Below are 53050 nucleotides of genomic sequence, written 5' to 3'. Positions count from 1 at the left end.
GCTCCAGCCGCGAGGTCAGCGGGGCGAGGCCGCGGTCCTCGACGGTGCCGTTGAGGTCGCCGAGCAGGATCACCGGCCCCACCTCCTCGGCGGCGAGGGCGGCCCCGAGCCGCCCGGCGCTCTCGTCGCGCCGCGCGGACGCCAGACCGCTCGCCCCGATCCGTACCGAGGGCAGGTGCGCGACGTACACCGCGACGTCGCCGCCCGGCGTCCGGGCCACGGCCCGCAGCCCCCGGTCCCACGGCCCGGTGATCCCCCCGGGCCTGATGTCCACCGGGCGCACCCCCGTGAGCGGATGCTTCGACCAGAGCCCGACCGTCCCCCGGACCGCGCGGTACGGATACGCGGACGCCAGGGCCCTCTCGTAGCCGGCCAGCGCCGGGGGCACCAGCTCCTCCAGGGCGACGAGATCGGGCCCGGCGGCGGCCAGCGCGCGGGCGGTGCCCTCCGGGTCTGGGTTCTCGTCGCTCACGTTGTGCTGGACGACGACCACCCCGTACGCCCCGGCCTCCGGCTCCTTCTCGGGCAGCAGCAGCCCCCCGAACGCGTACGCCCAGGCCCCCGCCGGCAGCACGAGCGCCACCAGCGCGGCCCGGGACCGCCGCAGCAGCGCGACCCCGAGCAGCACCACGACCACGAGCCCGCTCCAGACCAGGAACGACTCCAGCAGGCTCCCCGCGGAACCGGGCACGGCCCGGTGGAACAGCAGCACCCCGGCGGTCACCACGGCGAGCGCGACGACCACCCGCCCGCGCCCCGGCCCCGCCCACCGCCGCGTCCCCATCCCCGCACCCTCCGTCCGACCGCCCGACCGCCCGACCGCCCGGTCTCCCAGGAGCCAGGACGAGCCACCGCCCGGATCGGTTTCCGGGCCCTCCGTACGACGAGGGGCGACTTTTGCAAGCAGTCGCTTGCAATAGTTAGCACGGGCTGGCATGGTCGGAGCATGGCATCGCTCAACGTCGGCAATCTCGGTGACTACCTCCGCGAGCAGCGGAGGAGCGCGCAGCTGTCGCTGCGGCAGCTCGCCGAGGCCGCCGGGGTGTCGAATCCGTACCTGAGCCAGATCGAGCGGGGGCTGCGGAAGCCCAGCGCCGAGGTGCTGCAGCAGGTCGCGAAGGCGCTGCGGATCTCCGCCGAGACGCTCTACGTGCGGGCCGGGATCCTCGACGAGAAGGAGCGGGAGGAGCTGGAGACGCGGGCCGTCATCCTGGCCGATCCCTCGATCAACGAGCGGCAGAAGCAGGTGCTGCTCCAGATCTACGACTCCTTCCGCAAGGAGAACGCCGCCGAGGCCGAGGCCGCGGCCGCCTCCGGGCCCGCGCCCGTGCCCGATGCCGACGAACCGCCTTCGAGCTAGTACGTACGCCACATCCGGGAGGACCACCAGCATGGCCATCATCGACGAACTGCGTACCCCCCTCTACTTCGCCGCCGGCACCGCCGACCTCGCCGTGCGGCAGGCCCGGAAGGTGCCCGGCCTGATCGAGCAGATCGCCGCCGAGGCGCCCGCGCGCATCGAGGCCGTCCGGAAGACCGACCCGAAGGTCGTGCAGGAGAAGGTGACGACCCAGGCCAAGGAAGCCCAGGCCACCGTCCAGACGAAGTTCGCCGAGGTCGTCGGCGGCCTCGACACCGACCTCAAGAAGCTCGGCGAGACCGCCCAGGACCTCGCCCTGCGCGGGGTCGGCGTCGCCGCCGAGTACGCGGTCAAGGCGCGGGAGAAGTACGAGGAGGTCGCCGCCCACGGCGAGGAGACCGTCCGCGCCTGGCGCGGCGAGGCCGCCGAGGAGATCACCGAGATCGCCATCGCCGTCGAGCCCGACCCGGAGCCCAAGGCCGCCGAGGCGCCCGAGACCGTCGGAACGGTCGAGGTCGCCGACGCCCCCGCCGGGAAGCCGTCCGCCAAGAAGACCGCCACCCGCAAGGCGCCCGCCAAGAAGGCCCCGGTCGCCGCCGAGAAGGAGTAGGGGCGGACCCCGTACGGGTACACGGAGCGCCGTACCGGGTACCTTGACCGTTGAGGCGCTCTCCCCCTCCCTCTTAGGCGGTGCTCAGCATGTTGCGCGCGGGATTCGATTCCCTCCTTAACCTGGTGATGTTCCTGGTCTTCACCGGCTTCGCGGTCGCCGCGCTCGTCTTCGCCGCCATGGCGCGCGAGGACGCCTATCGTGCCGCGGACAAGCAGACGAAGAAGTTCTGGCTGATCATCCTGGGCATCAACCTCGTCCTGAACCTGCTCCTGCCGATGCTGTTCCTGCAGATCGCCGGAGTGATCGCCGCCATCGTCTTCATGGTGGACGTGCGTCCCGCGCTCGCGCGGGTCTCAGGCGGCGGCCCCCGGGGCGGCGGTTCCAGCAGCGACGGACCGTACGGCCCCTACAACGGCGGCCGGTAGCGGTACGGGCGCCGCTTGACGGAGCGGGACCGGAAACGAGCGGGCGGCAGGGCCCGGGGTTCATCCCCGGGCCCTGTCCCTGTTCCCGTCCCCGCTCCCGCCCTTGTCCCCGCCCTTGTCCCGCTCCAGGGCCAGGACGGCCACGTCGTCCGTCAGCTCGCCGCCGTTCAGGGACCGGACCTCCGTCACGGCCGCCTCCAGGAGCTCCTCGCCCCGCAGGCCCCCGGCCAGCTGCCGGTTCATCATCGCGACCATCCCCTCCTGGCCGAGGCGCGGCGAACCGGGCCCGGCCGAGCGGCCCTCGATCAGCCCGTCCGTGTACATGAGCAGGCTCCACGACCCGCCCAGCTCCACCTGGCGGCGCGGCCAGCGGGCGCGCGGCAGCAGGCCGAGGGCCGGGCCGCCGTCCTCGTACGGGAGGAGCCGCGCGGCCCGTCCCTGCCGGGCGATCAGGGGCGACGGGTGTCCGGCCAGGCAGAGGCCCGCCCGGCGTCCGTCGGGCGCGATGTCGACCGTGCAGAGGGTCGCGAAGATCTCCTCGCTCTCCCGCTCGTGCTCCAGGACCTGCTGCATCGTCGAGAGCAGCTCGTCCCCGCACAGGCCCGCGAAGGTCAGGGCCCGCCAGGCGATCCGCAGCTCGACCCCGAGCGCCGCCTCGTCCGGGCCGTGCCCGCAGACGTCGCCGATCATGGCGTGGACGGTGCCGTCCGGGGTGCGGACCACATCGTAGAAGTCGCCGCCGAGCAGCGCGCGCGACCGGCCGGGCCGGTAGTGGGCCGCGAACCGCAGGTCGGAGCCCTCCAGGAGCGGCGTCGGGAGGAGGCCGCGCTCCAGGCGGGCGTTCTCCTGGGCCCGCAGCCGGGACTCGGCCAGTTTCACCTGCACGGCGTCGGCCCGCTTGCGCTCCACCGCGTACCGGATGGCCCGGCTGAGCAGCCGCCCGTCGAGCTCCTCGCGGAAGAGGTGGTCCTGGGCCCCGACCCGTACCGCCTCGGCGGCCAGCTCCGCGTCGGCGGAGGCGGCGAGCGCGAGGACGGCGTGGCGCGGGGCGAGGCGCAGGATGTGCCGGAGCGGGGCGAGCGGGTCGTCGCCGGCGGCGGCGCGGGGGCCGGGCAGCGAGAGGTCGACGAGGACGCAGTGGACGTCGTCCGTGAGCAGCCGCTCGGCCTCGGTGAGGTTGCGGGCGGTACGGATGCGGACCCGGGTGCCGGCGGCGTCCGCCGCGTCGAGGAGTTCGGGTACGGCGAGGGCACCCGCCGGGTCGTCCTCGACGACCAGGAGGGTGAGATCGGTGCGGTCGGTGCCTGTGACTGTGCCTGTCATAGCGGTGGCGTCCATGGCGGTGGCGTCCGTATCGGTGGCGTCCGTATCGGTCTCGTCGCCGGGGCCCGCGGCGGCAGAGACGTTTCTCTGACGCGGTACGGATACGGGCATCGGTCGGGCTGTCCTTCCCTCCCCCGAGGGCGCGCGGGACGCCGGGTGGCACCCCGCCCGTCCCGGACCATAGCGGTACGGCGGTCCGCAGCGGAATGGTGATCAGCTGTGAGTGCGCGCGTCGCGGTTGGCATATGCCGCGGAAGGGGAGGTACTTGCCGCCCCACGGCTGGTGGGAGGCCCCCGAGAGCAATGAGAAAGGTCACGCGACGGGTCCCTGGGGGCGGGGGCCGGGGGGTTTCTCCGTCACGTCGGAGGGACGGGTGCCTTCGGGGCTATGAGGGGGCGGTCATGTGGGCCGGGCCCGTCGAGGGCTTGCCGGTCGGGCCGACAGCTTGGACCACCTGGGCCGGACCGGTCGCCTGGGTCGCCTGGTCCGGGTCCGCCGTCTGGACCGCCTGGGTCGGTGGTCGGTCCGGTCACCTGGGCCACTTCGGTCGGGCCGGTCGCCGGGACCGCCTGGGCCGGGCCGACCGCGGGGACTGCTCGCGCTCACCGACGGCCTTGGTCGCCCGGACCGTCCGGTCTCACCGACGACCTCCCGGGTCGCCCGGACTGCCCCGGTCTCACCGGCCGCCCGGCACCCCGGGCCACCCGGGCCGTACCGGTCTCGTCGACCATCCGGCGACCCGGATCGTCCCGGTTTCGCCGGCCGCTCGGGCCGTACGGGCTTTCCGGGTCCCGCCGGTCACCCGGCGACCCCGGCCGTACCCGGCTCAGCGGCCCGCAGGGCTCACCGCTCCGGCCGGGCGGACGACGCCCAGGATTTCCATCGAGCCCGCGCCCGCGAGGGTGATGTTCCGGCCGGGGCGGGGGGCGTGGACCATCATCCCGTTGCCGACGTACATCCCGATGTGGCTCGCGTCCTTGAAGTAGACGATCAGGTCGCCCGGCCGCATGTCCTGGACGTCCACGCGCGGCAGCAGCCGCCACTGCTCCTGCGAGGTGCGCGGGATGCCGAGGCCCGCCGCGCCCCAGGCGCTCTGGGTCAGGCCCGAGCAGTCGAACGAGTCGGGGCCCTCGTCGCCCCAGCCGTACGGCTTGCCGATCTGGGCCGTCGCGAACTCGACCGCCTTCCGGCCCTCCGCGGTCGCCTCCGCCTTCAGGCCCTTGAGCGCACCGGCCCGGAGCCAGGTCTTCTGGGCCTCCTTCTGCGCCAACTCCTCCAGGCGGCGCAGCCGCTCCCGCTCCTCGGCGGCGAGCTCGGACTCCAGCTTCTTGGCCGCGTCGATCTTCTCGTTGATCTCCTTCTTCGCCTTCGCCTGGCGGACGCGATTCGCCTCCAGCTTGGTCCAGTGGTCGCTCGCCTCCTTGGCGTAGACGTCCAGCGAGGCCTGGGTGCGGGTCATCTCGGCGAGCAGGTCCTTGGTGGCCTTCGCGCCGTCCTTGATGCGCCCCGCCGCGTCGAGGAAGAGCTGCGGATCGTTCGTGAGGATGAGCTGCGCGCCTTCCGGAAGCCCGCCGTTGCGGTACTGGGAGCGCGCGGCGACACCGGCCTTGAGCTTGAGGTCCTCGATCTTCTCGCGCCCCTCCGTGAGCATCCGGTTCACCCGGACGATCTCGGCGGACTGCTCCTCGGCCTTCTCCTCGGCCAGGTTGTACGCGTCGGTGGCGACGGCGGCCTGCCGGTACAGACCGTCCATCTCCTTGCGCACCTCCTCCAGGCTCTTCTTCGGCGGCGGAGGCGGCAGCGGCGCGGCGGAGGCCTGGAGGGTCAGCGCGGGGGAGGCCAGCACGGCCAAGGCGCAGATCACGGTGAGCGCGGCGGCACGGCGGCGTCGGTTCACAAGCTCCCCCTACTGGTGACCCACAACTGATTTACCGTCAGTAACCCGGCGTTGACCTTGGCGATAGTGCCACGCGAAACCGGAAAGTAACAAGGGAAAGCGAGGCCTGTCGGACGGGTTCCCCCCATAGGTGACGTGTGGGGCGGGAGAGGCGTTCCCGGGGAGGGGGGAATTCACCGGGAGTTGGGAGAAACGGGGAGGAGAGGGGATCGGCCGCTCGGCCGAGGGGCAGTTATTCGTTCGGCCGTCCGGTCGAGGAGCCGATCGCGTCGACCGCTCCATCCACCCCTCACCCCCGCGGCGCCAACGCCCCCCACCGCACCGTCACTTCCCCCTGCCGCCACCGCCGCGGGCCGTCCGTCAGCGGCCAGTCCGCCGCCAGGTCGCGCACGGAGCGGATCCAGCGCTGGCGCGCGCCGAGCGAGGCGTACGGGGCGGCCGCGGCCCACGCCCGGTCGAAGTCCCGCAGGAAGGCGTGCACCGGCTCGCCCGGCACGTTCCGGTGGATCAGCGCCTTCGGCAGCCGTTCCGCCAGGTCCGACGGCCGGTCGAGCGAGCCCAGCCGGGTGGCGAAGGTCACCGTGCGCGGCCCCTCCGGACCGAGCGCCACCCACACGTGCCGGCGCCCGATCTCGTCGCAGGTGCCCTCCACCAGCAGCCCGTCCGGGGCGAGCCGCCCGCACAGCCGCTTCCAGACGGCCGCGACCTGCTCCTCGTCGTACTGGCGCAGCACGTTCGCCGCCCGGACCAGGGCGACCCGGCCGGGGACCGGCACCTCGAAGCCGCCGTGCAGGAAGGAGAGCCCCTCGTGCTCGTACGGCCGGGCGGCCTCGACCCGGGCGGGCTCGATCTCGACGCCGTACAGCCGGGTGCGGGGGTCGGCGGTGCGCAGCCGGGCGAGCAGCTCGACGGCGGTCCAGGGGGCGGCCCCGTACCCGAGGTCGACGGCGAGAGGCGGTGCGGGCGAGCGGCGCAGGGCGGGCCCGTGGACGGCGGCGATCCAGCGGTCCATGCGGCGCAGCCGGTTGGGGTTGGTGGTCCCGCGGGTCGGGGTGCCGACGGGGCGGGTGGTGCGCGGGGCCATGCCAAGAGCGTAAGGGGTACGGGGGAAGGTCCCGGGGCGGCCCGGACGACCCGGACGGCACGGGCGCGCGGGGAGCACGGACCCCTCCGGCAAGGAGCCGCCGGACCTCTTCCGGTAAGGAGCCGGACCCCTTCCGGTAAGGAGCCGGCCGCCCTCCGGCAATGAATTGGCAAAGCGGCCCCGCCACCGGAAATGAAAGGGCTCATTCCGGTGTTGTCGCCGCTGGAGGCCGTACCGCGCCCTCCAGACCGTCATGCCCGACCCGGCTCGGCCCCGAACCGAAGCCCCACCCAGAGCCTGAACCGAAAGCCGAAGCCACGGACTGCGGTCACGGCCCCGGCCCGAAGGCCCCGAGCGGAAGGACCGCCGACGTGAGCCAGTACGTGTCCCGGTTCGCCGGTACCCGGCACCGGCACCCGGCGCCGGCCCGGCTCCGGCTTCCCGGCCGCCCCCGCACCCCCCGGCGCGTGGCCATGCTCAGCGTCCACACCTCGCCGCTGCACCAGCCGGGCACCGGCGACGCGGGCGGCATGAACGTCTACATCGTCGAGCTGGCCAAGCGGCTCGCCGCCATCGACATCGAGGTGGAGATCTTCACCCGGGCCACCACCGGCGGCCTGCCCCCGGTGGTCGAGCTGACCCCGGGCGTGCTCGTACGGCACGTGGACGCCGGCCCGTACGAGGGTCTGGCCAAGGAGGACCTGCCGGCCCAGCTCTGCGCCTTCACGCACGGCGTGATGCAGGCGTGGGCGGGCCACCGCCCCGGCCACTACGACCTCGTGCACTCCCACTACTGGCTCTCCGGGCACGTCGGCTGGCTCGCCGCCGAACGCTGGGGCGTCCCGCTCGTCCACGCCATGCACACCATGGCGAAGGTCAAGAACGCCTCACTCGCCGAGGGCGACACCCCCGAGCCCGCCGCCCGCGTGATCGGCGAGACCCAGATCGTCTCCGCCGCCGACCGGCTGATCGCCAACACGGCCGAGGAGGCCGACGAGCTCGCCCGCTTCTACGACGCGGACCCCGGCAAGATCGCGGTCGTCCACCCGGGCGTCAACCTCGACCGCTTCCGCCCCGCCGACGGCCGCGCCGCCGCCCGCGCCCGGCTCGGCCTGCCCCAGGACGCCTTCGTCCCGGTCTTCGCCGGCCGGATACAGCCCCTGAAGGCCCCGGACATCCTGCTCCGGGCGGCCGCCCGGCTCCTGGACCGGGACCCGTCCCTGCGCTCCCGCATGATCGTCCCGGTGGTCGGCGGCCCGAGCGGCAGCGGCCTGGCCAAGCCGGAGGGGCTCCAGAAGCTCGCCGCCCGGCTGGGCATCGCGGACCTCGTGCGCTTCCACCCGCCGGTGGGGCAGGACCGGCTCGCGGACTGGTTCCGCGCGGCCAGCGTCCTCGTCATGCCCTCGTACAGCGAGTCCTTCGGCCTGGTCGCCATAGAGGCGCAGGCGGCCGGAACCCCGGTCGTCGCGGCGGCGGTGGGCGGCCTGCCCGTGGCCGTACGGGACGACGTGACCGGCTTCCTCGTGCAGGGCCACGACCCGGCGGACTACGCGCGGGCGCTCGGCCGCTTCGTCGCCGACCCGTCCCTGTCGGCCCGGATGGGCGAGGCGGCGGCGGCCCACGCGAGCTCCTTCGGCTGGGACACGGCGGCCTCGGCCACGGCGGACGTCTACACGGCCGCCGTGCACGACCACCGGCTGCGGGAGAACCGGCGTCGCGTACGCTCCCACCATGGCTGAGGACAGGACCGCCGAGGGCGTCCGGCAGATCATCGAGTCCACCTTCGACGAGGCGGAACTGGAGTGGGAGTCCCCCGAGCCGGGCTCCTACGTCGTCAAGCTCCCGGGCACGCGCAAGCTCTTCACGACCCTCTCCCTCCGCGCGGGCCGCCACTCCCTCTCCCTCAACGCCTTCGTCGTCCGCCACCCGGACGAGAACGAGGCGGGCGTCCACCGCTGGCTCCTCGAACGCAACCTGAAGCTGTACGGGGTGGGGTACGCGGTCGACGGCCTCGGCGACGTCTACCTCACCGGCAAGCTCCCGCTCGCCGCCGTCACGCCCGAGGAACTGGACCGGCTGCTCGGCTCGGTCCTGGAGGCGGCGGACGGCGACTTCAACACGCTCCTGGAGCTGGGCTTCGCGACATCGATCCGGCGCGAGTACGAGTGGCGGGTCTCGCGGGGCGAGTCGACCCGGAACCTGGACGCGTTCAAGAACCTGCTGGGGAAGACGCCCGAGAAGACGCCCGAGAAGGCGCCCGAGAAGACCTCCGAGCAGGAGTCCGGAAAGCCGACGGACTGAGCGCGGGCTCCCGGCCCTCCCGGTACCGCCCCGGCGTGACCCCGAACTCCCGCCGGAACGCGTGCGAGAGCGCGTACGGCGTGCCGTAGCCGACGCGGCGGGCGACGGCGGCCAGCGGATCCGTACCGTTCCGGAGCAGGGCGGCGGCGCGGGTCAGCCGCCACCAGGTGAGGTACGTCATCGGGGCCCGGCCGACGCGGGCGGTGAAGCGGCGGACCAGGGTGGCGCGGGAGACGCCCGCCTCGGCCGCGAGCCGGTCGACGGTCCAGGGCGCGGCCGGGTCGGCGTGCAGGGCGCGCAGCGCGGCGGCGGTCACCGGGTCGCCGAGGGCCGCCGGCCAGACGCTGTCCGTACTCCCGTCCGCACCCCCGTCCGCGCTCCCGTTCGCACTCCCTTCGAGCCAGGACCGGACCATGTAGACGAGCAGCAGGTCGAGCAGGCCGGGCAGCGCTATGCCGGACCCGGGCCGCCCCTCCTCCGGCCCGCCCAGCTCGCCGGCCAGCAGGCCGATGGCGGCGCGGAGTTCGGGGTGGGCGCCGTCGCGGGCCGGCAGGTGGACGAGGGAGGGGAGCTCGGCCAGGAGCGGGTGCGCGTGGCTGCGGTCGAGCCGGTACTTGCCGCAGAGCATCACCACCCCGGGCTCGCCCGGCCGGGGCGCGGGCACGGTCCCGCTCGCCGGTCCCTCGCCGCCCCAGCGGACGAAGGGCTCGGCGCGCGCGACGGTCTCCGCGTCGGCGGGCGCGTCCGCGATCACGTGGCCGGTGCCGTGCGGGAGCAGCACCGCGTCCCCCGGCCCGAGCGCGACCGGGGCGCCGCCGTCGGGCAGCAGCCAGCAGGTGCCTTCGAGGAGGACGTGGAAGCCGGCGCCGTCGTACGGCGCGAGCCGTGCGCACCAGCGCCCGCTCGTCCGCAGCCGGTGGGAGAAGGGCCGCCCGACGCGCACGGCCGAGATCGCGTCGCTCACCACGTCCATGGCGGCACCGTACCGCCGCCGGAGGGTGAGCCGTACGCGTATCGGCGGGAGTCGCGGGAGCATTGAGCGGCTCACCGGCGGCTCCCTAGGGTCGGTGGCATGAGCGATGAGAGCGTGCGGAGCATGGTCCTGGGGGACGTCGAGGTCATCCGGGTCGTGGAGTGGCGGGGCCCGTTCGGGCCCGCCCGCGACCTCGTGCCGGGGGCCGGGGCCGGACTGTGGGAGGACAACCGGGAGTGGCTGGTCCCGGACCACTGGGACCCGGACGACGGCAGCGCGCTGATGGCGCTGCAGAGCTGGGTGCTGCGCAGCGGGGGCCTGACCGTGCTGGTCGACACGGGGGTGGGCGACGGGCGCGAGCGGCCGGACGCGCCGCTCTTCCACCGGCGGCGGGACGACTTCCTCGGCAGCCTGGCGCGGGCGGGCGTACGGCCCGAGGACGTGGACGTCGTCGTGAACACCCATCTGCACGCGGACCACGTCGGCTGGAACACCCGGCCCGGCGACGCGCCCGGCACGTGGGCGCCGGCGTTCCCGAACGCCCGCTACCTCCTCCCGGCCGCCGACGACGCCCACTTCGGCCCGGACAACGCGTACGGCGGCGGGCGGCGGACGCAGGACCGGCTGGTCTACGAGGACAGCGTCGCGCCCGTGCGCCGCGAGGGCCTGGCGGTGCTGTGGGACGGGGAGCACCGCATCGACGGGAACCTGACGCTGGAGTCGGCGCCCGGCCACACCCCCGGTTCGTCGGTGCTGCGCCTGGAGTCCGGGGGAGACCGGGCGGTCTTCGTCGGGGACCTCGTCCACAGCCCCGTACAGCTCCTGGACCCCTCGCACGGCAGCTGCTTCTGCGTGGACCCGGCGGGGGCGGAGGCGAGCCGCCGCCGGATCCTCGGACGGGCGGCGGACCGGCGGGAGCTGGTCGTGCCCGCGCACTTCGGCGGGGCGGGCGCGGCCGAAGTGCGCGAGGAGGGCGGGGGCTTCGCCCTGAAGGGCTGGGCGGAGTGGAGGGCCCGGTGAGACCCGGACGCCGACGGGCCGGGCGTCGACGGACCGGGCGCTGACGGGCCGGGTGCTGACGGTTCGGGCGCCGACGGGTCAGGCGCCGACGGGGGAGCCCTCGGCGTCCTCGGCGTCCTCGGTGTCCCCGCCCTTCACGACGACGGGCGCGGGCGCGGGAGACGGCACGGGGCCGGGCACGGGCACGGGCGCGGCCACGACGTCCTCGTCCTCGGCCAGGGCCTTCCGCAGCCGGGTGGCGTACCCGGCGGCGGCGAGGACGCCGATCGCGGCCGTGGCCGCCCAGAGGACGTCGGGTCCGGGCCCGTCGACGATCGCGCCGGCGAGGATCGGGGCGACGAAACCGGCGACGGCCCAGGACATGCCCATCACGCCCTGGTAGCGGCCGCGGGCGTGCTCGGGTGCGAGGCGGGCGGTGGCGGCGGCGTTCGTCGGGACGTGGATCATCTCGCCGACGGTCCAGACGACCACGGTCGCGGCGAAGGCGACGGAGGACCCGGCGAGGGCGGTGGCGCCGGTGCCGAGGGCGAAGAGGAGGGAGGAGAGGGCGAGGAGGAGGACGGGGGAGCGCTTGTCGGTGAGCTTGTTGACGAGGAGCTGGAAGCCGACGATGACGATCCCGTTGACGGCGATGACGACGCCGTACGAGGAGGCGGGGAGCCCCTGGTCGGCCATGGTGAGCGGGAGCCCGATCCAGGGCGCGGTGAAGACGAGGCAGACGAGCAGGTTGAGCAGGACGAGCGTCCGGAAGGGCGCGTCGCGCAGCACGGTGAGGGTGCTGACCTTCTCCTCGGCGGCGGACTTCTCCCCGGCGGCGGACTTCTCCCCGGCGGTGGACCTCTCCTCCGTCCGGGCCGGCCGCTCGGGCCGGGTCTCGGGGAGCCGGAGGAAGACGATGACGGCGCACAGGACGGTGGCGACGGCGTCGACGACGAAGAGGGTGCGGTAGCCGAGGAAGGCCGCGGCGCCGCCGCCGATGGAGGCGATGGCGAAGCCGAGGTTGAGGGCCCAGTAGTTGAGGGCGTAGGCCCGGCGCACGTCGTGGGCGGGGACCATGTCGGCGATGGTGGCGTTGATGGGGGGCCGGACGGCCTGCATGGCGACGCCCATCAGCAGGACGACGGCGGCGATGCCCCAGGCGCTGGTGACGAGGGCGAGGGCGGCGGCGCAGGCGGCGCCCGCGAGGTGCATGGTGACCATGGTGGGGCGGCGGCCCCAGCGGTCGGTGAGCACGCCGCCGAGCGGGGACCCGGCGACGCCGCCGAGACCGTGGAGGGCGACGACGAGTCCGGCGAACCAGGCGGAGTGCCCGAGTTCCAGGGTCAGGTAGAGGGACAGGAAGGTGAGGACGAAGGCGCCGGTCCGGTTGACGAGGGTGGAGAGCCAGAGCCACCAGAAGCCGGGCGGAAGACCGGAGACCGTCTCGCGGGCCGATCGTCTGAGCGTACTGATGGACATGTGTGGCGCCCCCTGGCGTGCGTAAGCCCCTATGCGGCCGTTCGTAACTTACGCATCTCTCATGCCGGACACCACTCAATTGACGACGCGCGTCAATCGTCCGGGGTCGATTAGGCTCGTACGCATGGCCGACGCACCGTACAAGCTGATCCTCCTCCGTCACGGCGAGAGCGAGTGGAACGAGAAGAATCTGTTCACCGGATGGGTGGACGTGAACCTCACCGCGAAGGGCGAGAAGGAGGCGACGCGCGGCGGCGAGCTGCTCAAGGACGCCGGCCTGCTGCCCGACGTGCTGCACACCTCCCTCCAGAAGCGCGCCATCCGCACGGCGCAGCTCGCGCTCGAGTCGGCGGACCGCCACTGGATCCCGGTGAACCGCTCCTGGCGCCTGAACGAGCGTCACTACGGCGCCCTCCAGGGCAAGGACAAGGCGCAGACGCTCGCCGAGTTCGGCGAGGAGCAGTTCATGCTGTGGCGCCGCTCGTACGACACCCCGCCGCCGCCGCTCTCCGACGACAGCGAGTACTCGCAGGCCCACGACGCCCGCTACCAGACGATCCCGCCGGAGCTGCGCCCCCGCACGGAGTGCCTCAAGGACGTCGTCGAGCGGATGCTCCCGTACTGGTACGACGCCATCGTCCCGGACCTCCTCGCCGGCCGCACGGTCCTGGTCGCCGCCCACGGCAACAGCCTCCGCGCCCTGGTCAAGCACCTGGACGGCATCTCGGACGCCGACATCGCGGGCCTCAACATCCCGACCGGCATCCCCCTCGCCTACGAACTCGACGAGAACTTCAAGCCCCTCAACCCGGGCGGCACCTACCTCGACCCGGAGGCGGCGGCCGCGGCGATCGAGGCCGTGAAGAACCAGGGCAAGAAGAAGTAGCCCTGAAGCACGAAGGGCCCCCTCCCCGCGGTTTCTCCGCCGGGGTAGGGGGCTTCTCCGTGCCTGGGGCCGTCGGGGGGCCGTCTGCGGACCGTCAGGGGGACAGGGCCGTGTGCTCCCCGGCCTCCGGCTCCGGTCGCCGCTCCGCTTCGGCGCCGGCGCTCCGGAGCACCGTGACGGCGAACCGGGCTTCGTAGTGGCCCAGCCCTTCGAGGACGGTGACGGGGGCTTGCCGGGCCAGGTCCCGGCTGTGCCACAAACTCAGTCCGGTCAGCTTGCGCAGCGCCAGGATCACGTCCTTCTCACGCGGCCCGCAGGCGACGAGCACCACTTCGTTGGGCGGGTCGTCGCAGAGCAGCGTGCAGTACTCGGCGGACTCGTCGTCGGTCATCCGGGTCTCCCCTCCTCGGCGACCAGGAGCGTAGGCGCCTTCGAAGACGGCAGCCACGACTTTTCGCGCGCTCCCGGACGCTCGGCACGAGGCGGCCGTAGCCCCCGGAACCGCCCGCCGCGCCCCCGCGTCCGTCCACACGTCGACACGATCATGAAACCCGACGGAGGACGCGCCCATGACGGCGACAGCCGCCCGCTACCTGTACCTCGCGCGGCACGGTGAGGCGCTGCCGGACGAGAGCGCGCTGTCGGAGGGCGGGCGTCGGCAGGCCGTTCTGCTCGGGGAGCGGCTGCGGGGGGCGCCGCTCTCGGCCATCCATCACGGGCCGCTCGCGCGGGCGGAGGAGACGGCGCGGCTGGTGCGGGAGCGGCTCGGCGGCGTTCCCCTGCGGCCTTCCGCGCCGGCCGGGGACTACCTTCCCTATCTGCCGCACCGCGAGGAGCTGCCGCCGGAGTCGGCCGACGCCCTGCTCGACCACCTGGCCCGGTTCCCGGCCGAGGAGCGCGAGCAGGGGCCCGGTCTGGCCCGGGAGGCCCTCGCGCTGTTCACGGGACCCGTCGCCGGGAACGAGCCGCGCCACGAGCTCGTCGTCACCCACAACTTCCTCATCGCCTGGCTCGTCCGCGCCGCCCTCGACGCCCCGGAGTGGCGCTGGATGGGCATCAACCAGGCCAACGCCGCGCTCACCGTCATCCGCTACGCGCCCGGCCGGGCCCCGGCCGTCCTCCTCTTCAACGACACCGGCCACCTCCCCGCCGACCTCCGGTGGACCGGCTTCCCGCCCGAGCTCCACATCTGAGGGCGGTCCGGGAGCGGCGGAGGCGGCGTACGCGCGGATACGTAAGCGGATACGTAAATCGCACGACGGATCCGTACGCCCCCGCTAACGTCCGGATCATGAGCACCGGCACGTCCAGGCCTGCCCTCCGCCTGGAGAAGGTCACCCCCGCCAACGTCGACGCCGCCCTCGGCCTGCGCGTCCGCCCCCACCAGGAGCGGAACGTCGCGCCCGTCGCGCACTCCCTCGCCGAGGCCTACGCCTTCGGGGAGGCCGCCTGGCCCCGGCTGATCCTCGACGAGGACCGGCTCGTCGGCTTCCTCATGGCCTTCATCGACCTCCAGTGGAGCGAGGAGGACCCCGGCGACCGGCGCAGCGGCCTCTGGCGGCTCAACATCTCCGCCGACGCGCAGGGCGAGGGGTACGGGCGCTTCGCCGTCCTCTCCGTCGCCGACGAGCTGCGCCGGCGCGGTGCGCGGCAGCTGTACGCGACCTGGGCGCCCGGCGACGAAGGCCCCGGCGCCTTCTACCGCCGGCTCGGCTTCCGCACCACCGGGGAGACGAGCGGACAGCAGGTCGTCGGCGTGCTCGACCTCCAGTGACCCGGTAGAGGTAAAGGGGGGAGGGGCGCGACGAGCCGCACCCCTCCCCCCGTACGCGTCAGCCCGAGCAGCCCCCGCACTGGCACGGCGCCCCCGACTGGCAGCCGCAGCCGCAGCCCGAGCCGCAGCCGCAGGCGCCGAGGACGGGCAACAGGACCGCCTCGCGCGGCGGCTCCGGCCCGGAGTCGGTCGTCATCGGGGAATCGGCCATGGGGTCCCTCCCTTTCGAGGCGCGGATCGCCTCCCCCCATTCCATGCCCACCCGGACCGGCGCATCAACGGCGCACCGGAGCCCGCACACCCGTGCGCCCCCCGGAGCCGCCCCGGCGAGGGCTACGCCCCCTCGACCGGCGCGTCCGCCGCCTGGAGCTCGTCCGCGTGCTCGCCCGTCACCAGGTACACCACCCGCTTCGCCACCGACACCGCGTGGTCCGCGAACCGCTCGTAGTACCGGCCGAGCAGCGTCACGTCCACCGCCGTCTCTATGCCGTGCTTCCACCGGTCGTCCATCAGGTGCCGGAACAGCGTCCGGTGCAGCAGGTCCATCTCGTCGTCGTCCTGCTCCAGCTGGAGCGCCAGGTCGACGTCCTTCGTGATGATGACCTCCGCCGCCTTCGCCATCAGGCGCTGCGCCAGCTGCCCCATCTCCAGGATGGTCGCGTGCAGGTCCCTCGGCACCGCCGACTCCGGGAACCGCAACCGCGCCAGCTTCGCCACGTGCTGCGCCAGGTCGCCCGAGCGCTCCAGGTCGGCGCTCATCCGCAGCGAGGTCACCACGATCCGCAGGTCCGTCGCCACCGGCTGCTGGCGGGCGAGCAGGGCTATCGCCCGCGCCTCCAGGTCGTGCTGGAGGTCGTCGACCTTCTGGTCCGCCGCGATCACGCTCTCCGCGAGCTTCAGGTCCGCGTCGAGCATCGCCGTCGTGGCGCGCCCGATCGCCGACCCGACGAGCCGGGCCATCTCGACCAGGCTCTCTCCGATCGAGTCCAGTTCCTCGTGGTACGCGTCCCGCATGGATGTCCCTCTCTACGCAAAGCTGCGAAGCTCCGGAGACCCCGGGGGCTCCGGAGGCTCCGGGGTACGGGTGGGGTCCGAACCCCACGTTCCCACGTTCGGCCCCGTACGCGTCCGGTTCCACCCCCTCGTGTGAACCGCCCCCGTCCCCCAGGTGAACTCTGGGCGACGCACGCCACCGCGCCCGCCGGGGCAAGTGAACCGGCCGCATCTCCACGGTGAACTCTGGGCGACGAGTGTTCGAGCAGCCACCCGGACGGCTGGGAGAGGGCCCGCGACCCCGCATAACCTTGAGGCATGGACGTGAACGCGGCGGTCGCCGCATTGGCAGCGATCGCCGGCGTGTGCACCGGCGTGATCGCCATGCTGGCGTTCCGCTGGAGCGAACGCGACCAGACGCGACCCACCCGTACCTCGCTGCACACCGACGCCGTGCTCCCGCCCGGCGTCGACACCGTGCTGTCCGTACTGCGCTCCTCCGCGGTCGTCCTCGACGAGAGCGACTCCGTGGTGAAGGCCAGCTCGGCGGCGTACGCGCTCGGTCTGGTCCGGGGCGGCAAACTGGCCGTCGAGCCCATGCTCAACATGGCCCGCGACACCCGCCGCGACGGGGAGATACGACAGGTCGAACTGGACCTGCCCCGGCGCGGCACCGGACGCGGCGAGGCCCTCGCCGTCTCCGCCCGCGTCGCCCCCCTCGGCTCCCGGCTCGTCCTGCTCCTGGTCGAGGACCTCACCGAGGCCCGGCGCATCGAGGCGGTCCGGCGGGACTTCGTCGCCAACGTCAGCCACGAGCTGAAGACCCCCACGGGCGCGCTCTCCCTGCTCTCCGAGGCGGTCATGGACGCCTCGGACGACCCCGAGGCGGTCACCCGCTTCGCCGGCCGGATGCAGATCGAGGCGACCCGCCTCACCAACCTCGTACAGGAGCTGATCGACCTCTCCCGCGTGCAGAACGACGACCCGCTGGAGGACTCCGAGCCGGTGTCCGTGGACGAGCTGGTCGCCGAGGCGATCGACCGCTCCCGGCACACCGCCACCACCAAGCAGATCACCATGGTCTCCGGCGGCGCGGCCGACCTGAAGGTCTGGGGGAGCCGCGGCCAGCTCGCCGCCGCCCTCGGCAACCTCGTCGAGAACGCCGTCAACTACTCACCGGCCCACACCCGCGTCGGCATCGCGGCCCGCAAGATCGCCGCGCCCGGCGGCGACCTCATCGAGATAGCCGTCACCGACCAGGGCATCGGCATCCCCGACAAGGACAAGGAGCGCGTCTTCGAGCGCTTCTACCGCGTCGACCCCGCCCGCTCCCGTGCCACCGGCGGCACGGGCCTGGGCCTCGCCATCGTGAAGCACGTGGCCGCCTCGCACGGCGGGGAGGTCACCGTCTGGAGCACCGAGGGTCAGGGCTCCACCTTCACCCTGCGGCTGCCCGAGGCGGGCTCCGCACGGGACCGCCGGCCCGCCTCCCCCACCCCCGATCTCATGACCGAACCGCTTCCCGCCCCGGAGGTCCTTCCGTGACCCGAGTGCTCGTCGTCGAGGATGAGGAATCCTTCAGCGACGCCCTGTCGTACATGCTCCGCAAGGAGGGCTTCGAGGTCGCCGTCGCGGCGACCGGGCCCGACGGCCTCGACGAGTTCGAGCGCAACGGAGCCGACCTCGTCCTCCTCGACCTGATGCTTCCGGGCCTTCCCGGTACCGAGGTGTGCCGCCAGCTGCGCGGCCGCTCGAACGTCCCGGTGATCATGGTGACCGCCAAGGACAGCGAGATCGACAAGGTCGTCGGCCTGGAGATAGGGGCCGACGACTACGTGACCAAGCCCTTCTCCTCGCGGGAGCTGGTCGCCCGCATCCGCGCGGTGCTCCGCCGCCGCGGCGAGCCGGAGGAGGTCACCCCGGCGGCCCTGGAGGCCGGCCCGGTCCGCATGGACGTCGACCGGCACGTGGTCACGGTCTCCGGCGGCAAGGTCGACCTCCCCCTCAAGGAGTTCGACCTCCTGGAGATGCTGCTGCGCAACGCGGGCCGCGTCCTGACCCGTATGCAGCTCATCGACCGCGTCTGGGGCGCGGACTACGTCGGCGACACCAAGACCCTCGACGTCCACGTCAAGCGCCTCCGCGCCAAGATCGAACCGGACCCGGGCGCGCCGCGCTACCTGGTGACGGTGCGGGGCCTGGGCTACAAGTTCGAGCCGTAGGACGAGCGGCTCGGCCCGACGGGCCGGACGGAGTCCGGCGCAGCGTCCCGAAGCCTGTGAGGCCCCCCGGGGCCGAGCGGTGCGAGGGGCGCACGCGGGAAGGTGCTCGAACCGGACCCGGGCGCGCCGCGCTACCTGGTGACGGTGCGGGGCCTGGGCTACAAGTTCGAGCCGTAGGAACCACCGCCGTGCGGACACGTGAAAGGGGCGCCCCCATCAGGGGGCGCCCCTTTCACGTGCGTACGTACGACGGTCAGTGACCGGCCTCGGCGTCCTCGCCGTGCTCCGAGCCGTGCTCGCCCTCGCCCGACGGGGTCGCGGAGGCGGTCGGCGTGGCGCCCGGGGGAGCGGGGACGACCTCCGGGCCGAACTCCTCGAAGTAGCTCTTCGCGGGGACGACGAACGCCTCCAGGCCGACCTCGCCGGTCTTGCTCAGCTTGAAGACGAGCTCCTGCGCGTCGCCGAGGCGGGCGGACTCGGTGCCGTTCTCGATCACGGCGGTGGCGTTGCCCGCGCCGCCGATGACGACGGAGCCGCCGGCCGGGACGGTGACCGCGCCGGTGCCGCCGGCCGGCGTCAGCTTCACGGTGGCGCTCGTACCCGGCAGGGTGATCGCGTCGAGGGTCTGCGGCTGGGAGCCGTTGTTGAAGACCGTGGCCGAGACGGCGGCCGGGCCCTTGACGCCGATCTCGGGCTGCGTGATGAGCAGAGCGTTCTGGATCTTGACGTCGTCCACCGTGACGGCGGCGTTGTCGGGCCGGACGCCGAGCGTCTGCGCGTCGTTGCCCGCGCCACAGGCGGACAGCGCGGCGATGGAGAACACGATGGCGGTAGCGGCGAGGGCGCCGCGTCGAAGGCTGCGGCTCACGGCGGCGGCATCTCCTAGGACGTACGGACGGACGTGGATGTCAAAGGCCAACCAAAGGCGTGTCAGCGCGCTTAGGTTACCGAGCCGCACTCTCCGTCCCGCACCCGACCCGCCCCTAACCGCCCGCGCCCGTCCCCGGCCTTCCCGGGACGCGCCCGGGGGTGCGTCCCGGGGCGTGTCCGGGCGCGCACCCGGGGCGGTCCCCGGAGGCCACCCCGTACCGCCGCCCCCGGGAGACCGGCCGTGGTCGCTCCGCGTGGCCGGATCGCGACCCATTGACCTGTTGTTCACATAACCGCCTTGATCAATTCGGGGGTCGCCGCGCATTCCCCGGAGCCGCCCCTCCGGAAAATCCCCGACCGATGTCGGCCGATCTCGGCTGATCAATTTCGGGAATCATCCCGTGATGCATCCGTACGGGTGACCGATCCTCGAACGGAGCACGTGAAGAAGGCCACTCCGAACCAGACAAACCGGTACATCACTCCCTCTCCGCAGAGCCCCGAGTAGGTGTAACGTGCGCGTTTCTCTCCGTCCGCACAGCCGCTCCGACCTGCGAATACCCCCTTCCGGAACCTCTCCGCAGCACGTCCGCGTCGCTGTTGTCAAGCCCCGAGATATGCCCTGACCTGCGAAAACGCCATTCAGAAGAAGCCGTATCCGTGTTACTCTGGATAGCCACGGAAGGGGTACCTGTCACATGACGTTCAAGGTTGGCGACACCGTGGTCTATCCCCATCACGGGGCCGCGCTGATCGAGGCCATCGAAACTCGCCAGATCAAAGGCGTGGACAAGACCTACTTGGTGCTCAAGGTCGCGCAGGGTGACCTGACGGTCCGCGTACCTGCGGACAACGCGGAGTTCGTCGGGGTCCGCGACGTGGTCGGGCAGGACGGGCTGGACCGGGTCTTCGAGGTGCTGCGCGCGCCGTACGCCGAAGAGCCGACGAACTGGTCCCGTCGCTACAAGGCGAACCTGGAGAAGCTCGCCTCCGGCGATGTCATCAAGGTCGCCGAAGTGGTGCGCGACCTGTGGCGACGCGAGCGCGAGCGCGGTCTCTCCGCAGGTGAGAAGCGCATGCTCGCCAAGGCCCGGCAGATCCTGGTCAGCGAGCTGGCCCTCGCGGAGAACACGAACGAGGACAAGGCCGAGGCTCTCCTCGACGAGGTCCTCGCGTCCTGAGCGTGTTCCGGCCACACCGGAGCGCGTTTCTCAAGTGAAGCGATGCCGCGGTGCCCGCTGGCGTGCTGTGATCCACACAGTGCTGTCGCCGGGCGCTGCGGCATGTCCGCGTACGGTGCGCGTGCGCGGGCATCCGCGCACGGAACACCCGATACCCCGAACCCCGATACACAAGACCCCTCGTGCCGGGCGGCAACGCCCCGACCGTCGTCACGGAAAGGGCCCGGTCAAGGCGGTGCGTCCGGCACGGTGAGTGCCATACCCATGTCGGCCGCGGAAACAAACCTGCCGGAGTGCAACCGATGTCAGACGAAGCGCGTCCCCGTCGTACCGCCGTCGTGATCCCGGCGGCCGGACGGGGCGTACGCCTCGGCCCGGGCGCCCCCAAGGCGCTGCGCGCGCTGAACGGCACCCCCATCCTCATCCACGCCGTCCGCGCGATGGCCGCCTCCCGCGCGGTCTCGCTCGTCGTCGTGGTCGCGCCCCCCGAAGGCGCCGCCGAGGTCAAGAACCTCCTCGACGCCCACGCCCTCCCCGAGCGCACCGACTACCTGGTCGTGCCCGGCGGCGACACCCGCCAGGAGTCCGTGCGCCTCGGCCTCGACGCGCTCCCCGAGGGCGTCACCACCGTCCTCGTCCACGACGCGGCCCGCCCGCTCGTCCCCGTCGACACCGTGGACGCCGTCATCGAGGCCGTACGGGACGGGGCCGTCGCCGTCGTCCCCGCGCTGCCCCTGGCCGACACCGTCAAGGAGGTCGAGCCGGCGGAGAAGCCCGGCGACCCCGAGCAGGTCGTCGCCACCCCGGTCCGCGCCCGCCTCCGCGCGGTCCAGACCCCCCAGGGCTTCGACCACGACACCCTCGTGAACGCCCACGCCACCGTCGCCCTCACCGGAGAGGGCGCCACCGACGACGCCGGCATGGTCGAGAAGCTCGGCGCGCCCGTCGTCGTCGTGCCCGGCCACGAAGAGGCCTTCAAGGTGACCCGCCCCCTCGACCTCGTCCTCGCCGAGGCCGTACTCGCCCGCAGGAGGGCCAACGATGGCTTCTGAGCCGATGAACCTTCCCCGTACCGGCATCGGCACCGACGTCCACGCCTTCGAGAAGGGCCGGGAACTCTGGTGCGCGGGCCTCCTCTGGGACGCCTCCGAGAGCGACGGGTACGGCCTCGCCGGGCACTCCGACGGCGACGTCGCCGCCCACGCCGCCTGCGACGCGCTCTTCTCCGCCGCCGGGATCGGCGACCTCGGCGCCCACTTCGGCACCTCGCGCCCCGAGTGGTCCGGCGCCTCCGGCACCACCCTGCTCGCCGAGGCCGCCCGGATCGTCCGCGCCGAGGGGTACGAGATCGGCAACGTCGCCGTGCAGGTCGTCGGCGTCCGCCCCAAGGTCGGCAAGCGGCGCGACGAGGCGCAGAAGGCGCTGAGCGAGGCGGCCGGAGCGCCCGTCTCCGTCTCCGGCACCACCACCGACGGCCTCGGCCTCACCGGCCGCGCCGAGGGCCTCGCCGCCCTCGCGACCGCCTTGGTGTACCCCGTACGGAAGCCCGTACAGGAGTAGGAGGGGCGAAAAACGTGCTCCGTGGCCGGGAATAGGTCGCGGGGCACTACCACACGCCCACTACCCTGGAGGGGTGACTATTCGCCTGTACGACACCAGCGCCCGGCAGATCCGTGACTTCACCCCGCTCACGCCGGGCTGTGTCTCGATCTACCTCTGTGGCGCCACCGTCCAGGCGGCCCCGCACATCGGCCACATCCGGTCGGGCCTCAACTTCGACATCATGCGCCGCTGGTTCGAGTACCGCGGCTACGACGTCACGTTCGTGCGCAACGTCACCGACATCGACGACAAGATCATCGCGAAGGCGGCCGAGCAGGGCCGCCCCTGGTGGTCCATCGGGTACGAGAACGAGCGCGCGTTCAACTCCGGCTACGACGCGCTCGGTTGCCTGCCGCCGACCTACGAGCCGCGCGCCACCGGGCACGTCCCCGAGATGATCGAGATGATGCGCGGGCTCATCGAGCGCGGCCACGCCTACGAGGCGGACGGCAGCGTCTACTTCGACGTGCGCTCCTTCCCCGGCTACCTGGAGCTGTCCAACCAGGACATCGACGACCTGCGCCAGCCCGACGAGGGCGTCTCCGGCAAGCGCGACCCCCGCGACTTCGCCATGTGGAAGGCGACCAAGCCGGGCGAGCCCGACTGGGAGACCCCCTGGGGCCGCGGCCGTCCCGGCTGGCACCTGGAGTGCTCGGCGATGGCCCACAAGTACCTGGGCTCCGCCTTCGACGTCCACGGCGGCGGCCTCGACCTGATCTTCCCGCACCACGAGAACGAGATCGCCCAGGCCAAGGCCTTCGGCGACGCGTTCGCCCAGTACTGGGTGCACAACGCCTGGGTCACCATGAGCGGCGAGAAGATGTCGAAGTCGCTCGGCAACAGCGTGCTCGTCTCCGAGATGGTGAAGAACTGGCGGCCCATCGTCCTCCGCTACTACCTGGGCACCCCGCACTACCGGTCGATGATCGAGTACAGCGAGGAGTCCCTGCGCGAGGCCGAGTCGGCGTTCGCCCGCATCGAGGGTTTCGTCCAGCGCGCCACCGAGAAGGCCGGGGCGCCCGTCGCCCCCGCCGCCGAGGTGCCGCCGGCCTTCGCCGAGGCCATGGACGACGACCTGGGCGTGCCGCACGCGCTCGCGATCATCCACACCACCGTCCGCCAGGGCAACAGCGCCCTCGCCGCGGACGACAAGGACGAGGCCATCGCCCGCCTCGCCGAGGTCCGCGCCATGCTCGGCGTCCTCGGCCTGGACCCCCTCGACCCGCAGTGGGCCGAGGAGTCCGGCGGCGGCGAGGAGCTCCACGGCGTCGTCGACACCCTCGTACGGCTCGTGCTCCAGCAGCGCGAGTCGGCGCGCGAGCGGAAGGACTGGGCGACCGCGGACGCGATCCGCGACCAGCTCAACCAGTCCGGCCTCGCCATCGAGGACAGCCCCGACGGCCCCCGCTGGACGCTGGGCAACCGTTAGAAGACGTGCCGCTCGGACCTCCGGGCGGCACACTTCAGTTACAGACTTCGCACGTCACAGAGGAAACAGGTAGTCATGGCCGGGAACAGCCAGCGCAGGAACCGCCGCACGTCGAACAAGAAGGGTGCGACGGTCGGCAGCGGTGGCCAGCGGCGCAAGGGCCTCGAAGGCAAGGGCCCCACGCCCAAGGCCGAGGACCGCAAGGGCCACAAGGCGTACCGCGTCTCCAACGCGATGGCCCGCCAGGCGGCCAAGCGCAAGCCCGTCGCCCGCCGCGGCGGCAAGGGCCAGTCCGAGATGGTCGTCGGCCGCAACCCGGTCTACGAGGCCCTGCGCGACGGCGTGCCCGCCACGACCCTGTACGTCCAGCAGTTCATCGACAACGACGAGCGCGTGCGCGAGGCCCTGAACCTCGCCACCGGCCGTGGCAACATCCACATCATGGAGGCGCCGCGCCCCGAGCTGGACCGGATGACGAACGGCCTGAACCACCAGGGCCTCGTCCTCCAGGTCCCGCCGTACGAGTACGCGCACCCCGAGGACCTGGTCGCGGCCGCCTTCGACGACCACGACGACCCGCTGATCGTCGCCCTCGACGGCGTCACCGACCCGCGCAACCTCGGCGCCGTCGTCCGCTCCGTCTCCGCCTTCGGCGGCCACGGCGTCGTCGTGCCCGAGCGGCGCGCGGCCGGCATGACCGCCGGCGCCTGGAAGACCTCGGCCGGCACCGCCGCCCGCACCCCGGTCGCCCGCGCCACCAACCTGACCCGCTGTCTGGAGCAGTACCAGAAGGCCGGCGTCACGGTCGTCGGCCTCGCCGCCGACGGCGAGCGCGAGGTCCACGAGCTGGAGGAGCTGGGCGGCCCGGTCGTCATCGTCGTCGGCTCCGAGGGCAAGGGCCTGTCCCGGCTCGTCGGCGAGACCTGCGACTTCCTCGTCCGCATCCCGATGCCGGGCGGCGCCGAGTCGCTCAACGCCGGTGTCGCCGCCGGTGTCGTCCTCTACGAGGCGGCCCGCCGCCGCAGGGGCTGACACCGGCCGTGGCGTGATCTTGACGGGTCTCGGACATTTGCGGCCCGTCAAGGCAGTGTCCTAAACCCAGATCACTCGGTTAGATGAGTGTGGACACCAGAACGCCCCGGCCGGGGTTCGACGATCAGCCCGCGCTGAGCATGGTCAAGGTGGATTCCGATCCCGCCCAGGTGATCGTGAACCACGCCAGCTTCCGTGTGCGGCTCGCGCCGGCCCCGCAGCCGAGGTTCGCCGCCGGCGCCCGTACCGCAGCCCTGTCCGGAGCCGGCGCCCGAGCGGGCGGCGGTCCGCGCCGGCGCCCCGTCGTGTGGACCGGGAAGTCCACGCCGGGCGCGACCGGCCTCCTCCAGGCCGTGCGCGAGTCCTCCGTGGCCACCCTCGACCCCGTCGGCGGCCCGGACGGGGGCGCCACCCAGGCGATCCCGCGCGTCGGCGACACCGTGCCCAACCCGGTGGTGCCCGCCGGGGCCGCGCCGCTGCTGCCGCCGATGCGGCGCGCCGAGGGCGCCTACGACGACCTGTACGAGCCCCGGCCCGAGCCGGAGGACGCGTACGGGGACGAGGAGGCGCGGCCCGGCCGGGCCGAGCGGCGGCACGGACAGGACTCCGTCCGGCACGCCTACTACCCCGGCCGCCGGATGAACCTCGGCGTCGTCCTCCTTCCGCTCCGCGTCTTCCTCGGCCTCATCTCGGTCTACGCGGGCATGGGCAAGCTCTGCGACCCCGTCTACTTCGACGGCGGCGAGCGCGGCTCCATGGTGAAGTGGCTCAACTCCCTGCACCCCTGGGCCCTCGCCGAGCCGCTCCGCGACTTCGCCCTCCAGCACCCCGTCGGCGCCGGACTCACCGTCGCCTTCCTCCAGGTCGTCGTCGGCGTCCTCACGATCCTCGGCCTCTGGCAGCGGGTCGCCGCCGTCGTCGGCGCCCTGCTCTCCGCCGCGCTGCTGCTCACCGTCAGCTGGAAGAGCGTCCCGGTCTACGACTCGGCCGACATCATCTACCTGGCCGCCTGGTCGCCGCTGCTCATCGCGGGCGCCCCCGTCTACTCGGTCGACAGCCGCCTCGCCGGGGAGGCCTGGCGCACCCTCGGCCCCCGCGCCGACCTCCTGGACCTGCGCCGCCGGGTGCTGCGCCGCGGCACCCTCCTCGCCGCCGTCGTCGTCGGTCTCACCCTGCTCATCGGCTCCGTCCTCGGCGGCGCGGTCCGCTCCACCGAGATGGTCACCGTCCCGGGCCCCAACGACGACCCGATCAACCACCTGCCCGGCCGCCCCCTCCAGGAGCCGAGCGGCGACGCCTCCTCCCGGCCGGCGTCCACCCCGCCGAGCCCCGCCGCGACCACCGGGGCGGCGACCGAGGCCCCGGCGAAGAGCGAGCGGACCCGGGAGGCGGCGGAGCGCACGACCGAGCCGACCCGCGAGTCCTCCCGCACGCAGGAGCAGCGCCCGACGGCCACGCAGGGCGCCGGCACCGGGACCGGCGGATCCGGCGACCGCACGCCCACGCGGTCGGACCCGGAGCCCCCGCCGTCCACCAGCGACACCCCGAGCAGCACGGGCGGCACGTCGGGCGGCGGCTCCACGGGCTCGACCGACTCGACCGGCACCCCGTCGGAGAGCGGCTCGACGACGAGCGGCGGCGGGGACGGGGGCGCCCGGAACCCGATCGGCGGCCTGCTGGGCTGAGGCCGCGTCCGTACGGACGGAGAAGGGCGGCACCGCTTCCGCGCGGTGCCGCCCTTTCGCGTACGTATGCGCGTGCGTCCGCGCGTGCGTATGCGCTTACGTATGCGCTTACGTATGCGCGTCAGACCTTCTGGGCGGCGAGCTCCTTGGCGGCCTCGGTGAGGTCCTTGGCGGTGTCGATGGCCCGCCAGTACGCCCCCTGGGGCAGCGGGAAGCCGGCCAGGCGCTGCTCGCGGGCGAGCCGGGGGAAGGTGGTCCGCTCGTGGTCGCCGAGGTCGGGGAGCAGCTCGGTGAAGTCGGCGGAGAAGACGTACACGCCGGCGTTGATGAGGAACGGCGACGGCGGCGCCTCGATGAAGTCGGTGATGTGCCCGAAGGTGTCGGTCTCGACGGCGCCCCACGGGATGCGGGGGCGGGCCAGGGCGAGGGTGGCGAGGGCGTCGCGCTCGGCGTGGAAGGCGGCCATCTCGCGCAGCGAGAAGCGGGTCCAGATGTCGCCGTTGGTGGCGTACCAGGGCTCGTTCGACGCGGGCAGGTGCGCGGCGGCGTACTTGAGGCCGCCGCCCCGCCCCAGGGGCTCGGTCTCGACGACCGTGGTCACCTCGAGGGGCAGGACGGCGGCCTCCAGCCACTCCTGGAGCACTTCGGCGAGGTGGCCGCAGGAGACGACGGCGTGGGTGACACCCTCGGCGGCCAGCCAGGAGAGCTGATGGCCGATGATCGGGGTCCCGGTGCCCGGGATCTCGACCATCGGCTTGGGGCGGTCGTCGGTGTAGGGGCGCAGCCGCGAGCCCTGGCCGCCCGCCAGGATCACGGCCTGCGTCGGAGTGGAGTGCATACGGGGAACGATAGGCGCCCGGCGCTCCTCCACGGCGGTACGGGGCGGGGCCCTTCGGGGGTCAGCCGGCGCGCATGACGCCGGTCGCGTACGAGGTGTCGCAGACCGGGCGGGAGAAGGACTGGGCGCGGGCGGGGCCGTAGCGCTGGACGGCGGCGCGGCCGAGGTCGCGGGCGATCGACACGCAGTGCCGGGCGAGGGAGGGGCGGTTCTCGACCTCGCGCTGGAGGTGCGTGAGGGCGACACCGGGGTCCGTCGCCTGGAGCTCGGCGAGGAGCTGGTCGCGCAGGACGTCCTGCGGGGCGCGGGACTTGGCCGGGACGGAGACGTCCTTGGCGGACGCCGTCAGCTGGGTCGCGGAGTCCTGGCCGGCCCACGGAACGGCGGACACCGCGAGCGTTCCCGAGAGCACCAGGACGACGGGCAGGACGAGGGCGAGGGAGCGGCCGATTCGGCGGGCAGAGTGGGTCACGCAGGCGAGCGTAGCGGGAGGTAGTGATATGGCGACATTTAGTCACTCTCGCGGGGGATGGTTCGAGGCGGCTTTTCGAATCGCGTGTTGACGCGGAGGTGTCGCGGGGCGCGCCGCAGGGCCGTTGTGGGACCGGAATGCCGGGGTTTCCCGCCGTAAACCCCTCTATGGGATCCGGATGGCCGAACGGCCCCGCGTCCGGGGTGGACGCGGGGCCGCCGGGCGGTCCTTCTCGGGTCAGTCGCTGAGGCGGGCGCCCGTGGAGGTGGAGAAGACGTGCAGCTCGCCGGCGCGGGGCACGACGTGGAGGGTGGAGCCCTTGGCGGGGACGTCGCGGCCGCCGACGCGGACGACCAGGTCCTTGTCCTCGCCGCCGACGCGGGTGGAGCCGTAGACGAAGCCGTCGGAGCCGAGCTCCTCGACGACGTTGACGGTGACGGCGAGGCCGTCCTTGCTCGTCGGGCCCGAGACGTCGAAGTGCTCGGGGCGGACGCCGACGGTGACGGTGGTGTCGCCGTTGGCGGAGGCGGCGGCGATGGCGTCGCGGGAGACCGGGACGACGCTGTTGCCGAACTTCACGCCGCCGTCGGTGATCGGGACCTCGACGAGGTTCATGGCGGGGGAGCCGATGAAGCCGGCGACGAAGAGGTTCGCGGGCTTGTCGTACATGTTGCGCGGGGAGTCGACCTGCTGGAGCAGACCGTCCTTGAGGACGGCGACGCGGTCGCCCATGGTGAGGGCCTCGGTCTGGTCGTGGGTGACGTAGACCGTGGTGATGCCCAGGCGGCGCTGGAGGCTCGCGATCTGGGTGCGGGTCGAGACGCGGAGCTTGGCGTCGAGGTTCGACAGCGGCTCGTCCATGAGGAAGACCTGCGGCTCGCGGACGATGGCGCGGCCCATGGCGACGCGCTGGCGCTGACCGCCGGAGAGCGCCTTCGGCTTGCGATCGAGGTACTCGGTGAGGTCGAGCATCTTCGCGGCCTCTTCGACCTTGGCGCGGATCTCGGCCTTGTTGACCCCGGCGATCTTGAGCGCGAAGCCCATGTTGTCGCCGACGGTCATGTGCGGGTAGAGCGCGTAGTTCTGGAACACCATGGCGATGTCCCGGTCCTTGGGCGGCAGGTGCGTGACGTCGCGGTCACCGATGCGGATGGAGCCGGCGTTGACGTCCTCGAGACCCGCGAGCATCCGCAGGGAGGTCGACTTGCCACAGCCGGAGGGCCCGACGAGGACGAGGAACTCGCCGTCGGCGATCTCGATGTCGAGCTGGTCGACGGAGGGCTTGGTGGCACCGGGGTAGATCCGGGTCGCCTTGTCGAACGTGACGGAAGCCATGGTGATGTGTCCCTTCACCGGCAGGAACGTGCCGGACGATCCGAGTAAAGGAGTGATTGAGGTCTAGTCCACCTGGGTGAACCGCAAGTGACGCTACCTGCCACGGGGGGATCTGTCAGCACTCCTCGCCCGGTGAGATTCCCGACCACCGGGGGACGCGCGTTGGATACACTGCACGGGCTGCCTCCTTAGCTCAGCTGGCCAGAGCACCGCTCTTGTAAAGCGGGGGTCGTCGGTTCGAACCCGACAGGGGGCTCTTGGGTGCGGAGGGCCGGTGCGGGGGTGTGATCCTTGAGCCGGTCCTTTCGCGTATGAAGGGGCACCTTGAACGAGGTCCCAGGTGCCTGACCTGGGGCCTCGTCGTTGTCGGGACCTCTCAAGGGCCGCGTGCCGTCCGTGTGCCGTACGGGATCTTCAAGGTGTCGCCTCGTCCTTGAGGCTTCCGGTGCTGAGGGCGCCCCGGAGGACGTGGGCGATCTCCTCGGGCTTGAGGTCGATGCCGTCGAGCCCCTCCGGGGTCAGCGGGATCTCCTCCAGTGCGTACTCGCCCCGGCCCCCGGCGCTGAACTCGGGGCCGGTGCGGTCGTCGAAGGACCAGGTCGTGATGCGGGCGAGGTAGAAGAGCTGGCGCTCGTCGTCGGACTCCATCGTGTGGAGGAGGCGGACGATGTCGGCCTTCCCGGCGATCTCCTCGTGGATCTCGCGGTGGAGGGCGGCCTCCCGGGATGCGTCCTCGGGTTCGACTCCGCCGCCGGGCAGGACCCAGTACTCGGGGATGCCGGGCCTGGTGCGGCGGATGACCAGCATCGTGTTCTCGGGGGTGACGAGGACGGCGCGGACTCGTTCGATCATGTCGGTTCTTCTCCTTGCTTGGTAACGGGCTGTTCGTCGGCGGTCCCAGCAACATCGTCGGCAACGACGTGGTCGAACTTGCCGCGCAGTACATGGCCGAGCACGCCCGGTTCGAATTGTGGATCGGAACCCACGAGCCGCCCCTGGGCTTCCGGCAACAGTTCGAGCGAGGCCGGGCTTCTTCCGAGGCGATGCTCGCGGCCTACGAGACCTGGGTCGAGTTCGAAACCGCCTACCAGGCATCCGGCAGGAAGGTCGGCCGGGTGCGCGACGAGCGGGAGAGGCTGAAGGCGGCCCTACGTAGGGCCACTGATGCCCTCGTGCGGGCCCGAATCGAATAGCGATGAGTGTCCAACTGCGTGACAACGCCGACAGATAGCAGCGGCCGAGCGCGAACGTCTGCGGACCATCAGCGCAGGCGGGAGGCGCAGCAGTCCAAGGAAGCGCCACCGCCCGAGTCGCTTCGGGACGAAGAGGCCCTCGTGCCATATCCGTGCCAGATCGTGCGGGGACTCACAAGGAATGAGGAGCATCTAGAGGGCCTGCGCGGTGAAGTGGCTAGCACCGCAGCCGTGCAGGTCAGGCCGAGGATCACCCTGCCGCTCCTGTAAAGCGGGGACCGTCGGTTCGAACCCGACAGAGGGCTCTGTGGGTGTGAGGGCCGGTGCGGGGGTGTGATCCCCGGCGCCGGCCCTTCGCGTTCCCGTCCCGTTTCGGGAACGGCCCCGGACGCCGCTTCACGTTCTTCGCACACCTCAGCGGGTCCGGCCCGCGTGGTCGAGGTGGTGCTGAAGGCGGCTGGAGTCGTCCATCCCTGAGGGGCGCGGCCCGCACTCCGTCGGGACGGTGTGCCAGTAGGCCGGGATGTGGGCGCCCGTCGCGGCGTCGTCGGTGACCGGGGTGGCCTCGCCGGTGATCTTCCGGCCGCAGTACGAACAGTGTTTCACCGGGCGGGCTCCTCGTGCGTGGGGCGGGTGATCAGGTCGACGGAGACGCACTCGTGGTAGCGGCGGTGCCCGGTCCGGCCGCTGTGCCGCAGGGCCCACAGGTCGGAGGCCGCCCGGTCGGGGCCGACGGGGGACTTCTCGCCGCACTCCTTGCACGCGGTGTGCACGGTCGACGGGTTCCGGTCGGGGTCGGGGCCGATCGTCCACAGGGCGTGGCGCAGGACCGTGCCCGGCTTCACCGCACCACCTTGTCCGGCTCGTCGGTGATCACGTACCACCAGCTCACGTCACGGTCCTTCGCGCACTTCCGGTGGGCGAAGACGTGCTTGGAGCCGACCTCGGGGGCCGTCACCCGCACGCACGCGTCGGCGCCGGGCTCGGGACAGTACGCGCAGTCCCTCCCTTGCATCATCACTCCCTCCATCGGGGGCATTTCCGCAGATTGCCCATGCCCCGTCGTCCTGAGACCGATGATGTGCGGACACCGCACCGCACGGACAGGCCATCGAGTGGCCACGTACGGCCACGTCGCGGCCACGGCCCTCAGGGACCGCGATGACACCTCACACTGGCGGCATGAGCCGCAACGACGCCCTTCGCTCGGCACGACTCCGCGTCGGTTGGCGCTCCGCCGACGCGGCCGCCGCCGGTCTTCAGGCCCACGGTCAGCGGCTCCTCGACGACCCGCACTTCACCGTGTCCCCACGGACCTGGCGCCGGTGGGAAGGGCCTCGCCCTGGGTGGCCGTCGGAGGAGACCGCGCTCGTCCTCCACGACGCCCTCGGCCGCTGGCCCGAGGACCTCGGCTTCACCACGCCGCCGGGCTGGATCCGACCCGAACACCACGAGGAGGCTGATCTGCGGACCGCCCGTCTCCTCGACGTCACCGCCGCCGCGCTCGCCCCCGGACCCCTTGCTCCGCAGCAGGTCGATCCCGCGCTCGTTGACTACTTCCAGGACCAGCTCGAAGGGCACTACCGGGCCGACATGCTCCTCGGCCCCCACGACCTCATCGGCACCCTCGGCCCCCAGTACCAGCTCATCGACAAGCTCACCCGCTCCGCCACCGGTGAGACCCGTCGCGGCCTGCTCCGCGTCGGCGCCGCGTACGCCGCGCTCGTCGGCTGGCTCTACCAGGACGCCGGCGACCTCTCCGCAGCCGCGTTCTGGCGGGGTGTCACCCAGGAGGCGGCGCTTCGCGCCCGCGACCCGCACCTCATCGGCTACGCCCTGGTCAACTCGGCGCAGGTGCGCACCGATCTTGGCGACGGGGCCGGTGTCGTCGACCTGTGCGAGGCCGCTCTCGACGGCCTCGGTGTGGTGCCGAAGATCCGGGTCATGGCCATGCAGCAGCAGGCCCACGGTGCCAGCCTCCTGCGCGACCGGGCGTCCGTCGACCGTCTCATCGACGACGCCGACCGGCTCCTTCCTCAGGTCACCGATGACCTGCCCTGGGGCAACGCCTGCCGCCGGACGCCCGGGTACCTGGAGGTGCAACGGGCCACCTGTTATGGCCGGCTCGGCCTCGGCGCCGAGGCGAGCGCACTGTGGACGCAGGTACTTGACGTCGTCCCCGGCACCGCGCGGCGGGACCGCGGCGTCTACATGGCCCGGCACGCCACCGCCGCGGCGGCCTCGCGGGAGCCGGAGCAGGCGGTGGAGATTGCCCGGGAGGTGGTGACGATCGCGGTGGAGACCGGGTCGGCGCGGATGCGGCGGGAGTTGGTCACTCTGGAGCGGGTCATGCGGCCGTGGCAGGATGCCCCGGTCGGGCGGGCTCTCGCCGAGGCCTTGGCGCCCGTGACGGAGGGGAGCTGACCGTGCCGGACGAGAAGACGCCGCTGAGCGATGCCGAGATCACCGCCGCGCTGGCGGAGGTGCCGGGGTGGCGGCGGGACGGGAACGAGATCACCCGCACGTACGCGATCCGTTACCACGGTGGCGTTGCGCTGATCGTGCACGTCGCGGACGTCGAGCGGCTGATCGGGCACCACGCGGACATCGACCTGCGGTGGGACCGCGTCCGGTTCGGGATCACCACCCACGACGCCGGTCACCGGCTCACGGCCGCCGACTTCGACCTTGCGCGCCGGATCGATGCGGTAGCCGCCGCGCATCTGGCTGAACCGGTCGACGGCTGACGAGTTCCGCCTTGGAGCCGCTGGTGCCTCGAACCGAGTGAGCAGCGAGGGTAGCTCCGTCAGCTGTCCCCTGACCTGATGCACATCCGCATCGCCGCCAGGAGAGCGATCCGAGATCTCCCCCCTTCTTCACCAGGTGCACAACGCCCCCGGAGATGAAGGAGCCTGCCGACCGAGCAGACGGACGGCCCTGAGCTGTTACAAGTTTCTCTACCTCATCAAGCACCCGGCTGCGCTCCGCTCCGCCGGGCGGGCTCCCGGCTCCGCTGGGGCGCCGCTCCTGCCTCCGGCCCGCTCCGCCCCCGCTGCGCCGACGCCCGCCCCTGCAAGTGGGATGGCTCAAGGGCATGAGTCCGAGTCCCCGACGCCCGCGGTTGTCTCACCGTCACAGACATGCCTCCGGCGGGGGCGCAACAAGCACCAGGATGGGCGGGGGCTCCGTGAGCGGGTGCCGGCCGTGGGGTGCTTCGGTGGGGGACTCCCATTCCGTCTGCCATCGACCCAGGACAAGCCGAGCAGACACGGGCCCTGGCGTCCAGGTCGTTCGTACAGTGGCGCGCTCCACCTGGACGCCAGGGCCCGCGCCCGCTCCACATACGTGTGGGTCGACGGCAGACGGGATGGGAGTTGGGGGGCTCAGGTATCGCCTTTTCGCTTGTGCGATGTCAGCCGATGGGGTGACAATCAACTCACCAAGGAGCCCAGTGTCGTGCTCTGATTACGTTCAGTGGCGAAAGATTAGCGACAAATAAGGACGGGGAGACCTGTTGTCAGGTGGCCGCGCACCGGTTAGCAAGATCTCCAACGAGGTGAAGCTCACCCAGTACGGCGAAAAACCGCCGGTTGGGGATGGGTTTCGAGACAAGCTTCGTCCCGAGATCGGCGAAACCGAGATTTCTCTGATCCTTGGAGAGGTCGACTCCGCAGCCGCTTCGATGCTGGTCACGAAGATGTTCCAAGCGGGAGCCGACCGGAGGGTCACCACGGCTGAACAGTTACGCGCTCGTAACTTTCGAGTCGTACATTCACCCACTAGGGGGAATCCTCTCCATGTGAGCGTCTTTCCGCCCGACCAGGCACCCGATGAGCCTGCCGACTGGGACGATGCCATGGCTGACGCGTTCAATGCGTGCTTCACTGAGGACGGCAACCTTGGAGGTGATTGCCTTGAATAAGGCCCTTATGCCCGTATTGGGGAACTTGGCGTGGGTGCCGGATGCCGCCATCGAGCGGGTCGACATCCTGGACCGCTTCAACGGCGTGCCAACGTTGGGCGTACTTGAGCAGCGTAGTGGTGATCACCTCTTCTGGCGCGCTGTGGGGTACGTTCCGGAGCGATTCTCGATCTGGATCTACGCTCCAATCAGCGAGCGGGAAGCCAGCCACCTCCAAGAGTGCGAGCCTACGGACCTTCTCGAAGGGCTGCTGTTCCATGCTGCTGAGCCGAGGTACGTGACTCTTGGCATAGCGGAGGGGAACCGCCTGTTCTTCGAAAGAGAGTGGTGGCTGCCAGCCGGTCACTCTCCCGAAGACATGCGCTCGGATCTTCTGCTCTTCCTGCTCGAAGCACTTACGCTCGCCAAAGCTCAGGGGCTCCCCCCGAGCAGGAGAGACGTCGTTGATCGTGCAACCCGAGCAGTCCAAGAAATGACCTTGACCGCTCACTGAACGTGGGCTGTCCTCAAGAGTGCTATGTGGCAGCGCTGGCGAACTGCAGCGGATCATCAGTGCACGTGAGAGGCGCATCGGCCTTGAATGGCGGCACCACCCGGGTTGTCTCGGGATGGGGAGGCCGCCGTGCCACATTCGTGCCAGATCGTACGGGGACTCACGGGGAATGAGGGGCATCTAGAGGGCCTGCGCGGTGAAGTGGCTAGCACCGCAGCCGTGCAGGCCAGGCCGAGGATCACCCTGCCGCTCCTGTAAAGAGGCTATTCAGTGCGTTCACCGGTTCCAGATCTCCTGGAACTCTCCGGCCGAGATGACCTCCAGCGGATCCTCCTCAGGGTCGATCGCCTGATCCGTCAGGAAGCCGTGCTCGTCCTCCAGGTGCTCCCAGCTGTACCGGTGAAGTCGGCCAGCCGGAGTCAGCTCGGCCTGCTTGATGACGACCAGCTCGTCGCGGTCTGGCACGGCCTCGAAGTGCCATAGGCCGCCCTCCTCGTCGACGTGACGGAAGTACCGCCGCAGGGTTGCCCCCTCGTCAAGGGATCGGAAGTAGACGACGCTCTCCGCCTTGATTCGCTCCAGGTCAACCATGGGATCATCGTGCCAGCGAGCACGTATGGTCGCACCGTTCTGACATCCACAGGTGACATCAACGACCCCGGACGCCAGCACCCCGAGGTGGTCCTACCCCGCTGACGTGGCCGGGTGGATCCCCAGCAGCGCCGAGCACTGGTCGAACTTGTAAAGCGGGGATCGTCGGTTCGAACCCGACAGGGGGCTCGGCGGGTGTGAGGGTCGGCGCGGGAGGCATGATTCCCCGGCGCCGGTCCTTTCGCATGATCACGGCCGTGCCGCCTGCGGGTCGGAAGGCCCTGGAGTACGTCGGCGGCGCGGGCGGCGGATCCGGTCGTCACGGAAGCCGCTCCGGGGCCCCGAAATAGGTGGCCGGCCCAGGCGCCGGAGGCCGTCTTCGTGTCAAAGGAGACGCGCACGTCGCGACCCCGCACGAGGGCCCCTGCAACCTTTCGTGGTGTCACGGGGTCGAACAGGTGCACGGGAAGCGGTTTGGTGCTTCCGTCAGTACCGGGTGCCTCCGCGTCCGGGGCCGAGGAGGGTTTCGTGGCACATACGCGTACGGCAGTGGTGGCAGCGACGTTGGTCGCCGCGCTGGCGCCGGTGGCGCTCGGGGGGTCGGCGGCCTTCGCCGTGTCCGGGACGGCGGCCGCCGGCACGGCGGCGGAGGAGGAGGTCGGGGCGGTCGTTCAGGACGGTGGTCGGCTGACCGTTCCGGCGGGCGAGGAGGGGCCGGTGACGCTGCGGTTCACGGCCGCGCTGCCGGTGGGCGTGAAGGGCCCGGTGACCGCCTCCTTCGAGCTGGACACCTGGCTGACCGAGGGCGAGGCGGGCAGTTCGCCGGTGAGCCGGGACGTGATCCGTTCCGTCTGCGCGGTCAACGGCGTCTCGTACGGGGACTGTGCGTGGCACATGCCCTACCACCCGCCCGTCCTGCACGACCCGCCCACCCGGCCCTCCCTCGACCTTCCCGCGGTGCCGGCCGCCGAGACCCTCGCCTACACCGTGACCCTGGACACCGATCAGACCGCGGCCGTTCTGGGCCGCCTGAACGCCCTGGTCGAGCTGAGGGACAGTACGGGCGCGACCGTGGCCCAGGGCACGCTCGGCCTCGACTTCGTCGCCGGGACGCCCTCCGCGGACCGGCGTGGCACCGTCCACGTGCGGGACAAGGACGGCGTGCTGTGGCGGTACGAGGGCACGGGCGACGTCGCCCGGCCGTTCGGGACGCGCAAGCGGGTCGGTGGCGGCTGGAACGCCTACACCGCCGTCGTCCCGGTCACGACCGCCACGGCGGACGGCCGGGGCGACCTCGTCGCCCGCGACAAGGCGGGTGTCCTCTGGTACTACGCGGGCACCGGCAAGCCCTCCGCGCCCTTCGCCCCTCGCAAGAGGGTCGGCGGCGGCTGGAACGCGTACACCGCCCTCGTCGGCGTCGGTGACGGCGGTCTGGTCGCCCGGGACCGGGACGGCGTGCTGTGGCGCTACAAGGGGGAGTACGGCACGGTGTACGGGCCGCGCCAGCGGGTGGGCGGCGGCTGGAACACGTACACCGCCCTGACCATGTCGGGCGCCGCCCGCGACGGGGCCCTGGGGCATGACGAGGACGGCGTGCTGTGGAAGTACAACCGCTGGGGCCCCTACCCCTCCCCGCCCTTCCAGCAGCGCCAGCGCGTCGGCGGCGGGTGGAACACGTACACGGCGATCGCGGGCACCGCCGAACTCGGACGTGACGACCGCCCCGATCTCGTCGCCCGGGACAGGGACGGCAAACTCTGGCTCTACCAGGGCGCGTACAAGCCCCTGTCCGGCCTCGTCCCCGGCTCCGCCCGCACCCTTGTCGGTGGCGGATGGAACGCCTATGACCTGATCTTCTGAGTCCTCGCTCCTGCGAAGGGGGTCGTCGGACCGAACCCGCAAGGGGTTGGACGGGGGAGCGATCCATCGGGGCCGGCCCTTCCGCGTGATCCGGTCACACGGTCTCCCCTGTCCCGTGATGAACGAGGAGGAAGGGCCCGCGAGGAACGCGACCCGGGTGGCGACGTCCTGGGCGAGGTGGCCGCCTGTTCCAAGGGCTGGAATCGCTGAAGGTCACAGGGAAGATCGATGGGCGCCTCTTCGCGTGGGCCCGGGTGCTCAGGGTGCTGAGTAGCGATCAGGTGGTGTCGCTGGCTCGTAGCTCGGCCTTTCGTCGGCGGGCGTAGCCGTCGAGGTCTTGCTTGATGGCTACGACCTCCTCCACACGGATGTGGATGGGCCCGCAGTACAGGGCATCGCACGAGCGGGGGAAACTGCCGTCGATGAGCGAGATGCCGCTGAGCACCACGCCCGCCACGTCATCGACCGCTGTGCACAGGACCGGGTGGAACGAGCAGTCCTCGTAGATGTCGCCCACCTGGATGCCGTTCGGATTGCCGGGGTGTGGTGTCTCGTTCATGGGGCCAACCTGTCACGAGCGACGGCTTCGGTGCTTCTGTGTTCTGGGGCCGGTCTCTCGGGCTCATCGATCCTTGGGTACGGTGCGCGGCATGTCCAGTGGTCCTCCTGTCTGCCCCGAGTGTGCTCAGCCGATGAAGTCGGGCGGCCTTGTCCTCATGCGGCGGGAGGAGGACGGCAAGCGGACCTGCCGTGCCCTGTGGCGGTGCCCGGACCGGCGGCTCTGGTGGCATTGGGCCGATCAACCGGACGCACCCATGGAGCTGTGTCCGGTCCCGCACCTGTTCGGCACGTGATGGAGTGGTCAGCAGCCGGGCCGCCCATGGGCCGAGGAGGGGCTGACCAACGACTGCCACGCGTGACAACAGGTGACCGTTCGACCGCAGGTCGGAAGCCACCAGTCGGAGAGCGCCCCAGGCTTGATCAAGAACGAGGGCGAGCAGTTGTTGGCGCGGCCTCATCCCCAGTCGCCGAGGCGTCGGCGGGTACCGAAGAAGATGACCGTATGCGCTACTTCAACGGGACCGGTTGGCTCGCCATCTTCACCGGTACCGAGACGATGATCGGACGGACCGTTCACGTAGACGCCTGGGACGAGACGACGGGGGTAGCCCTCGTTGTCGATCCCAAGCGCGGCACCCGGCGAGCGGTCACGGATTATCCGGACTTCTCCCACTTGGAGCAGGCGGATCAGGTGGTGGCCGCTGTGCCAGGAGGAGGGTGGCGGGCTTACTGGAAGGATGAAGGGCCGGGCCATGGACCGCTGACCGAGCAGGTTCTCGCATGGCTGATCACCGCGAAGGGGCGAGCTACGCCGATCACGGTCGATGCTCATGGTCACGTCGACGACGTCGATGGCGCTGATCGGCTCATTCCGCCCGGGGAAGGATGACCACAGCCCGATTCACCGTCTCAGTTGCCGTCTCATTCAGCGCCGTTCGGCCTCATTCAGGCAGGGGCAGAGCTGCTGCAAGAGCAACGGTCATCCGTAGAACGGGGTTATGGCACAGAACTTGAGGAGCGGTCGCGGAGGGTTACCTCGATGTTCGATCGCGAAGGACTGGCTCGTGTGAGACGGCGTAAGCCTTGGTGTCCGGCAGCCGGGAATGACGCTCCCTCAGGTGCACTCCGTTCGCTGTTCTGGGCGGCTGTGGACGGTGATGGTGCTGGTCATGCAGGTCGATGCACCGTTCTGGGACTCACTGGTGTTCGACGGGATCGACGAGGTGGAGGGCGAGGCGGTCACAGCCGTCTTCGGCACGGTCGAGGTCGTGGCGAGAGGCCGCGCAGCCCGGGTTTGAATGTCCGGACTGCGGCAGCTTGTCGGATCGAGTCCACGACCGCTACCAGCGCAGGCTGAAGGACCTTCCGCTCGCGGATCAGGGCTTTGTGATCCGGCTGACGGTCCGGCGCTTCATCTGCGGGTCGGCGGACTGCCCGCGTCGGACGTTCGCCGAGCCGTTCTTCCGACTGGCTGCGCCGTACGCACGGTTCACGACTCGGCTTGGCCGAGCCTTGGAACGAGTGGGGCTCGCGCCGGCAGGGCGGGCCGGTGCCGGGCTGGCGGCCCGGCTGGGCTTCGGAGCCGGCCGGATGAACTTGTCACGGAGGGTCACGGCATTGCCCGATCCGCAGTTCGGTACTCCGCGTGTGCTGGGCGCGGACGACTTCGCGATTCGTCGCGGCCAGACCTGCTCCACGGTCTTGACCAGTGTCGAAGACCATCGCGTGGTCGACATACTCCGGACCCGCGAGGCCGGACCGCTGGCCGCCTGGCTGATCCGCCACCCGGCGTGGAGATCATCTGTCGGGGTCGGGGTCGGGGTCGGGGTCGGGCGGGGCGCCTACGCCGAGGGCGCCCGGCGCGGTGCATCCGACGCCCTGCAGGTCGCCGACCGGTTCCCACCTGTGGCAGGGCCTCCGACGGTGCGGCAGGTGACCGGCTGGCTCACCCGACACCCCGCCGCGCTGAGCGAGGACGACCGCGTCGGCCTGAAGGGTGTCCTGGCCCACTGCCCCGAACCGGACAAGGCCGCCGGACACGTCCGCGATTTCGGCGAGATCCTCACCGGCCGCCTCGGCGTCAGGCTCCCTGCCTGGATCGACGCCGTCGACGCAAGCCGGCTGCCCGGCCTCACCGGCTTCGCACTCCACCCGCGCCGGGACCTTGGCGCCGTGACCGCCGGCCTCACCCTCCACTGGAGTTCCGGCAGCATCGAGGACGCCGTCAACCGCGTCAAGAAGATCAAGAGACAGCTCTACGGTCGCGCCGGTTTTCACCTGCCGCGGAAGACGATCCTGCTGCAGCAGCCCCGCGACACCCTCTTACCGATCTCATCGAGCTTGGTCATCAGTAGCCTCCTGACCTGGTCAGACTATGTTCGTCAAGCACGATCTGTCCTCCTTGAACCACCCTGGTACCGAGCAATCGCCGTGCAAGGATCTCGCCCATGATGACCAAGCCCACTCTGACGGAACGCCGCTCTCCATGGGTCGTGTTCACCTCCCCGGCCGACCCGTGGCTGGCGTCGGAAACGGCCGCGCTCGTGCAGCGAAACGGTCTGGTCCTGCGGCTGAACGGCCGGGAAATGCGGGATCCGGCGTCCGTCTTCCGTACCTTCGCCCGGGAACTGTCGTTCCTCGACTGCTTCGGCCACAACTGGGACGCGCTCGTGGACTGCCTCCACGACTGGCACGGTCCCGGCCACGGCGACCAGGACCTCGCGATCCTGATCGAGCACGCGGACGACCTGCTGAATTCAGACTTCCTCGGGCTGTTCGTATCGGTCCTCGCCCAGGCGGCATGGAACTCCAACCTGCGCCTGGACGGCGATGGCGAGCCCGATGAGTGGCGGCAGCGTATGGCCCAGCACTTCGTCTTCCTCCTGGACCACACGGCACCCGTTGCCTTTATGGAGAAAGCAGCCCGCGGCATGGACGTGGCGATGGCGCTCTCGGAGGGCCGCCTGCTCGTCACCCTGACCGACGTCAACTGGCCTGGTGGGGATTCCGCGTCCGCTCCCTGGACGGCCGGTCCGCTCTCCTTCGCGGACGAGGAGATCCTCAGCGGCAGGAACATCGAGGGCATCAAGGTGTTGCGAGACCACCTCGGCTGCTCGATCCACGAGGCCCTGGACATCCTCCAGTCTCGCTCTGAGCTCCTGCGCCGCGACCATTCAGGCGGCCACATGACGGGCCGTGCCGGCCAAGCGACTGGATTCGCTGAGCAGCCGTCTCGACGCGACCAGACAGCACCCATATCCCGAACACCGAGATGACTTTCCGCGACGGCTCCCCAAGATGCGTGCCAGAACCCCGAAGTCGTGAACATCTGCTGTCCGTTGTCCGTTCTCATGAACGAAGCCAGCGGTGCGAATCCGGCAGAAGTTCATGAGCGGAGCCCCCCGACTGATCATGGGCGGTGGTTTTCGGTGTCCACGGGGGAGGGCAGTGGATGCAGGGCGGCTGGGGACGGGCGCGAGCGTGCGGGACGAAAAGTGGATGCCGGGTGCTGGGTTCGGCAGGCATGATCGCGCCATGTCGACCGATGTCAGCGGAATGATCGAGTGCCGACCGGGGGCCCGACTGTGGGGTCCGGACGACGAGGACACGGTCTGGGAAGCGGGTATCGACCTCTTCCTGCTCAACAGGGGCAACGCCTACGACGGCCTGGCCTGTCTCTTCGGAATCCGCAACACCTTCGGCTTCCGTCCGCTCGCCGAGGGCCGCGGCTTCCCGGACGACGCGTCGGAAGGACTGAGGGAGGAGTTCGCCGGCTTCGGCGGTCCCGACTGCGTATACGGGACGACATGGCTGACCTGGGTCGAGTTGTCGGCGACCGACTGGCAGGAGACGAACGACTCCGGTACGCGGAGCCGTGCGTCGGCCGCGGGGCCCGACACGGACTGGGGCCGGGTCTGGAGGGTCATGGGCGTCCTCGGCGAGGTCCATGGCGCGGAGAACGTACGCCTCGTCGTGTGGTTCCACTGATCCGCCCTCCCGTGCGGAGCGTGCATCCGGCCAGATCCACCGTCACTTCGGCAAGGTGCGTCTGCCGCGCGCTCGACGACTTGGGTCGCGCTCCCGCCTTCTCCCCGCTTCAGCCGGGACGATCGATTCCACGGATTCAGGCAACCGCCGTGAGACGAGACTTGAAGATCATTGTCCCAGTCGTCGTGCCTTACCGGGCAGGCGTACAGGTTGCCCGACGCGCCGGGAGGTTACGGGGGCCGTGGTCACTCGTCCTCAAACAACTCCAACCCCAGTCCGTTCTAGATTTGGCCCGTGAACCACAGCCGTTCCAGCGCCGGAGTGCCCCGCGAGCCCGGCCTGCCGTCCTACCGGGCGGTCCTGGCGGAGACCGATTGGGGTTCGGTCCAGACGGCTTTCGGGAGTGGTGAGGGGCTTCCTCGGCTACTGGAGCGGCTGTTGGTGCCCGATGCCAAGGTTCAGGTGGCCGCTTTGGCGGAGGTGGGTGAGCTGGTCGGGCACCAGAACAGCATTTATGAAGCCACCGCCCCCGTCGTCGTGTACGTCGCCGGCATCCTCGACCACCCGGCCGCCATGTCCCTTCGGGCCTATCGCGACGTCCCCGTCCGTGCGACGCTGCTGAGCTGGCTGTTTTCCACGGTCTACGACGCCTCCGACGAGATCGTCGGGCGCATCGAGCAGTACTCTCCCGGCCTCCTCGCCCGTGACACCACCATGTCGGCCTTCCGGGAGCTGCGTCCGGTGCTTTATCGGGCCGTCGAGCCCTTCCTGGGGGACGACCACGAGGACGTGCGCGAAGCCGCCGTCCTCGCCGCGCTCGTTCTCGCCGAGCATCCCGCGCTCGCCGGGCACCGCGATCGGCTCGCCGTGTACGCGCGCCGGATCCTGGAGACCCTTGGCGACGACGACTCCGACCGGCGGGTCGCCTGGAAGGTCCTCGAAGCGTGGGGACACGACCTCACCGGCGTTGCGCCTCCCCGGGAGGAGACCTGGGACTGGGGTCCGCACAGTGATGGCCGCGGCGATCTCGTACCTCCCTTCTGACCGAGGGCCGAGGGCCGAGGACCGAGCGCCGGTCCCCGTGGAGCGTCCTTGTAGCGTGACCGGGTGGACGAAGAACCCGTACTCATCACGCTCACGCCGGACCAGGCGTTCGTCCTGTCCGATTGGCTGTACGAGGTGATGATGGAGTCCGACAAGCTGGACGCCATCGTGCCGGATCGTGCGGTCTGGTCCGGGATCCACGCGATCTCCGGGACTCTGGAGAAGGAGCTCGCGGGGGTCTTCGCGCCCGACTACGCGGAGCGGCTCGCGGCGGCCCGTGGTCGTCTGATGGAGCTCATGGGTGGTGCGGGGGAGGGGGAGTGAGGGAGCGGCGGAGCACCGGTGTCGTCGTGCTTCCCCGGCTCCGTGCGGCGGGGCGTTGTCGGTGTCCGGTGCTAGCTTCACCGGCATGGCGAACCGTTCATATCTCTACTCCGCCGACTCGATGCCGAGCGAGACGGAGAACCCCCAGCGGATCCGGTGCATATCCGAGCACAACTGGGACATCCCGCTCGCGCACAAGCTCTTGGTGGGGCGCGGAACGACGATCGTTCCGTCCATGATCTGGAACCCTCCGATCGGCATCGCCGGGGAGTACGCCGACGGGGAGGCCCTGCTGCTCGACCTGCTGCGCGTGGTCGGCGAAGGGCTGGAGGGGGACGCCGAGTTCGCGGAGTGCGTCGCCAGGACCACGGCGCACCTCGACAAGCAGCGGGCGAAGTACTTCGTCCTGGAGACCGGGGAGATCGTCTCGATGACGGACGACGATCCGGTGGGGAGCGTGCGGAGTCTGGTGGCCGGGGAGATCCCCCGTGCCGTCGCCAGGGCCGAGGCGGCGATCGCCGGCCGGGACGACGACTGGCTGGCCTCGGTCCGGGCCGACTGGCAGAAGCACTTCGCGTCCTTCTACGCCGACGCGCTCTACTTCTCCTTCCCCGGCTGACGGGACGTGCGGGGAGGCGTCGGCGGTACGATCCGCGGATGTCTTCAGAGGTGTCCGGGGTCGTCTGGTCCTTGCAGGGGTTCAGCAAGGCGGACGAATTCCTGCGTACCGAGTTTCCGATCAGCCGTGAGCAGATCCTTCGGCTTCGGGAAGTGATCGAGCCGGACGCGGACGACCCCTGGATGTTCCTCGGTTACGAGGTGCCTGTCGAGGTGTGGCCGGCGGTGGACGCGATCCTGCGGTGCGGTCCGCCCGATCCCGGACTCGACTACTTCACGGGGTCTTACGCGTCCGAGTGATCGGGGCCGGTGCCGTGGACGGTGGTACGGACGGTCCGCCGTCGCAGCATTCCGTCACGGCGCGTCGGCCAGGTCAGGGCCCGGACCAGGGCGTTGTGCACCACGAAGTACTCCGGGCGCACCCAGCCCTCCTCCTTGGAGTACGGGCCCGGGCCCTCGCCCCAGTACAGGCGGTGCATGAGGCGGTCGTACGCGAAGCCGCCGGCGAGGAGGAGGAGCGGGGCGGTGAGTGCGGCGCCGAGGGTGATGCCGCATTGGAGGGCCAGGTGGGAACGTCCGTCTGTGCGCACGAAACGCAGTATGGGCCCTGGGCGCGCGCGGTGGGCGCGGATCCGGGCGGTCAGCGTTTCTGCCGGTAGACCAGGACGATGCCGATCGTGGCCAGCACCGCGACCAGGACGACGAACCACGGCGGCATCGCGTCGAGTCCCTTGTAGGCGAGGGGAGTCGTCATGGGAGCGGACCTCCTTGGGTGAGAGTCCTCTTCGGCTGCCCGCCCCGGGGAGGGAGATGCGCGTACCGCGAGCTTTTCGGTGGAGCTCCGGTCCCCTGCGGAGGGGCCGGGGAGAAGGAGGGCCGGGATGGACGAGGAACGACGGGTGCGGCTCGGGCGGGTGGTGGAGGCCGCGCGAGGGGTGTGGGAGCGGAACCGGGACGGGAGCGTTCTGCAGGAGTTCCTCAGGGAGCGCGGGTGCGACGGGGTCGATGCCGTCTTCGTGACCATGGGGGTCGTCGGGTGCGAGCTCGGGGAAGCGCGGCGGATCTACTTCGCGGCGCCCTGCCGACGCGACGACCTGGAGTTCCACAACGCCTTCTTCGGGCGGATGGAGCGCCTGGAGGGGGAGGCGGGGGCTTCCGGTCTTCCGGAATGAGTGGGGAGTTTCTGTGTGCAAGCGCTCCGCCGTCCGGGACAATCTGGCGCTACGGGGGTGTTCACGTGGCACGGGGTGTTTTCGGGGAGGGGTGCGCGCATGGGGCGGCGTTCCGGGGGGCTGATCGGGATCTGGGCCGAGCAGCAGAGGGTGGCGCAGCGGCAGCGGGAGGGGCAGCAGCAGGCCGTCCTGCGGCAGCAGCGTGAGGCCGAGCGGCAGCAGCGGGCGTACGAGCGGGACGTGTCCCGGATGCAGCGGGAGCAGCGGGCCGCCTACCGGCGGCACCGGGACGCCGACGCCCTGAGGAAGACCCGGGAGATCGACGAGCGCGTCGCCGCGCTGGAGGGGCTGCTCGCCGCCGGATGCCGGGCGCCCGCCTTCCGGGTGGAGTCGCTGCGGCGGGCCGAGGAGGTCGAGCCGTTCGCGCCCGGCGCCCTCGCGCAGCCCGTACCCATGCCCGACCAGCGGCACTACTCGGGGCGCGACGGGCGGGCGCGGTTCGAGCACGACTGGTACGCCGCGCAGGCCGCCGAGGCGCGGCGCCTGGAGTCGCTCGCCGCGTACCGGAGGGAGTACGACGCCTGGGCCGCCGCCCGGATCACCGAGATCCGCGCGTACAACCGGGGGGTCGCCGGGACCGGCCAGGCCCTGGCCGGCGGTGACGCCGAGACCGTCGTCGACTACTTCTCCGCCGTGCTCTTCTCCTCCACCGCCTGGCCCGACGGGTTCCCGCGCGAGGTCTCCGCCGCCTACGACCGGGGCGGGCGCGGGTTCGTCCTCGACTGGGACCTGCCCGGGTACGAGGTCGTCCCCGAGACCAAGGGCGTCAAGTACCTGCCCAGCACGGACCAGGAGAAGGAGGTCGCGCGGCCCGTCACGCAGCGGCGGGCGCTGTACCGGAGCGTCCTCGCCCAGAGCGTGCTGCTTGCCGTGCGCGAGCTGTTCGCCGCCGACCGGTTCGGGGCCCTGGAGTCCGTCGCCCTCAACGGGTACGTGGGCGGCGTCGACCCGGCCACCGGGCTCGCCTCCCGGGTGTGCGTGGCCTCCGTCGTCGTGGGCCGGCAGGACTTCGACCGGCTCAACCTGGAGCTGGTCGCCGCCGTGGACTGCCTGACCGGTGCGCTCGCCGGGCGGCTCTCCGGGAAGCCGGAGGAGCGGGTCGCCGTCGCGCCCCTGAGGACGCCCGACCAGGTCGGGGGCGACGTCGTCGTGCAGGGGGACGGGGAGGAGCCCGACCTCCTCTCCATGGACCCCGTCGCCTTCGAGGGGCTCGTCGCCGAGCTCTTCCGGGCCCGCGGGCTCCAGGCCGTCACCACCCGCCGCTCCAACGACGGCGGGGTCGACGTCGACGCCCTCGACCCCGATCCCATCAGCGGCGGCTCGATCGTCGTCCAGGTGAAGCGGTACCGGAACACCGTGCCGCCGTCCGCCGTGCGCGACCTCTTCGGGACCGTGCAGGGCGCCGGGGCCAACAAGGGCGTCCTCGTCACCACCTCGAAGTTCGGCCCCGGCTCTTACACCTTCGCCAACGGCAAGCCGCTGACGCTGATCTCCGGGACCGAGCTCGTCGACCTGCTGCGGCAGCACGGGCTGCGGGGGAGGCTGGGCGGCGCTCCCGGGGCGGAGGTCCGGCCCGCTCCGGAGGGACCCGTCCCGGAGGACCCGGCCGCTTCCGCTTCCTCCTCCTCCGACGACTTCAACCTGCTCGGGATGGTGTGGCGCGGCTCCGTCGCCCTCGACGTCTGCGCGCTCGTCTGCGAAGGCGGCCGGGTCCTCGGCGACGAGTGGTTCGTCTTCTACAACAACCCCGCCACGCCGGACGGTTCCGTCGCCATGGTGCCCGCCGCCCCCGGCGACCGCGCCGCCGTGCGCGTCGGGTTCGACGCCCTTCCCGCCCGGGCCGACCGGCTCGTTCTCGTCGCCGCCGTCGACCCCGAGGTCAATCCGGACGCCGACCTCCACGGCTTCACCGAGGCCGGGATACGGCTCCGGGACGGATCCGGCGGTGAACTCGACCGGCTCGACGTGTCCGACGGACGGGCCGGGGAGACCGCCCTCGTCCTCGGGTCGTTCCGGCGGCGGACCGGGGGCGACTGGGACTTCGTGATCGGGGGGAAGGGGTACGCCGGCGGGCTGGAGGAGCTGGTGGGGGACTTCGGCATCGAGGTGCGGTGAGGCCGCGTCTTTCAGGGGCGCGTCCTCGAAGGGCCCGCCCGGCCCCTCCACCCCCCGCCCGGCTCCTCCACCCCCCGTCCGGCCCCTCCACCCCTCCCGCCCGTCTACCTCCCGCTCAACCGGTTCGCCAGCACCGCCACCCGGTCCGTCCGGGCCGACAGGCCCAGGGACTCGCGGCGGTCCGCGCCGCGGAAGGCCGCGTACATGGTCTGGACGCCGAGCCAGCGCAGGGGCTCCGGTTCCCACTTGCGGACCTTGTGGCCGACCCAGGGGAGGGCCGTGAGGTCGGTCGGGCCGGACTGGCCGGAGTCCTGCTGGATCAGGTCGCGCAGGGTGCGGGCGGCGAGGTTCGCGGTGGCGACGCCCGAGCCGACGTAGCCGCCCGCCCAGCCGAGGCCCGTGGAGCGGTCGAGGGTGACCGTCGCGCACCAGTCGCGCGGGACGCCGAGCACGCCGGACCAGGCGTGGTCGATCCGTACGCCCGCGAGCTGCGGGAAGAAGCGGACCAGGATCTCGCGCAGGGCCTCGACCGTCTGCGGCTGGGTGCGGCCGTCGTTGTCGGTCTTCGAGCCGAAGCGGTACGGGACGCCCCGGCCGCCGAGCGCGATCCGGCCGTCGGCGGTCCGCTGGGCGTACATGTACGCGTGCGCCATGTCGCCCAGGGTCTCGCGGCCCTCCCAGCCGATGGACTCCCACTGCGCGTCCGTGAGCGGCTCGGTGGCGATCATCGAGGAGTTCATCGGGAGCCAGGCGCGGCGCTGCCCGGCCAGGGAGGCGGTGAAGCCCTCGGTGCAGCGCAGCACGTACGGGGCGCGGACCGTGCCGTACGGGGTCACCGCGTGCTTCGGCTCGATCTTCGTCACCGGCGTCGACTCGTGGATCGTGACCCCCAGCGCCTCGACCGCCGCCGCGAGCCCCTTCACCAGCTTCACCGGGTGGAGGCGGGCGCCGTGCGGCGTCCAGGAGGAGCCGACGGCGCCGGTCACGCGGACGCGCTCGGCGGTCTCGCGCGCCCCGTACAGCACCCGGTCCGTCTCCCCGAAGGCGATCTCGACCGTGTGGAAGTCCTTCAGGCGGGCCAACTGAGCCGGGGAAAGCGCGACTTCGAGAACTCCGCCGTGATGCACGTCGGCGTCGATCTTCTCCCGCTCGCAGACGTCGACGACCTCGGCGACGGTGGTGTTCATGGCCTGCTGGAGGCGGACGGCCGCCTCGTGGCCGTGCAGCCGGGCGTAGCGGTCGCGGCCGGCGATGCCGTTGTAGAGCCAGCCGCCGTTGCGCCCGGAGGCGCCGTACCCGCAGAACTTCGCCTCCAGGACCGTGATGTTGAGGAAGGGCACGGCCTTCTTCAGGTAGTAGGCGGTCCACAGGCCGGTGTAGCCGCCGCCCACGATGCAGACGTCGGCGGCGGTGTCGCCGGGGAGCGGCTCGCGGGGGGCGGAGGCGCCCTCCTGCGCGTACCAGAACGAGATGCCGCCGTTGACCGTGCTCATGTGTACCCCTGCACTGTGTGTCCCCTGGACCGTGTGTCCCCGGACGCGGAACGTGTGGGCGGGACGTTACCCGGGCCCCGCGACCCGTGGATACGGATGCGGTGGTGGGGGTTTCCGCGCCGGACCCGACACCGTGTACGTCGTCTAAGCTCGTCCGTGTGATCCACGTACCGGAGGAACTCGCGCGGTCGCAGGCGAAGTACAACGGCGGGGCGGGGCGGGCGTTCGTCGCCGGACTGCCCCGCATGGCCGGGGAGTTCCTCGACCGGTGGGGGCTGCGGGTCACCGGACCCTCGATGTACGGGATGGCCTCGCTGGTCCTCCCGGTGGAGCGGCGCGCGGACGGCGTGCCCGCCGCCCTCAAGATGCAGCTCCTCGACGAGGAGACCGAGGGCGAGCCGGTCGGCCTTCGCGCCTGGGACGGGGCGGGGGCCGTACGGCTCCTCGACCACGACCCGGCGACCGGCACCATGCTCCTGGAGCGCCTCGACGAGGCCCGGCCGCTGTCCTCCCTCGCGGACGCCCGGGAGGCGCTGCGGATCGTCGCGGGCCTGCTCGCCCGGCTCACGGCCGTCCCCGCGCCGCCCGGCCTGCGGACGCTCGGCGGCATCGCGGCCGGGATGCTCGCGGAGGTGCCCGGGGCCGCCGCCCGGCTCGGCCCGGAGGACGCGGCGCTCCTGCGGGACTGCGCGGCGGCGGTACGGGAGGTGGCGGGCGAACCGGGCGACCGGCTGCTCCACTGGGACCTGCACCTCGGGAACGTCCTGGCCGCCGGGCGCGAGCCCTGGCTGTCGATCGACCCCAAGCCGCTCGCGGGCGACCCCGGCTTCGACCTCCTCCCGGCGCTCGTGGACCGCTTCGACCCGGACCCGGACGAGGTCCTCTGGCGGTTCGACCTGCTCGCCGAGGTCGTCGGGGACCGGCGGCGCGCGGTGGCGTGGACGCTGGGCCGGGTCCTCCAGAACGGGCTGTGGGACGTCGAGGACGGGGAGCCGTCCCTGGACGCCGAGCAGGTCGCGGTCGCGCGGATCCTGCGGGAGAGGCGGGGGTGAGGCCGGGCCGAGGCCCAAGGGCCCGAGGTCCAAGGGCCCGGCACCAGAGGGTCCGGCACCCGGCGGGTCCGGGCCGGTGGCCCCGACACCGACAGGCTTGGCACCCGAGGGCCCGACATCCGGCGGCCCCGGCACCACCAGCAGGTCCAGGACCTGGAATCCACTGGCCCGGAAGCTCCGGAGCGAGGCACCCTGGCCCCATGATCCGTACCGTCATCCCCGCCGACGTCCCCGTCGTCCACGCCCTGATCCGCGACCTCGCGGAGTACGAGAAGGCCCTCGACGAGGTCCGTACGACCCCCGAACAGCTTCACGAGGCCCTCTTCGGCGAGCGGCCCGCCGCCTTCGCGCTCCTCGCGGAGGACGCGTCCGGCGAGCCGGTCGGCTTCGCGCTCTGGTTCCTCAACTTCTCGACCTGGCGCGGCGTCCACGGCATCTACCTGGAGGACCTGTACGTCCGCCCGGAGGCGCGCGGCGGCGGCCACGGCAAGGCGCTGCTGCGCGAGCTGGCCCGGATCTGCGTCGAGCGCGGCTACGAGCGCCTGGAGTGGTCCGTCCTGAACTGGAACAAGCCCTCGATCGACTTCTACGAGTCCCTGGGCGCCCGTCCGCAGGACGAGTGGACGGTCTACCGGCTGACGGACGGGGCCCTGGCGGAACTCGGCGGTGCGGCGGGAGTGTAGGAAAGGGGCATGAACAACGACGACAACGACATCGAGCGGCGCTTCCGGCGGATCACCGACTTCATCGAGGCCCGCCTGACGCCGCTCTTCGACCCCGCGAACGGCAGCGACCACGGCTTCGGCATGGACGACACCTCCCGCGCGCTGCGGGCCGCCCGCTACACCGTGCAGGCCGCGTCGGCCGTCTCCGGCCTCGTGGAGAAGCGGGCGACGGCCCCGGAGCTGCGGCAGGTCGTGGACCAGGCCCTCGAACACAACTGGGACGTGCTGCGGTCCGTCGCCCGGATGTGGGAGGACCACCCGGACTTCGCGAAGGAGTTCAAGGCGCACTCCTGGGACGTCGTCGGGGCCGTCTGACATCCGCTGAGGAGGGTCTCTACGGGATCAGGACCACCTTGCCCGTCGTGCCCCGGTTCTCCAGGGCGCGGTGGGCCTCCGCCGCCTCCGCGAGCGGGAAGCGGTGGACCGCCGGGCGGAGGGTGCCGTCGGCCGCGGCGGCGAGGGCGGCGAGTTCGAGGTTCCGGACGTCGCCGCCCGCCTTCCGGATCATCACCGGACCGAGGACGGACTCCGAGGTGATGCCCCGCTCCGCCAGCTCCTCCGGCGTGAACGCGAGCGGTTCGCCGTCGTGGAGCCCGGCCCCCGACCAGCCGAAGACGACGTGCTGCCCGCCCTTGCCGAGGAGGTCCACGGCGGCGCGGCCGGTGTCGCCGCCGACCGAGTCGAAGACGACCGTGGCCGCACGTCCGCCGAGGGGGCCTTCCACATACGCGCGGACCTTCTCCGGCCAGTCGGGCTCCAGGTAGTCGACGGCCAGGTCGGCCCCGTTCTCCCGGACCAGGGCGGTCTTCGCGGGCCCGCCCGCGAGGCCGACGACGGTGGCGCCGGCGTTCTTGGCGTACTGGACGAGCAGGGTGCCGATGCCGCCCGCGGCCGCCGGGACGATCGCGACCGATTCGGGCCCCAGCTCCGTGAACTGGAGGATGCCCAGGGTCGTGCGGCCGGTGCCGATCATGGCGACGGCCTCCGCCTCGCCGAGGTGGGCGGGCAGGGCGTGCAGCCGGGCGGCGTCGGTGACGGCGAGTTCCGCGTAGCCCCCGGGGGCCATGCCGAGGTGGGCGACGACCCGCTCGCCGAGCCAGGACGGGTCGGTGCCCTCCCCGAGCGCGTCGACCGTGCCGGCGACCTCGCGGCCGGGGACCGTGGGCAGCTCGGCGGGGGCCGGGAAGGGGCCCGTCCCGCCCTCCCGGAGCGCCGTGTCGAGGAGGTGCACCCCGGCGGCCGCGACCCGGACGCGGACCTGTCCGGGGCCCGGGACGGGGTCGGGGACCTCCTCGTACGTGAGGTTCTCGGCGGGGCCGAAGGCGTGGAGGCGGACGGCGTGCATGACGGTTCCCCTGTCGTCGTGCGACGGATCGCGGTGGTCGTGACGGGAGAAGCCTCCGACCTCAAGCACGCTTGAGGTCAAGGCGTGCCGTGAACTCCCCGGATCAGCGCGTCCCGTACGCGAGCCGGTCCGCGCGCAGCGCCAGCGACACCGCCTCGACCGCGCTCGTGAACGACACCTCCGAGAGCACGCCCGGCGCCGCGACCTGGTCGCCCACCAGGTACACCCCGTCGCCCCGGTCGACGGCCGGCCGGTCGCGCCAGGTGGTCCCGGGGCGGTCCACCGCTCCCGTACGCCCCTGGGACAGCGACGCGCGCCGCCACACCGTCCGTTCGCGCCAGCCGGGGAAGCCGAGGTCGAGGAGGCGTTCCGCGTGGGCGACCCCGTCCGCCTTGGACGCGTCGGGGCCGACGGGCAGCTGGGCCTGGAGGAGCTGCTGCCCGGCGGGGGCGAGCGAGGGGTCCTGCGCGGTGAACCGCTCGATCCAGCCGGGCGCGTCCAGGTCGGAGACGACGAACGGGTCTCCCTTCCGGGTCCGCAGCGCCAGGTCGACCAGGACCGTGCGGCCGCTCTCCCAGGTCAGCGACGGGTCGCCGAGGAGCCGGGCGGCGGCGGGCAGGGCGGTGGCGACGATCACCGGGCCCCCGCCGGCCGGCAGCGTGTCGACCCGGGACGAGGTCTCGATCCGGACGTCGAGCTCCCGGGCCCGGTCCGCCATCCGCCCGATCAGGGCGCCCCAGCCGCCCCGGACGTAGTGCGCCTCGGGCGGCAGGGCGGTGGCCCGGCGCAGCCGTTCCTGCACGAAGCGGGCGGAGAGCGCGCCGGGGTCGTGGTGGAAGAGCGCGACCCCGCTGTACGCGGCGGCTGCGCGGGCGGCCCGCGCGCCCGAGAGCCCGGTGGCCCAGGTCCGGAAGTCGGTGCCGACGGGGGCCTTCCGGGCGGTACGGAGGGACTGGCGGAGCAGGCCGGGCGGCGGGACGCGGCGGAGGGCGCCGTCGCGGTGGAAGCGGAACCGGAGCCCTTCGGCGGGCGGCAGCGGGGCGAGCGGCCCGAGGAGCCCGCGCTGCTTCAGCCAGGTCCAGTGCGGTCCGCCGCTGTAGAGGGCGTGCGGGCCGTCGTTGGTGCGGTACGGGCCGTCGGCGGTGCGCGCCCGGCCGCCGAGGTCCCGGTGGGCCTCGTACAGGGTCACGGCGGTGCCGGCCTCGGCGGCGGTGACGGCCGCGGTGAGTCCGGCGAAGCCGCCGCCGACGATCGTGAGCTTCCGCATGGCGCTCTCCCTCGTTCTCGGGTCCGTTCTCGGGTTCCGTACGGGGACGGGGCGCGGGCCCGCGTTCGTGACACGGGGGGCGTTGTCAGTGTCGTACATCACCATGGGGGAATGGCGAACCACGGTGCGAGGGCGACGGGGCGGAAGAGGAAGGTGCCGGGCGCGCGGCGGCCGGAGCTGCGGCTGCCGCCCCTGGAGCCGTACGGGGGCGGTCTGGAGGCGGACGGGGACTACGACGGCCTGGAGCTGTCCGGGCTCGACCTGGCCGGGCAGTCGGGGGAGGGCGCCCGGTTCCTGGACTGCGCGCTGCGGGAGTGCGGCCTCGGCGGGGCGCGGCTGACGAACGCGCGGTTCCTGGACTCGGTCCTGAGCGGGGTGCGGGGCGTGGGGACGGACCTGGCGGGAGCGCAGCTGCGGGACGTGGAGGTCGTGGAGGCGAGGCTCGGCGGGACGC

61 protein-coding genes and 1 tRNA gene (2 of these 62 running past the window's edge) are annotated in these 53050 nt (G+C 72.0%); 39 read left to right on the top strand and 23 right to left on the bottom strand.

Features of this window, described 5'->3' with window-relative positions:
* Positions 1–784, bottom strand: partial view of an endonuclease/exonuclease/phosphatase family protein gene (locus tag ACIQD7_RS20450; protein ID WP_402443204.1) — the 5' portion only. Its footprint begins 158 nt before the window's first position; only the first 784 of its 942 coding nucleotides appear in the window; it begins with the start codon at positions 782–784; the stop codon falls past the left edge of the window.
* Positions 785–946: 162 nt separating this feature from the next.
* Here ACIQD7_RS20450 and ACIQD7_RS20445 point away from each other — a divergent pair, with 162 nt between their 5' ends.
* The 3 genes from ACIQD7_RS20445 to ACIQD7_RS20435 all read left to right on the top strand — a co-directional run bounded on the left by ACIQD7_RS20445 (position 947) and on the right by ACIQD7_RS20435 (position 2398).
* Positions 947–1360 carry a helix-turn-helix domain-containing protein gene (locus ACIQD7_RS20445; protein ID WP_121828064.1) on the top strand — a complete coding sequence of 138 codons (414 nt, stop codon included), beginning with the start codon at positions 947–949 and terminating at the stop codon, positions 1358–1360.
* Between the two features lie 31 nt (positions 1361–1391).
* Complete coding sequence (locus ACIQD7_RS20440) at positions 1392–1970, top strand: hypothetical protein (protein WP_402443202.1); 579 nt, start codon at positions 1392–1394, stop codon at positions 1968–1970.
* Positions 1971–2059: 89 nt separating this feature from the next.
* Complete coding sequence (locus ACIQD7_RS20435; RefSeq protein WP_402443200.1) at positions 2060–2398, top strand: DUF2516 family protein; 339 nt, start codon at positions 2060–2062, stop codon at positions 2396–2398.
* A gap of 60 nt (positions 2399–2458) precedes the next feature.
* On the opposite strand, the gene ACIQD7_RS20430 is transcribed toward ACIQD7_RS20435, so the two are convergent.
* From ACIQD7_RS20430 to ACIQD7_RS20420, 3 genes are all read right to left on the bottom strand, one after another.
* Positions 2459–3736, bottom strand: a complete 1278-nt coding sequence (locus tag ACIQD7_RS20430) for a PP2C family protein-serine/threonine phosphatase (protein ID WP_402443198.1) — start codon at positions 3734–3736, stop codon at positions 2459–2461.
* A gap of 812 nt (positions 3737–4548) precedes the next feature.
* The gene (locus ACIQD7_RS20425) at positions 4549–5619 is read right to left on the bottom strand and encodes a C40 family peptidase (protein ID WP_402443197.1); all 1071 of its coding nucleotides are present in this window, start codon (positions 5617–5619) and stop codon (positions 4549–4551) included.
* A gap of 289 nt (positions 5620–5908) precedes the next feature.
* Positions 5909–6703, bottom strand: coding sequence for a class I SAM-dependent methyltransferase (locus ACIQD7_RS20420; protein ID WP_402443195.1), 795 nt, complete (start codon positions 6701–6703; stop codon positions 5909–5911).
* 371 nt (positions 6704–7074) lie between these two features.
* Here ACIQD7_RS20420 and mshA point away from each other — a divergent pair, with 371 nt between their 5' ends.
* Positions 7075–8442, top strand: a complete 1368-nt coding sequence (mshA, locus tag ACIQD7_RS20415) for a D-inositol-3-phosphate glycosyltransferase (protein ID WP_121828070.1) — start codon at positions 7075–7077, stop codon at positions 8440–8442.
* Positions 8435–9004 carry a YbjN domain-containing protein gene (locus tag ACIQD7_RS20410; RefSeq protein WP_402443194.1) on the top strand — a complete coding sequence of 190 codons (570 nt, stop codon included), beginning with the start codon at positions 8435–8437 and terminating at the stop codon, positions 9002–9004. Before mshA ends, ACIQD7_RS20410 begins: the two co-directional genes overlap by 8 nt.
* On the opposite strand, the gene ACIQD7_RS20405 is transcribed toward ACIQD7_RS20410, so the two are convergent.
* A complete protein-coding gene (locus ACIQD7_RS20405) occupies positions 8913–9977 on the bottom strand; it encodes an AraC family transcriptional regulator (RefSeq protein WP_402443193.1) in 1065 nt (354 codons plus the stop codon). The two genes, ACIQD7_RS20410 and ACIQD7_RS20405, sit on opposite strands and share 92 nt — an antisense overlap.
* Before the next feature lie 99 nt (positions 9978–10076).
* On the opposite strand from ACIQD7_RS20405, the gene ACIQD7_RS20400 reads away from it, so the two are divergent.
* Positions 10077–10997 carry an MBL fold metallo-hydrolase gene (locus tag ACIQD7_RS20400; RefSeq protein WP_402443191.1) on the top strand — a complete coding sequence of 307 codons (921 nt, stop codon included), beginning with the start codon at positions 10077–10079 and terminating at the stop codon, positions 10995–10997.
* 78 nt (positions 10998–11075) lie between these two features.
* On the opposite strand, the gene ACIQD7_RS20395 is transcribed toward ACIQD7_RS20400, so the two are convergent.
* The gene (locus ACIQD7_RS20395) at positions 11076–12455 is read right to left on the bottom strand and encodes an MDR family MFS transporter (protein WP_402443189.1); all 1380 of its coding nucleotides are present in this window, start codon (positions 12453–12455) and stop codon (positions 11076–11078) included.
* Between the two features lie 124 nt (positions 12456–12579).
* Here ACIQD7_RS20395 and ACIQD7_RS20390 point away from each other — a divergent pair, with 124 nt between their 5' ends.
* The gene (locus ACIQD7_RS20390; RefSeq protein WP_121828073.1) at positions 12580–13341 is read left to right on the top strand and encodes a phosphoglyceromutase; all 762 of its coding nucleotides are present in this window, start codon (positions 12580–12582) and stop codon (positions 13339–13341) included.
* 94 nt (positions 13342–13435) lie between these two features.
* Here the strand turns inward: ACIQD7_RS20390 and ACIQD7_RS20385 are convergent, their stop codons facing one another.
* The gene (locus tag ACIQD7_RS20385; RefSeq protein WP_402443186.1) at positions 13436–13732 is read right to left on the bottom strand and encodes a ribosomal protein L7/L12; all 297 of its coding nucleotides are present in this window, start codon (positions 13730–13732) and stop codon (positions 13436–13438) included.
* Positions 13733–13910: 178 nt separating this feature from the next.
* On the opposite strand from ACIQD7_RS20385, the gene ACIQD7_RS20380 reads away from it, so the two are divergent.
* Together ACIQD7_RS20380 and ACIQD7_RS20375 are read left to right on the top strand one after the other, a co-directional pair.
* Complete coding sequence (locus tag ACIQD7_RS20380) at positions 13911–14534, top strand: histidine phosphatase family protein (RefSeq protein ID WP_402443184.1); 624 nt, start codon at positions 13911–13913, stop codon at positions 14532–14534.
* A gap of 98 nt (positions 14535–14632) precedes the next feature.
* Positions 14633–15115 (top strand): GNAT family N-acetyltransferase, encoded by a 483-nt coding sequence (locus tag ACIQD7_RS20375; protein ID WP_402443183.1) that lies wholly within the window; start codon positions 14633–14635, stop codon positions 15113–15115.
* Between the two features lie 58 nt (positions 15116–15173).
* Here ACIQD7_RS20375 and ACIQD7_RS20370 read toward each other — a convergent pair whose 3' ends face one another.
* A complete protein-coding gene (locus ACIQD7_RS20370; protein ID WP_202527725.1) occupies positions 15174–15326 on the bottom strand; it encodes a hypothetical protein in 153 nt (50 codons plus the stop codon).
* A gap of 122 nt (positions 15327–15448) precedes the next feature.
* On the bottom strand, positions 15449–16129 hold the full coding sequence (phoU, locus tag ACIQD7_RS20365) for a phosphate signaling complex protein PhoU (RefSeq protein WP_030221245.1): 681 nt from the start codon (positions 16127–16129) through the stop codon (positions 15449–15451).
* A 297-nt stretch (positions 16130–16426) separates the two neighbouring features.
* On the opposite strand from phoU, the gene ACIQD7_RS20360 reads away from it, so the two are divergent.
* Positions 16427–17653, top strand: a complete 1227-nt coding sequence (locus tag ACIQD7_RS20360) for a cell wall metabolism sensor histidine kinase WalK (protein ID WP_121828077.1) — start codon at positions 16427–16429, stop codon at positions 17651–17653.
* The gene (locus ACIQD7_RS20355) at positions 17650–18330 is read left to right on the top strand and encodes a response regulator transcription factor (protein WP_017242433.1); all 681 of its coding nucleotides are present in this window, start codon (positions 17650–17652) and stop codon (positions 18328–18330) included. Before ACIQD7_RS20360 ends, ACIQD7_RS20355 begins: the two co-directional genes overlap by 4 nt.
* 253 nt (positions 18331–18583) lie before the next feature.
* Here the strand turns inward: ACIQD7_RS20355 and ACIQD7_RS20350 are convergent, their stop codons facing one another.
* Complete coding sequence (locus tag ACIQD7_RS20350) at positions 18584–19198, bottom strand: DUF461 domain-containing protein (protein WP_383416064.1); 615 nt, start codon at positions 19196–19198, stop codon at positions 18584–18586.
* A gap of 700 nt (positions 19199–19898) precedes the next feature.
* Between ACIQD7_RS20350 and ACIQD7_RS20345 the strand changes: the two genes are divergently transcribed.
* The 6 genes from ACIQD7_RS20345 to ACIQD7_RS20320 all read left to right on the top strand — a co-directional run bounded on the left by ACIQD7_RS20345 (position 19899) and on the right by ACIQD7_RS20320 (position 26129).
* The gene (locus ACIQD7_RS20345) at positions 19899–20381 is read left to right on the top strand and encodes a CarD family transcriptional regulator (RefSeq protein WP_003953493.1); all 483 of its coding nucleotides are present in this window, start codon (positions 19899–19901) and stop codon (positions 20379–20381) included.
* A gap of 302 nt (positions 20382–20683) precedes the next feature.
* Entirely contained in the window at positions 20684–21433 is a 750-nt protein-coding gene (ispD, locus tag ACIQD7_RS20340) for a 2-C-methyl-D-erythritol 4-phosphate cytidylyltransferase (RefSeq protein ID WP_121828080.1), read from the top strand.
* Positions 21423–21941, top strand: coding sequence for a 2-C-methyl-D-erythritol 2,4-cyclodiphosphate synthase (ispF, locus tag ACIQD7_RS20335; RefSeq protein WP_402443179.1), 519 nt, complete (start codon positions 21423–21425; stop codon positions 21939–21941). The genes ispD and ispF overlap by 11 nt, the downstream gene beginning before the upstream one ends.
* Before the next feature lie 73 nt (positions 21942–22014).
* On the top strand, positions 22015–23412 hold the full coding sequence (gene cysS / locus ACIQD7_RS20330) for a cysteine--tRNA ligase (protein ID WP_402443177.1): 1398 nt from the start codon (positions 22015–22017) through the stop codon (positions 23410–23412).
* Between the two features lie 75 nt (positions 23413–23487).
* Entirely contained in the window at positions 23488–24444 is a 957-nt protein-coding gene (rlmB, locus tag ACIQD7_RS20325) for a 23S rRNA (guanosine(2251)-2'-O)-methyltransferase RlmB (protein ID WP_121828083.1), read from the top strand.
* Positions 24445–24527: 83 nt separating this feature from the next.
* Positions 24528–26129, top strand: a complete 1602-nt coding sequence (locus ACIQD7_RS20320; protein ID WP_402443174.1) for a DoxX family protein — start codon at positions 24528–24530, stop codon at positions 26127–26129.
* Between the two features lie 121 nt (positions 26130–26250).
* Here the strand turns inward: ACIQD7_RS20320 and ACIQD7_RS20315 are convergent, their stop codons facing one another.
* The 3 genes from ACIQD7_RS20315 to ACIQD7_RS20305 form a co-directional block, all read right to left on the bottom strand.
* Complete coding sequence (locus tag ACIQD7_RS20315) at positions 26251–26967, bottom strand: NDP-sugar synthase (protein ID WP_402443172.1); 717 nt, start codon at positions 26965–26967, stop codon at positions 26251–26253.
* Positions 26968–27028: 61 nt separating this feature from the next.
* Positions 27029–27439 carry a hypothetical protein gene (locus tag ACIQD7_RS20310; protein WP_205613763.1) on the bottom strand — a complete coding sequence of 137 codons (411 nt, stop codon included), beginning with the start codon at positions 27437–27439 and terminating at the stop codon, positions 27029–27031.
* A 237-nt stretch (positions 27440–27676) separates the two neighbouring features.
* Complete coding sequence (locus ACIQD7_RS20305) at positions 27677–28774, bottom strand: ABC transporter ATP-binding protein (RefSeq protein ID WP_053643515.1); 1098 nt, start codon at positions 28772–28774, stop codon at positions 27677–27679.
* Between the two features lie 182 nt (positions 28775–28956).
* Here ACIQD7_RS20305 and ACIQD7_RS20300 point away from each other — a divergent pair.
* Positions 28957–29030, top strand: a tRNA-Thr gene (locus ACIQD7_RS20300).
* Positions 29031–29188: 158 nt separating this feature from the next.
* On the opposite strand, the gene ACIQD7_RS20295 is transcribed toward ACIQD7_RS20300, so the two are convergent.
* Positions 29189–29626, bottom strand: coding sequence for an NUDIX domain-containing protein (locus tag ACIQD7_RS20295; RefSeq protein WP_402443170.1), 438 nt, complete (start codon positions 29624–29626; stop codon positions 29189–29191).
* Positions 29627–29640: 14 nt separating this feature from the next.
* Between ACIQD7_RS20295 and ACIQD7_RS20290 the strand changes: the two genes are divergently transcribed.
* A complete protein-coding gene (locus tag ACIQD7_RS20290; RefSeq protein ID WP_402443169.1) occupies positions 29641–29967 on the top strand; it encodes a hypothetical protein in 327 nt (108 codons plus the stop codon).
* A gap of 414 nt (positions 29968–30381) precedes the next feature.
* Here the strand turns inward: ACIQD7_RS20290 and ACIQD7_RS20285 are convergent, their stop codons facing one another.
* The 3 genes from ACIQD7_RS20285 to ACIQD7_RS20275 are packed head-to-tail and all read right to left on the bottom strand — an operon-like array spanning position 30382 to position 30985.
* Entirely contained in the window at positions 30382–30573 is a 192-nt protein-coding gene (locus ACIQD7_RS20285; protein ID WP_402443167.1) for a hypothetical protein, read from the bottom strand.
* Positions 30570–30812, bottom strand: a complete 243-nt coding sequence (locus ACIQD7_RS20280) for a hypothetical protein (RefSeq protein WP_402443165.1) — start codon at positions 30810–30812, stop codon at positions 30570–30572. The genes ACIQD7_RS20285 and ACIQD7_RS20280 overlap by 4 nt, the downstream gene beginning before the upstream one ends.
* Positions 30809–30985, bottom strand: a complete 177-nt coding sequence (locus ACIQD7_RS20275) for a hypothetical protein (RefSeq protein WP_402443163.1) — start codon at positions 30983–30985, stop codon at positions 30809–30811. Before ACIQD7_RS20275 ends, ACIQD7_RS20280 begins: the two co-directional genes overlap by 4 nt.
* A gap of 164 nt (positions 30986–31149) precedes the next feature.
* On the opposite strand from ACIQD7_RS20275, the gene ACIQD7_RS20270 reads away from it, so the two are divergent.
* The 4 genes from ACIQD7_RS20270 to ACIQD7_RS20255 all read left to right on the top strand — a co-directional run bounded on the left by ACIQD7_RS20270 (position 31150) and on the right by ACIQD7_RS20255 (position 34382).
* A complete protein-coding gene (locus tag ACIQD7_RS20270) occupies positions 31150–32391 on the top strand; it encodes a Twin-arginine translocation pathway signal (RefSeq protein ID WP_402443161.1) in 1242 nt (413 codons plus the stop codon).
* Positions 32388–32714, top strand: a complete 327-nt coding sequence (locus ACIQD7_RS20265) for a 4a-hydroxytetrahydrobiopterin dehydratase (RefSeq protein WP_402443302.1) — start codon at positions 32388–32390, stop codon at positions 32712–32714. The genes ACIQD7_RS20270 and ACIQD7_RS20265 overlap by 4 nt, the downstream gene beginning before the upstream one ends.
* Before the next feature lie 809 nt (positions 32715–33523).
* Positions 33524–33889 (top strand): hypothetical protein, encoded by a 366-nt coding sequence (locus ACIQD7_RS20260; protein ID WP_402443159.1) that lies wholly within the window; start codon positions 33524–33526, stop codon positions 33887–33889.
* On the top strand, positions 33867–34382 hold the full coding sequence (locus tag ACIQD7_RS20255) for a hypothetical protein (protein ID WP_402443157.1): 516 nt from the start codon (positions 33867–33869) through the stop codon (positions 34380–34382). Before ACIQD7_RS20260 ends, ACIQD7_RS20255 begins: the two co-directional genes overlap by 23 nt.
* Before the next feature lie 276 nt (positions 34383–34658).
* Here ACIQD7_RS20255 and ACIQD7_RS20250 read toward each other — a convergent pair whose 3' ends face one another.
* Positions 34659–34973, bottom strand: a complete 315-nt coding sequence (locus tag ACIQD7_RS20250; RefSeq protein ID WP_402443155.1) for a hypothetical protein — start codon at positions 34971–34973, stop codon at positions 34659–34661.
* Positions 34974–35501: 528 nt separating this feature from the next.
* Between ACIQD7_RS20250 and ACIQD7_RS20245 the strand changes: the two genes are divergently transcribed.
* Positions 35502–36833, top strand: a complete 1332-nt coding sequence (locus ACIQD7_RS20245) for a hypothetical protein (protein ID WP_402443154.1) — start codon at positions 35502–35504, stop codon at positions 36831–36833.
* 277 nt (positions 36834–37110) lie between these two features.
* Here the strand turns inward: ACIQD7_RS20245 and ACIQD7_RS20240 are convergent, their stop codons facing one another.
* Positions 37111–37392 carry a hypothetical protein gene (locus tag ACIQD7_RS20240; protein WP_402443153.1) on the bottom strand — a complete coding sequence of 94 codons (282 nt, stop codon included), beginning with the start codon at positions 37390–37392 and terminating at the stop codon, positions 37111–37113.
* A 504-nt stretch (positions 37393–37896) separates the two neighbouring features.
* On the opposite strand from ACIQD7_RS20240, the gene ACIQD7_RS20235 reads away from it, so the two are divergent.
* The 9 genes from ACIQD7_RS20235 to ACIQD7_RS20195 all read left to right on the top strand — a co-directional run bounded on the left by ACIQD7_RS20235 (position 37897) and on the right by ACIQD7_RS20195 (position 43667).
* Entirely contained in the window at positions 37897–38283 is a 387-nt protein-coding gene (locus ACIQD7_RS20235; protein ID WP_402443151.1) for a hypothetical protein, read from the top strand.
* Between the two features lie 280 nt (positions 38284–38563).
* Entirely contained in the window at positions 38564–38692 is a 129-nt protein-coding gene (locus ACIQD7_RS20230) for a hypothetical protein (protein ID WP_402443149.1), read from the top strand.
* A gap of 19 nt (positions 38693–38711) precedes the next feature.
* Positions 38712–39845 (top strand): hypothetical protein, encoded by a 1134-nt coding sequence (locus ACIQD7_RS20225; protein ID WP_402443147.1) that lies wholly within the window; start codon positions 38712–38714, stop codon positions 39843–39845.
* Complete coding sequence (locus ACIQD7_RS20220; RefSeq protein WP_402443145.1) at positions 39842–40669, top strand: barstar family protein; 828 nt, start codon at positions 39842–39844, stop codon at positions 40667–40669. Before ACIQD7_RS20225 ends, ACIQD7_RS20220 begins: the two co-directional genes overlap by 4 nt.
* A gap of 259 nt (positions 40670–40928) precedes the next feature.
* A complete protein-coding gene (locus tag ACIQD7_RS20215; protein ID WP_402443144.1) occupies positions 40929–41381 on the top strand; it encodes a hypothetical protein in 453 nt (150 codons plus the stop codon).
* Positions 41382–41675: 294 nt separating this feature from the next.
* The gene (locus tag ACIQD7_RS20210) at positions 41676–42425 is read left to right on the top strand and encodes a hypothetical protein (RefSeq protein WP_402443142.1); all 750 of its coding nucleotides are present in this window, start codon (positions 41676–41678) and stop codon (positions 42423–42425) included.
* Between the two features lie 63 nt (positions 42426–42488).
* The gene (locus tag ACIQD7_RS20205; RefSeq protein WP_402443141.1) at positions 42489–42749 is read left to right on the top strand and encodes a hypothetical protein; all 261 of its coding nucleotides are present in this window, start codon (positions 42489–42491) and stop codon (positions 42747–42749) included.
* 85 nt (positions 42750–42834) lie between these two features.
* Positions 42835–43368 carry a hypothetical protein gene (locus ACIQD7_RS20200; RefSeq protein WP_402443139.1) on the top strand — a complete coding sequence of 178 codons (534 nt, stop codon included), beginning with the start codon at positions 42835–42837 and terminating at the stop codon, positions 43366–43368.
* Positions 43369–43406: 38 nt separating this feature from the next.
* Complete coding sequence (locus tag ACIQD7_RS20195; protein WP_402443137.1) at positions 43407–43667, top strand: hypothetical protein; 261 nt, start codon at positions 43407–43409, stop codon at positions 43665–43667.
* Here the strand turns inward: ACIQD7_RS20195 and ACIQD7_RS20190 are convergent.
* Positions 43652–43957: a hypothetical protein gene (locus ACIQD7_RS20190; RefSeq protein WP_402443136.1), complete on the bottom strand. Its 306-nt coding sequence runs from the start codon at positions 43955–43957 to the stop codon at positions 43652–43654. The genes ACIQD7_RS20195 and ACIQD7_RS20190 overlap by 16 nt on opposite strands.
* A 291-nt stretch (positions 43958–44248) precedes the next feature.
* Between ACIQD7_RS20190 and ACIQD7_RS20185 the strand changes: the two genes are divergently transcribed.
* Both ACIQD7_RS20185 and ACIQD7_RS20180 read left to right on the top strand, forming a co-directional pair.
* Positions 44249–44539, top strand: a complete 291-nt coding sequence (locus tag ACIQD7_RS20185; RefSeq protein ID WP_402443134.1) for a hypothetical protein — start codon at positions 44249–44251, stop codon at positions 44537–44539.
* A 99-nt stretch (positions 44540–44638) separates the two neighbouring features.
* Entirely contained in the window at positions 44639–46714 is a 2076-nt protein-coding gene (locus tag ACIQD7_RS20180; protein WP_402443132.1) for a restriction endonuclease, read from the top strand.
* Positions 46715–46818: 104 nt separating this feature from the next.
* Here ACIQD7_RS20180 and ACIQD7_RS20175 read toward each other — a convergent pair whose 3' ends face one another.
* Entirely contained in the window at positions 46819–48207 is a 1389-nt protein-coding gene (locus ACIQD7_RS20175) for an NAD(P)/FAD-dependent oxidoreductase (protein ID WP_402443130.1), read from the bottom strand.
* Positions 48208–48365: 158 nt separating this feature from the next.
* Here ACIQD7_RS20175 and ACIQD7_RS20170 point away from each other — a divergent pair, with 158 nt between their 5' ends.
* The 3 genes from ACIQD7_RS20170 to ACIQD7_RS20160 all read left to right on the top strand — a co-directional run bounded on the left by ACIQD7_RS20170 (position 48366) and on the right by ACIQD7_RS20160 (position 50299).
* Complete coding sequence (locus ACIQD7_RS20170) at positions 48366–49259, top strand: aminoglycoside phosphotransferase family protein (protein WP_402443129.1); 894 nt, start codon at positions 48366–48368, stop codon at positions 49257–49259.
* Positions 49260–49459: 200 nt separating this feature from the next.
* On the top strand, positions 49460–49942 hold the full coding sequence (locus tag ACIQD7_RS20165; protein ID WP_402443127.1) for a GNAT family N-acetyltransferase: 483 nt from the start codon (positions 49460–49462) through the stop codon (positions 49940–49942).
* A 9-nt stretch (positions 49943–49951) separates the two neighbouring features.
* Positions 49952–50299, top strand: coding sequence for a hypothetical protein (locus ACIQD7_RS20160; protein WP_121828109.1), 348 nt, complete (start codon positions 49952–49954; stop codon positions 50297–50299).
* A gap of 19 nt (positions 50300–50318) precedes the next feature.
* On the opposite strand, the gene ACIQD7_RS20155 is transcribed toward ACIQD7_RS20160, so the two are convergent.
* The gene (locus ACIQD7_RS20155; protein ID WP_402443124.1) at positions 50319–51329 is read right to left on the bottom strand and encodes a zinc-binding dehydrogenase; all 1011 of its coding nucleotides are present in this window, start codon (positions 51327–51329) and stop codon (positions 50319–50321) included.
* Positions 51330–51432: 103 nt separating this feature from the next.
* The gene (locus tag ACIQD7_RS20150; protein ID WP_402443122.1) at positions 51433–52596 is read right to left on the bottom strand and encodes an NAD(P)-binding protein; all 1164 of its coding nucleotides are present in this window, start codon (positions 52594–52596) and stop codon (positions 51433–51435) included.
* A 111-nt stretch (positions 52597–52707) separates the two neighbouring features.
* Here ACIQD7_RS20150 and ACIQD7_RS20145 point away from each other — a divergent pair, with 111 nt between their 5' ends.
* Positions 52708–53050: the beginning of a pentapeptide repeat-containing protein gene (locus ACIQD7_RS20145; protein ID WP_402443121.1), read on the top strand. It continues 344 nt past the right edge of the window; 343 of the gene's 687 nt are visible here — the first part of the coding sequence; its start codon is at positions 52708–52710; its stop codon lies beyond the right edge, outside the window.

The sequence above is a fragment of the Streptomyces sp. NPDC093071 genome (assembly GCF_044754545.1).
Classification (GTDB): domain Bacteria; phylum Actinomycetota; class Actinomycetes; order Streptomycetales; family Streptomycetaceae; genus Streptomyces.
This window is presented reverse-complemented; position numbering and strand designations above follow the sequence as displayed.

Bases quoted from the DNA above. Each gene is read 5' to 3' on its own strand.
- ACIQD7_RS20200 (WP_402443139.1), top strand. From the start codon at position 42,835: ATGGCGAACCGTTCATATCTCTACTCCGCCGACTCGATGCCGAGCGAG.
- ispD (WP_121828080.1), top strand. From the start codon at position 20,684: ATGTCAGACGAAGCGCGTCCCCGTCGTACCGCCGTCGTGATCCCGGCG.
- rlmB (WP_121828083.1), top strand. From the start codon at position 23,488: ATGGCCGGGAACAGCCAGCGCAGGAACCGCCGCACGTCGAACAAGAAG.
- ACIQD7_RS20150 (WP_402443122.1), bottom strand. From the start codon at position 52,596: ATGCGGAAGCTCACGATCGTCGGCGGCGGCTTCGCCGGACTCACCGCG.
- ispF (WP_402443179.1), top strand. From the start codon at position 21,423: ATGGCTTCTGAGCCGATGAACCTTCCCCGTACCGGCATCGGCACCGAC.
- ACIQD7_RS20380 (WP_402443184.1), top strand. From the start codon at position 13,911: ATGACGGCGACAGCCGCCCGCTACCTGTACCTCGCGCGGCACGGTGAG.
- ACIQD7_RS20295 (WP_402443170.1), bottom strand. From the start codon at position 29,626: ATGATCGAACGAGTCCGCGCCGTCCTCGTCACCCCCGAGAACACGATG.
- ACIQD7_RS20305 (WP_053643515.1), bottom strand. From the start codon at position 28,774: ATGGCTTCCGTCACGTTCGACAAGGCGACCCGGATCTACCCCGGTGCC.
- ACIQD7_RS20195 (WP_402443137.1), top strand. From the start codon at position 43,407: ATGTCTTCAGAGGTGTCCGGGGTCGTCTGGTCCTTGCAGGGGTTCAGC.
- ACIQD7_RS20405 (WP_402443193.1), bottom strand. From the start codon at position 9,977: ATGGACGTGGTGAGCGACGCGATCTCGGCCGTGCGCGTCGGGCGGCCC.
- ACIQD7_RS20410 (WP_402443194.1), top strand. From the start codon at position 8,435: ATGGCTGAGGACAGGACCGCCGAGGGCGTCCGGCAGATCATCGAGTCC.
- ACIQD7_RS20175 (WP_402443130.1), bottom strand. From the start codon at position 48,207: ATGAGCACGGTCAACGGCGGCATCTCGTTCTGGTACGCGCAGGAGGGC.
- ACIQD7_RS20275 (WP_402443163.1), bottom strand. From the start codon at position 30,985: ATGATGCAAGGGAGGGACTGCGCGTACTGTCCCGAGCCCGGCGCCGAC.
- ACIQD7_RS20445 (WP_121828064.1), top strand. From the start codon at position 947: ATGGCATCGCTCAACGTCGGCAATCTCGGTGACTACCTCCGCGAGCAG.
- ACIQD7_RS20165 (WP_402443127.1), top strand. From the start codon at position 49,460: ATGATCCGTACCGTCATCCCCGCCGACGTCCCCGTCGTCCACGCCCTG.
- ACIQD7_RS20215 (WP_402443144.1), top strand. From the start codon at position 40,929: ATGTCGACCGATGTCAGCGGAATGATCGAGTGCCGACCGGGGGCCCGA.
- ACIQD7_RS20180 (WP_402443132.1), top strand. From the start codon at position 44,639: ATGGGGCGGCGTTCCGGGGGGCTGATCGGGATCTGGGCCGAGCAGCAG.
- phoU (WP_030221245.1), bottom strand. From the start codon at position 16,129: ATGCGGGACGCGTACCACGAGGAACTGGACTCGATCGGAGAGAGCCTG.
- ACIQD7_RS20375 (WP_402443183.1), top strand. From the start codon at position 14,633: ATGAGCACCGGCACGTCCAGGCCTGCCCTCCGCCTGGAGAAGGTCACC.
- ACIQD7_RS20430 (WP_402443198.1), bottom strand. From the start codon at position 3,736: ATGGACGCCACCGCTATGACAGGCACAGTCACAGGCACCGACCGCACC.
- ACIQD7_RS20240 (WP_402443153.1), bottom strand. From the start codon at position 37,392: ATGAACGAGACACCACACCCCGGCAATCCGAACGGCATCCAGGTGGGC.
- ACIQD7_RS20420 (WP_402443195.1), bottom strand. From the start codon at position 6,703: ATGGCCCCGCGCACCACCCGCCCCGTCGGCACCCCGACCCGCGGGACC.
- ACIQD7_RS20400 (WP_402443191.1), top strand. From the start codon at position 10,077: ATGAGCGATGAGAGCGTGCGGAGCATGGTCCTGGGGGACGTCGAGGTC.
- ACIQD7_RS20185 (WP_402443134.1), top strand. From the start codon at position 44,249: ATGGACGAGGAACGACGGGTGCGGCTCGGGCGGGTGGTGGAGGCCGCG.
- ACIQD7_RS20320 (WP_402443174.1), top strand. From the start codon at position 24,528: ATGAGTGTGGACACCAGAACGCCCCGGCCGGGGTTCGACGATCAGCCC.
- ACIQD7_RS20390 (WP_121828073.1), top strand. From the start codon at position 12,580: ATGGCCGACGCACCGTACAAGCTGATCCTCCTCCGTCACGGCGAGAGC.
- ACIQD7_RS20440 (WP_402443202.1), top strand. From the start codon at position 1,392: ATGGCCATCATCGACGAACTGCGTACCCCCCTCTACTTCGCCGCCGGC.
- ACIQD7_RS20345 (WP_003953493.1), top strand. From the start codon at position 19,899: ATGACGTTCAAGGTTGGCGACACCGTGGTCTATCCCCATCACGGGGCC.
- ACIQD7_RS20230 (WP_402443149.1), top strand. From the start codon at position 38,564: ATGCAGGTCGATGCACCGTTCTGGGACTCACTGGTGTTCGACGGGATC.
- ACIQD7_RS20435 (WP_402443200.1), top strand. From the start codon at position 2,060: ATGTTGCGCGCGGGATTCGATTCCCTCCTTAACCTGGTGATGTTCCTG.
- ACIQD7_RS20360 (WP_121828077.1), top strand. From the start codon at position 16,427: ATGGACGTGAACGCGGCGGTCGCCGCATTGGCAGCGATCGCCGGCGTG.
- ACIQD7_RS20220 (WP_402443145.1), top strand. From the start codon at position 39,842: ATGATGACCAAGCCCACTCTGACGGAACGCCGCTCTCCATGGGTCGTG.
- ACIQD7_RS20315 (WP_402443172.1), bottom strand. From the start codon at position 26,967: ATGCACTCCACTCCGACGCAGGCCGTGATCCTGGCGGGCGGCCAGGGC.
- ACIQD7_RS20270 (WP_402443161.1), top strand. From the start codon at position 31,150: ATGAGCCGCAACGACGCCCTTCGCTCGGCACGACTCCGCGTCGGTTGG.
- ACIQD7_RS20385 (WP_402443186.1), bottom strand. From the start codon at position 13,732: ATGACCGACGACGAGTCCGCCGAGTACTGCACGCTGCTCTGCGACGAC.
- ACIQD7_RS20395 (WP_402443189.1), bottom strand. From the start codon at position 12,455: ATGTCCATCAGTACGCTCAGACGATCGGCCCGCGAGACGGTCTCCGGT.
- ACIQD7_RS20160 (WP_121828109.1), top strand. From the start codon at position 49,952: ATGAACAACGACGACAACGACATCGAGCGGCGCTTCCGGCGGATCACC.
- ACIQD7_RS20250 (WP_402443155.1), bottom strand. From the start codon at position 34,973: ATGGTTGACCTGGAGCGAATCAAGGCGGAGAGCGTCGTCTACTTCCGA.
- ACIQD7_RS20155 (WP_402443124.1), bottom strand. From the start codon at position 51,329: ATGCACGCCGTCCGCCTCCACGCCTTCGGCCCCGCCGAGAACCTCACG.
- ACIQD7_RS20235 (WP_402443151.1), top strand. From the start codon at position 37,897: ATGCGCTACTTCAACGGGACCGGTTGGCTCGCCATCTTCACCGGTACC.
- ACIQD7_RS20370 (WP_202527725.1), bottom strand. From the start codon at position 15,326: ATGGCCGATTCCCCGATGACGACCGACTCCGGGCCGGAGCCGCCGCGC.